Source organism: Ectobacillus ponti (assembly GCF_024294785.1).
GTDB lineage: Bacteria > Bacillota > Bacilli > Bacillales > Bacillaceae_G > Ectobacillus > Ectobacillus ponti.
The window spans coordinates 300,793-358,463 of the sequence record NZ_JANCLT010000001.1 but is presented as its reverse complement, the minus strand read 5'-3'; the positions used below and the strand labels follow the sequence as shown (position 1 = coordinate 358,463).

The window sequence follows — 57,671 nt, the reverse complement described above, 5'->3', positions numbered from 1 at the left end:
CTGCTGCTGGGCATTATCGAGAAATTCCGCGGCGGTCCGGCGGGGCTGGAAACAGTGGCCGCAACCATTGGCGAGGAGGCCCAGACGATTGAGGATGTATATGAGCCGTACCTGCTGCAAATTGGATTTCTGCAGCGGACGCCGCGCGGCCGGATTGTGACCCCGCTCGCTTATGAGCATTTCGGGCTGGAGGTGCCAAAGGCGTGATGGATTTCTCAAGGCTGTTTCTTACACTGGGCCTGTTGTTTCTTGTGATTGGACTGGTTTGGCGGTTTGTAGGCAAGCTGCCGGGTGATATTCTCATCAAAAAGGGGAATGTCACCTTTTACTTTCCGGTCGTCACGTCCATATTAATAAGTATCATTCTATCAGTTGTGCTGTATATTCTAGGAAAGCTGAAGTAGGTGGAAGCATGGATATTAACTTATTTGATTTTCATTTGCCGGAGGAGCTGATTGCCCAGGTGCCGCTTGCGGACCGGCAAAGCTCCCGTTTGATGGTGCTGCACCGGACAACCGGCGAAGTGGAGCATAAGCGTTTTTCTGATGTATTGTCTTATCTGCGTCCGGGGGATTGCCTCGTGCTGAACGAAACAAAGGTCATGCCGGCCCGTCTTCATGGCGTCAAAGAGGACACAGGGGCGCACATTGAAGTGCTGCTCTTGAAGCAGGAGGCAGGCGACCGTTGGGACACGCTGGTCAAGCCGGCCAAGCGTATCAAAGAAGGAAGTGTCATTGTGTTCGGCGAGGGGAAGCTGAAGGCGGTCTGTATTGCGACGGGGGAGCAGGGCGGCCGGACACTGGAGTTCTCATATGAAGGCATTTTTTATGAAATCTTGGATGAACTCGGTGAAATGCCATTGCCTCCTTACATTAAGGAAACGCTGGAGGACCGCGATCGGTATCAGACGGTATACGCAAAGGAAGTCGGCTCCGCGGCAGCGCCTACAGCCGGTCTGCACTTCACGGAAGAGCTGCTGGAGCAAATTCAGGCAAAAGGAGTGCAGTTGGCCTTTGTCACCCTGCACGTCGGCCTTGGCACCTTCCGTCCGGTTTCCGCGGAAAACATCGAAGAGCATGAGATGCATTCGGAATATTATTACATGTCCGAGGAGACTGCAGCCCTGCTGAACCGGACAAAGCAGGAGGGCGGCCGCATCATTACGGTCGGCACAACGTCCACCCGTACGGTCGAAACCATTGCAAGCGAGTATAACGGGGAGTTCCGCGCAGCATCCGGCTGGACGAGCATTTTCATCTATCCCGGCTATGAGTTCAAAGCGATTGACGGGCTGATTACGAACTTCCACTTGCCAAAGTCTTCGCTGATCATGCTGATCAGCGCGCTTGCCGGCCGCGAGAATGTGCTCCGCGCCTATGAGACGGCTGTACAGGAGCGGTATCGCTTCTTCAGCTTTGGCGATGCCATGTTCATTATCTAATGCAGCGGGCCAGCTTCACCGGCTGGCTTGCTGCCAGGGAGAACCCTGCCCTATAAAAGGCGAAACACGCCCAAGATGGCCGGGATCTCCCTTCTGCAAACTGGCTGAGCCAGTTCAGCTTTTCAAAGAGAGGAGCCTGCATAATGGCAGCAATCACATATGAGTTCATTAAAAAATGTAAGCAAACAGGGGCGCGCCTTGGACGCGTGCATACCCCGCACGGATCCTTTGACACGCCGACTTTTATGCCCGTCGGCACCTTGGCGACAGTAAAGACGATGGCGCCTGAAGAACTGAAGGAAATGAATGCCGGCATCATTTTAAGCAATACATACCACCTCTGGCTGCGTCCGGGTCACGAAATCGTACGTGAGGCAGGCGGTTTGCATAAATTCATGAACTGGGACCGCGCCATCCTGACAGACTCCGGCGGTTTCCAGGTGTTCAGCCTGAGCGATTTCCGCCGCATTGAAGAGGAAGGCGTGCATTTCCGCAACCACTTAAATGGCGATAAGCTGTTTCTGTCTCCGGAAGGAGCAATGGAAATTCAAAATGCGCTGGGCTCTGACATTATGATGGCCTTTGACGAGTGTCCGCCATTCCCGGCCACACACGAGTATATGAAAAAGTCCGTGGAGCGTACAAGCCGTTGGGCGGAGCGCTGTCTGAAGGCGCATCAGCGCCCGCATGACCAAGGCCTGTTCGGCATCGTGCAGGGCGGCGAGTTCGAAGACCTGCGGCGCCAGAGTGCCAAGGACTTAATTTCCCTGGACTTCCCGGGCTATGCTGTCGGCGGTTTGTCTGTGGGTGAACCGAAGGATGTCATGAACCGGGTGCTGGACTTCACAACGCCGCTGCTGCCGGAGAACAAGCCGCGTTATCTGATGGGTGTCGGCTCACCAGACTCCTTAATTGACGGGGCCATCCGCGGCATCGATATGTTTGACTGTGTGCTGCCGACGCGCATTGCACGCAACGGTACATGCATGACGAGCCAGGGCCGTGTTGTGATTAAAAATGCACAATATGCCCGCGATTTCGGGCCGTTGGATCCGAATTGCGACTGCTATACGTGCCGTAATTACTCCCGCGCGTATATCCGCCATTTAATTAAGTGCGATGAAACGTTCGGAATTCGTTTGACATCTTATCATAATCTGCATTTTCTGTTAAAATTGATGGAGCAGGTACGTGAGGCAATCCGGGAAGACCGCCTTGGCGATTTCCGGGAGGAATTCTTTGAGCAATATGGCTTCAACAAACCGAATGCCCGCAATTTCTGACAAAGAGGCCCTGTCCGTTTACGGGACAGGCAGCGAATCTGCTGTAAAATGATTATTGAATAAAAGGAGGCTATACACATGAATTCATTCTTGGTGAATGTATTGCCATTGATTGTCATGTTCGCAATTTTCTACTTCCTGCTCATCCGCCCGCAGCAAAAGCGTCAGCGCAGCGTGGCACAAATGCAGAGCGGGCTGAAGAAGGGCGATCACATTGTGACAATCGGCGGCTTGCATGGCATTGTTGATTCTATTTCCGACACAACCATTGTGCTGAAGGGCAGCGACGGTTCCCGTCTGACATTTGACCGCAGCGCCATCCGTGAAGTAAAGAAAGAAGTGCAATAAGCATAAAAAAGCCCGGTGGATGCCGGGCTTTTTTATGCTTTATTCGCCATATTCACCCCGAAGATGCCGCCAATCATACTCGCAGCCAACAGTCCGAGGTGATAAATCATGTGATCCTGTGAAAGCCCTTGGGAGTAACCAAGATAGTTCACTAAAAAGACCAAAAAGGAAAACAGGACTCCGGTTGTGCCGCCGGCAAGCCAGCCCTTCATCTTAGCCTTTACGCCGGAAATGAACCCGGCAGCAAGTGTGGAGCATAAAGCAAGAATAAAGAGAACAACCGTCATGGTCTTATCGCTTATATTGGTTGCCATCAGCAGGAGCGCCATGAGCAGGCTTGCCGCTGAAGCCAGTACTACAACAGTGCCAAGGCCAAACAGCACAGCTGTTGTGAAGCGTCTTGTATTTGTCATGCTTATCCCCCCTTCTATACAAGCATATTTCCCGAGAAAACAAGTTAGACTAGTTTTGCACAGTTCGGCATCATACTTCTTTCACATCCGGATACACTAACGGGTGCGGAAAGGAGAGGGACCATTGGAGTTTCTGGAATCAGTTGCCCGGACGGCTCTGTTATACATTGTGATTTTGGTTATTTTTCGGCTGATGGGCAAGCGGGAGATCGGCGAACTGAGCGTGTTGGATTTGGTTGTCTTTATTATGATTGGAGAAATGGCGGTCATGGCAATCGAGGACATGAATACGCCCATATGGAAGCAGGTTGTGCCGATGGCTTCTTTAATGGCAATTCAAGTCGGATTGGCTTTCGTTTCGTTAAAGAGCAAACGAATAAGCAGATTGCTGGACGGCCATGCGGTTATCCTGGTTGACAACGGAAAAATAAAGGAGCAGGAAATGCGGAAGCAGCGGTACAACTTTGACGACCTGCTGACACAGATGCGGGAGCAGGGGGTTGCAGATATCCGGGATGTGGCTTATGCCATCCTGGAGCCGTCGGGAAAGCTCTCTGTCTTTCAGCAAACAGCAAAGAGCAGCCAGGCGCAGGACCCGCAGTTTTCACTGCCTTTAATTTTAGATGGCGTCATCCAGTCCGAGCACTTGGAAATGATGGGGAAAACAAATCTATGGCTGCGCCAGAGCCTGCGGAAGCTTGGATATCAGCATGTGAAGCAGATCTCCTATTGCAGCTTTCAGAACGGGGAATTTTTTGTGGACCTCGAGGATAAATAAAGAGCAGCCGCAGGGGCTGCTCTTATTTCGTAATAAGCCTGCGGAACAAGGGCAGCCGCTTCAGTTCCTCCCGGCGAATAAGGCGGAACAGGATGAGCAGGATGCCGTACAGTACGGTGGTGGCTGTGATGCCGGCAAGCGTCTGGGTGCCGAGAGAGGAAGAAAACACGACATGCTCTCTGCAATAGTATCCCGCGGCTCCGGCAATGAAGATTGCCAATGAGCCGTATATATATTCGCGGGCGTAAATGGTAAAGGTGATGCGCTTCAGGACAGTTGCATAATGCAGCAGTGTCACTGTCACCAGGCCTGCCGCAATGGCAAGGGCAACCCCCATGATTTGGAACTCGGTGCGGGAGGCAAGTACAAAAATAACCGCCACCTTCACTGCAGAACCGATTAAGCTGTTCACCATGGCCGCCTTTGCCATATCCAAGGCCTGCAGCACCGAAGTCAGCGGCCCTTGAAAATAGTAGAAGATAAAGCAAGGTGCAAGCAGATGGATAAACCCCGCTGCCTCATCTGTGTGATACATGAGCTTCATGATGGGAGAAGCAAATATATACAGGACGACAACGGACCAGCCACCTGAGATAAATGAGAGGCGCAGGGCCTGCTGCAGCCGGTATTCCACAGTGCGGTGATGCTGCTTCGCCGCCGCCTCGCTGACGGAAGGAACAAGCGAAGTGGACAGGGCGTACGTAATAAAGGACGGGAGAAACAAAAGCGGCAGGGCATAGCCTGTCAGCAAACCGTACTGCCTGGTGGCAACGGCTGCTGTAACGCCTGCTATGGCCAAGCTCTGCGCTACCACAATCGGTTCGACGAAGTAGGCGACAGAGCCGATAAACCGGCTGCCGGTTGTCGGCAGGGCAGTGGCCATCAGTGATTTGAAAGTGCCCCACCCTGTTCTTGCGGTCTGAAGGAATTGCGGCCGAATGGACACATGCTTGTCGCGTTGAAACATGATGAACATGTACAGCAGGGAAGCCAGTTCTCCCAAAACAGCAGAAATCATGGCGCCGGCAGCCGCGTATTCAATCCCATACGGCAGCAGGGCCCGAATGCAGACTGCAATCATCGTGATGCGTACAACCTGCTCAATCACCTGGGCGACAGAGCTTGGCTTCATATTTTGCCGCCCTTGGAAATAGCCGCGCAGCACACTTGATACGGCGATAATCGGCACCACCGGCAGAATGGCAATCAGCGGATAATAAGTGCGCGAATCTGTCAGCATCGTCTTTGCCAGAATCGGCGCGAGCACAATAAAAGCGGCTGTGAAGATGACGCTCAGTGTCAGGGTGACCGTGAGGGATACGGTCAGGATGCTCTTCACCTTCTTGCGGTCGCCGACAGCTTCCGCCTCCGCCACCAGCTTGGCGATAGCCACCGGCAGCCCAAGCTGTGTAACCGTAATGGCAAGAATGAAGGTCGGAACAGCCATCATGTACAGACCGACGCCTTCACTTCCGAGTATACGGGCCATGACGATGCGGTTGATGAACCCCAGAATTCGTGTAATCAAGCCGGCGATGATCAAGATAAAGGTGCCGCGCAGAAAGCTTTGCTTCGTCATTTCCTTTCCCACCTTCTCAAAACAAGCAGAATGATTTACAATCATGTATATGCGGCCATAATGGCCAAGCATGACAAGGTATATGTGTACAAGTGTTTTTTTGCCGTCTGTTCTTGCAGCCAAAAAGATACTTGTGTGCATATACCTCTCACGTGACGATGAAGCAAACAGCAAAGGGGGGAAAGAAAGATGGAAGAGCATGTCCATGCAGTGGATGCGTACCGGGAACAGCTGCAGCCTGTCCTGGCGAGCAAGGCGGAGGAGTTTCAGATTCTTGGCTATGACAATGCCACAATTCAAGAGGTCTGGGATTGCCTGAAGCAGAAAAAATGGAAGCGTTTGAAGGGTGAGCTTTTGCTGCACAGGCTGGTCAATGACGTCCTGACACTGTCAACTCATGACTACATGATGTACTTGACCATGCAGGCCTATAAGGAACCGCTGGGGTCCTTTGAGGAATATGAAAACAAGTGACGATTTGACATGCATTCCAGCCAGTACATATAATGGTTTCGTAGTATAGAAGGAGGCAAATGACAGGGATGGTAAAACGAAGCAGACTCGTTGCTTTCTTTCTGATTGTATTGCTCATTGGAGGAATCATCGGAGCGACGACAAACAAGGTGACGAAAGGCATTAATCTCGGCCTCGATTTACGGGGCGGTTTTGAAATTCTATATGAAGTGCATCCGGCGAAAAAGGGTGATAAAATTACCCGCGATGTGCTTGTAAGCACAGTGCATGCGCTCGAAAACCGGGTTAACGTGCTCGGGGTCAGCGAACCGAACATTCAAATTGAAGGAACAGACCGGATTCGCGTACAGCTGGCAGGTGTGCAAGACCAGTCCAAAGCCCGTGAAATTCTTTCCACGCAGGCGAAGCTGACCTTCCGCGATGTGAATGACAACATCCTGATGGATGGCACAGATCTGAAGCAAAACGGCGCGAAGCAGACCTTTGACGAGCAGGGCCGCCCAAGTGTCGGCTTGGCGCTGAAGAGCGCCGATAAATTCAGTGCTGTTACAAAAAAGGTTATGGATATGGGGGCGCCGAATAACCTGATGGTCATTTGGCTGGACTTTGAAGAAGGAAAGGATTCCTATAAGGCAGAGGCTGCGAAGGCAAAGCCGAAGTACTTGTCAGCGGCATCCGTCAACCAAGTATTCAATCAGGCGGATGTATCCATTGTGGGCGGCAATTTCACGGTGGAGAGCGCCAAGCAGCTTGCCAACCTGCTGAATGCGGGTGCGCTCCCGGTTGATTTGAAGGAAATGTACTCTACGTCTGTAGGGGCGAAGTTTGGTGAAACGGCACTGCAGAAAACAGTTCTTGCAGGCGCAATCGGAATTGCATTGATTTTCCTGTTCATGCTTGCGTGGTATCACCTGCCGGGTATTGTGGCAATCGTTATGCTGTGCCTGTATACATACATCACCCTTCTGATCTTTGATTGGATGGGGGCAGTCCTTACACTGCCGGGCATTGCCGCGCTTGTACTCGGCGTTGGTATCGCTGTTGATGCCAACATTATTACAGATGAGCGGTTTAAAGAGGAATTGAAGATCGGCAAATCTGTGATGGCTGCTTATCGTGCGGGCAACAAGCATTCCTTCCTGACAGTATTGGATGCGCACGTGACAACGCTGCTGGCGGCAGTTGTGCTGTTCATCTACGGGACAAGCTCTGTTAAGGGCTTTGCCACGAGCTTAATTATCAGCTTGGTGGTGGGCTTTGCCACAAACGTGGGGGGTACCCGTTTCCTGTTGGGCCTTTTGGTGAAAAGCCGCATGTTTGATAAGAAGCCGGAATGGTTTGGTGTCAAGAAGAAGGACATTATTCATATTTCCAAGGGCGTAGAGCGGGCGCCGACGAAATTTGACCGCATTGATTTTGTAAAGGTCGGCCGCCGATTTGTTGCTTTCTCCATTGCTGCAACGCTTGCCGGGGTGATTGCGCTGGCCACCATGGGCATGAATGTCGGCATTGACTTCTCCAGCGGGGCGCGCATTGATGTCAGCAGCAGCCAGGCAATTGATTTGGCCGAGCTGCGCAAGGATCTGGTTGCTGCCGGAGTGAAGGCCGATGAAATTAAAGATATCGTGCATACAGGCAGCGATAACAAGGGTGCTGCAATCCGCACGATTGGCGTCCTGTCCAAAGACGAAATCGCAACCCTGAAGAGCGCGGTGAAGCAGAAGTACGGCGCAGAGCCGAATGTCAGCACCGTATCGCCTACCATTGGCAAGGAGCTGGCCCGCAACGCATTCATTGCTGTCATGATTGCCTCTGTCGGCATCATTCTCTATGTCAGTCTGCGCTTCCGTTTTACCTATGCAGTATCTGCGGTTGTGGCGCTCCTGCATGATGCGTTCTTCATCATTGCAGTGTTCAGCCTGCTGCAGCTGGAGGTGGATATCACCTTCATCGCGGCTGTTCTGACAATCGTTGGCTATTCCATTAACGACTCCATCGTAACGTTTGACCGGAACCGCGAGCTGTATAAGGGCAGAAAGATCCGCACCCGCCAGGATTTGGAGGATGTTGTCAACATCAGTATCCGCGAGACGCTTACCCGCTCCATCAACACGGTTATGACCGTGCTGCTGCCGGTAATTGCGCTCCTGATTTTTGGCAGCGGATCGCTGCGCAACTTCTCAATCGCACTGCTGGTCGGCCTGATCGTAGGTACGTATTCTTCCATCTTCATCGCCTCCCAGCTCTGGCTGGCATTGGAAACGCGGCGCTTGAAGAAAGGGAAGGCAAAGCCGGCAACAGCTGTCACATCAGACGAACCGCAAGTATAAGCATCAGGACTTCCCCTTCGCAGGGAAGTCCCTTTTCATTTCCATAAATGCAGCCCGGATCCTCTGGATACAATAAAACATACTTGCGACAGAAGGAGGAGCCAATATGGAGAAGGATGCACGGTACAAAGAGGCGCAGCGGAGTGTTGTCATCAGCATTGCCGCAAATATATCGCTGTCGATCATCAAGGCAATTATTGGCTATTTCGGCAACAGCCGCGCCTTGCTGGCCGATGCCATGAACTCGGCGTCGGATGTGGGGGGATCCATTGCCATTTTTCTCGGGCTGCGTGCTGCCAAGCAGGCGCCTGATGAGGACCACCCGTACGGCCATGGCAAGGCGGAACCGGTTGCAGCTATGATTGTGGCTGTTTTAATGGCAATTGTCGGGCTGGAGACGGCTTCCTCCTCCATTCAGGCATTCAGGGAGGAGCTGGCGCCGCCTGAGGCTGTGGCTCTGATTGCAGTAGCTGTTGCCATTGTGGTAAAGGAGCTGCTGTTCCGTTATCAGTACAGCCTTGGCAAACGGATCCGTAGTGATGCTGTCATGGCCAATGCCCATGAACACCGTGCCGACGTGTTTGCTTCTTCCGCGGCACTGGTCGGCATCAGTGCCGCGCTGGCAGGCGGCTACTTTGGAATCGATTGGCTGTTATATGCGGATCCCGCAGCCGGCTTAGTTGTCGCTTTGCTCATTCTGCGTATGGCCTGGAAGGTGGGCAGCGAGGCGGCACATTCCACGCTCGATCATGTGATGCATGAGGAGGAGGCAGCCCCGATGCGCGAAAAGGCGTCCCGGGTGGCAGGTGTGAAGAGAATTGACTCCTTTTATGCAAGGGAGCATGGTTATTATGTGATTATTGATGTCAAGGTGTCTGTAGATCCGCACATCACGGTGGAAGCAGGGCACCGCATCGGCAAAAGGGTGAAGGAAGTGCTGATGGAAGAAGAGCATGTCCAGAATGTGTTCGTGCACATCAATCCCTACTTGCCGGCTGGATAAAGCCTTTCGTTGTCACTCTGAGACCAGTCTTGTATAATAAGAAGGTTAAAGGGGTGATTTCATTGCTGCAAGCGAAAACACGTTGGAAGCAAAAGCAAGGCGATGAAGAGAGCGTCCGGCAGTTATCCCGGGCTATCGGTGTAACGCCGCTTGTCGCTTCTCTGCTGCTCGGCAGAGGGTGGCGCACAGAAGAAGAAATTACAGCATTTTTATATAATGACCGGCAGACCTTCCACGATCCATATTTGCTGGAGCACATGGACCGGGCTGTCGAACGGATCCGCCGGGCCGTTGAAGGCGGAGAACAAATCCTGGTATATGGCGATTATGATGCGGACGGCGTCAGCAGCACCTCTGTGCTGCTGCTGGCGCTGCAGGAGCTGGGGGCAGATGCGGAGTTTTATATCCCGAATCGGTTCACGGAAGGCTACGGGCCGAATGCGGAAGCCTTCCGCTGGGCGCAGCGGGCAGGCTTCTCCCTCATCATTACGGTGGATACGGGGATTTCAGCGGTCAATGAGGCACAGCTGGCGAAGGATCTGGGCGTGGATCTCATCATTACAGATCACCATGAACCGCCGCCGCAGCTGCCGGAGGCCTACGCGATCATCCATCCGAAGCTGAGCCCGCGCTATCCATTCCATGAGCTGGCCGGTGTGGGCGTTGCTTTCAAGCTGGCGCATGCGCTGCTTGAGCGGGTGCCGGAGCATCTTTTGGATCTCGCGGTGCTTGGTACAGTGGCGGACCTGGTGGCCTTGCAGGACGAGAATCGTCTGCTTGTAAAACGCGGCTTGGAAAAGCTGCGGGCGACAAAGCGCCCCGGCTATCAGGCGTTGTTTAAAGTTGCGGATTTATCGCAAAAGGATTTAAATGAAGAGAGTGTGGGCTTTGCCATCGGTCCGCGCATCAATGCGGTAGGCCGGCTGGAGGATGCTGCGCCGGCTGTCCATCTGCTGTTGTCGGAAGACCCGGAGGAAGCATGGGAGCTGGCACAGGAAATTGACAGCCTGAATAAGCAGCGGCAGGAAATTGTGCAGCAAATTGCCGAGGAAGCCATTCGGGAAATTGAGCAGCACTATCCGCCGGAAACGAACAGGGTGCTGGTGGTTGCAAAAGAAGGCTGGAACGTCGGGGTCATCGGAATCGTCGCCTCCAAGCTGGTGGAGCGTTTTTACCGCCCGGCCATCGTGCTCGGCATTGACCGGGATAAAGGAATTGCAAAGGGCTCGGCCCGCAGTATTGAGGGCTTTGATCTGTTTGCCAATTTGTCCGATTGCCGTGATATCCTCCCGCATTTTGGCGGGCATACAATGGCGGCCGGCATGACCCTGCAGCTCGAGCATGTTGACGAGCTGCGCAGCCGGCTGAATGAGCTTGCGAAGCAGCTGACAGAAGAAGAGCTGACGCCTGTGACGCCGGTTGATGCCGTGTGCCGGGTGGAGGAGCTGACGCTGAAGGCGGCTGAAGAGCTGCAGCTGTTGGCGCCGTTTGGCATGGGCAATCCGAAGCCGCGCATTCAGGTGGAGAATGCCGCCGTGGAAAGCATTCGGCAAATCGGAGCGGACAGCACCCATCTAAAGCTGGTGCTGAAGGGCGAGGGAGCACGCTTGGATGTTGTCGGCTTTGGCTTCGGCTACCTGGCTGATGAAATTGCGCCTTCATCTGCTGTGTCCCTTGTCGGGGAGCTTGGCATCAACGAATGGAACAATCACCGCAAGCCGCAGCTGATGCTGCAGGATGCGGCGGTTCGGCAATGGCAGCTGTTTGACTGGCGCAGCGTGAAGGGACTGGCGCGGCAGCTGGCTTCCCTGCCGGCGGACAAGCTGAAGCTCGTCTGCTTTGAGGAAGAGACGGCGGTGAAGCTCGGATTGGCGGACTACCGGGTGCAGCTCGTGACAGCGGAGCAGATTGGGACAGGAGCTGTAAGCCTGGAAAATTCCTACACTGTGCTGCTGGATTTGCCCCCGTCCCTGCAGGCGCTGAAGGATGTCATGCAGTCCGGGTTTCCGGCCCGCATCTATACTGTATTCCATAGGGAGACAGAGCATTTATTCAGCACAATCCCGACGCGCGACCATTTCAAGTGGTATTACAGCTTCCTGCGGCAGCGCGGAACATTTTCGCTCACCGAACAGGGTGAGCAGCTGTGCCGGCATAAGGGCTGGTCGAAGGATACAGTAAATTTCATGACACAGGTGTTTTTTGAACTTGAATTTGTTACAATAAAAAATGGTGTGATTTACATGTCCCCTTCGATTCAAAAGCGCGATCTCACAGAATCGAAAACATACCGGGGCAAGTTTGAGCAATTGCAGCTGGAAAAGGAACTTGTGTACTCCTCGTATCCGCAGCTGCAAGCATGGCTTGACGGAATCCGAACCGGTGCTTATATACATGAGGAGGCTTAACATTAGCATGGATTTGAAAGAATTTATCGCCATCGTACCTGATTACCCGAAAGAAGGTATTCTATTTAAGGATATTACACCGTTGATGAACAACGGTGCAGCATACAAGGAAGCGACAGACCAAATTGTGGAATTTGCGAAGGACCTTGACATCGACCTCGTTGTCGGCCCGGAAGCACGCGGTTTCATCATTGGCTGCCCGGTTTCCTATGCGCTGGGGGTAGGCTTTGCTCCTGTGCGCAAGGAAGGCAAGCTGCCGCGCGAGGTTGTAAAGGTAAACTACGGCAAGGAATATGGCAAGGATATCCTGACGATTCACCAGGATGCGATTAAGCCGGGGCAGCGAATCCTTATCACGGACGACCTGCTGGCGACAGGCGGCACAATTGAAGCGACAATTCAGCTTGTAGAACAGCTGGGCGGCGTAGTTGCCGGTATCGCCTTCCTTGTAGAGCTTTCCTATCTGGATGGCAGAGAAAAGCTGGACGGTTACAACGTACTGACTTTAATGACTTATTAATTCATAGGATGAGCACCCGTTTAGGGTGCTCATTTTCCATACGTGAGGTTTTTCAATCTTTTTCGGGAAAAACAGTACCTTGTTTTTCAATTTGAACTGCGGCCGATATCATGTTAAAATAAATAATTATTCTTACTTAACAATTAAAATTTTTCTCTCTGGCAGAGATGTAAATAGACCTTGCTCACATCGGCAGAATCTGCAGATGTTATTTTATATTCAGACATAAAAGGTGGATTCCATGGCAAATGAACAAGTGCTGACGGCGGAACAGGTATTAGAGAAGGCGAGTCATTATCTAAAGGAAAATACAGAAATGGTGCGGCGGGCCTATGAATTTGCTCGGGAGGCGCACCGTGAGCAGTACCGGAAGTCAGGAGAACCGTACATTATCCACCCTATTCAGGTAGCAGGCATTCTCGTAGACTTGCGCATGGATCCGGCCACTGTATCAGCGGGCTTCCTGCACGATGTGGTAGAGGATACAGCTGTCACCCTGGAGGATATCGAACAGGCCTTTACAAAAGAGGTGGCCATGCTTGTGGATGGCGTCACAAAGCTTGGTAAAATCAAGTATAAATCGAAAGAAGAGCAGCAGGCGGAAAATCACCGGAAAATGTTTGTGGCAATGGCGCAGGACATCCGGGTCATCCTGATTAAGCTTGCGGATCGCCTGCATAACATGCGTACGCTGAAGCATTTGCCGCTGGAGAAGCAGCAGCGCATCGCGAATGAAACGCTGGAAATCTTCGCGCCGCTTGCGCACCGTCTCGGAATCAGCGCGATCAAATGGGAGCTGGAGGATACAGCCCTCCGCTATTTGAATCCGCAGCAGTATTATCGGATTGTAAATCTGATGAAGCGGAAGCGGGCCGAGCGTGAGGAATATCTCGGCAGTGTCATGAACGAGGTAAAGGAAAAGCTGAAGGACATGGCCATTACTGCGGAGCTTTCCGGACGGCCGAAGCATATTTACAGCATCTATCGGAAAATGGTGCTGCAAAACAAGCAGTTCAACGAAATCTATGATTTGCTGGCCGTGCGTATTGTGGTGAACAGCATTAAGGACTGCTATGCGGTTTTGGGGATTATTCATACATGCTGGAAGCCGATGCCGGGCCGCTTCAAGGATTATATCGCCATGCCGAAGGCGAATCTGTATCAATCGCTGCATACAACTGTCATCGGGCCAAAGGGAGACCCGCTTGAAGTGCAAATCCGCACCAAGAGCATGCATGAAGTGGCGGAGTTCGGGGTGGCGGCGCACTGGGCATACAAGGAAGGCAAGGACATCAACGAACAGGAAACGCTGGAGAAAAAGCTGACCTGGTTCCGCCAGATTCTGGAGTGGCAGAAGGATGCCTCCAATGCTGAAGAATTCATGGAATCCCTGAAGATCGACCTGTTCTCCGATATGGTGTTCGTGTTCACGCCAAAGGGCGATGTGATGGAGCTGCCGCTTGGATCGGTGCCGCTGGATTTTGCGTACCGCATCCACTCGGAAATCGGAAACAAGACGATCGGCGCCAAGGTCAACAGCAAGATGGTGCCGTTGGATTATAAGCTGAAGACCGGCGATATTGTCGAGATTTTGACCTCCAAGCATTCCTACGGGCCAAGCCAGGACTGGGTGAAGCTGGCGCAGACCTCCCATGCCAAAAATAAAATCCGCCAATTCTTCAAGAAGCAGCGCCGTGATGAGAACATCGAGAAGGGCCGCGAGCTTGTCGAGAAGGAATTGCGGGCGCTGGAATATGACCTGAAGGAAGTGCTGACCGCTGATAATCTGAAGCGTGTGGCAGAAAAATTCAATTTCGCCAACGAAGAGGATATGTACGCTGCGGTCGGCTATAACGGCATTACGGCTGCCCAGATCGCCACCAGGCTGACAGATAAATTCCGGAAGAAGCGTGAAGAGGAGAAGCTGCTTGCTGAGGCGATGAGCGAGGTGAAAAAGCAGCCGGCGCTGAAAATCCGCAAGCGCGACTCCGGCATTAAAGTGAGCGGGGTGGACAATCTGCTGATCCGCCTGTCACGCTGCTGCAACCCGGTGCCGGGTGATGATATCATCGGCTATATCACAAAGGGGCGCGGCGTGTCCATTCATCGGACTGATTGCGTGAATGTACTGGTGGAAGAAGCCCAGGACCGCCTCCTGCAGGTGGAGTGGGAGAACAATCCGGAAAAAGAAATTGAGTACAATGTGGATATTGAAATCTCTGGCTTTGACCGGCGCGGCCTGTTAAATGAGGTGCTGCAGGCGGTCAATGAGACCAAAACACATATCTCTGCGGTGTCCGGGCGCAGCGACCGCAATAAGATGGCGATGATTCATATGTCCATCTCCATCCAGAACGTCCATCATCTGCAAAAGGTTGTGGAACGGATTAAGCAGGTGCGCGATATTTATGCCGTCCGCCGGCTGATGCATTAAGGAGAAGAGTCTATGAGAGTAGTGGTACAACGAACGAGGGAAGCCTCCGTGACAGTGGAGGGGAAAGTGGTCGGACACATCCCGTCCGGGCTGCTGCTGCTGGTCGGCATCACGCACAGCGACACAGAAGCGGACGCCGCCTATGTGGCTGAGAAGGTGGCAAATCTCCGTATTTTTGAAGATGAACAGGGCAAGATGAATCATTCTGTATTGGACAGCGGAGGACAAATTCTATCCGTGTCGCAATTCACGTTATATGGAGACTGCCGCAAGGGGCGCCGCCCGAACTTCATGGAGGCGGCAAGACCGGAGTATGCCAGGGAAATCTACGAAATGTTCAATGATGAGCTGCGTAAGCAGGGGCTCCATGTGGAAATTGGAGAATTCGGCGCTATGATGGATGTGCGTCTGCTGAATGACGGACCTGTTACTTTAATCATTGAAAGCAAGCAATCCTCCTGATGGGGATTGCTTTTTTCATGTTCTCATGTATAAGCCCCGCCGGAGGATGGCAGACTAGCAAGAGGATAACATCACGGAAAGAGGGACAAGCCATGAGAATGAATGATCGAGGGCACTTTTCAACTGATGGGGCCAAGCAGCTGTTCAATGTGAGCTTTCATGATTTTGCAGAACGGGAACAGAACACAACCACTTTGGAGCTGGCTTCCGAGTTTGGCATCTCGCTGCAGGATGTAAAAAAGCTGAAACAGCATCTTGGGCGCCGCTAGAGGGCTTGACAACCGTCTGATACAAACGTATAGTAATAACAAATTCAAGTTTTCACAGGTACATATGGAAAAACCGATGATGGAGCAGAGTAGATGAGAGACACATGAACAGAGAGGAAGCGACATAGGCTGCAATCGCTTCTGCATGATGACTGATCGAAGGAACACTCCGTAGGTTTCGCTCTGAACGGCCGGGGGGTCCATTAGGAGCAGAACGCGTTCAGGCGTTACTGAAAAAGCGGAGGCGCAATGCCTCAATTAGGGTGGCACCACGGGTATCAAACTCTCGTCCCTACATTTTATGTAGGGATGGGAGTTTTTTTATTTGTCTAGAAATAGGAGGAGAACAAGCATGTCAATTCAAATCCCACGCGGGACGCAGGATATTCTTCCTGGCACGGTAGAGCTGTGGCAATACGTAGAGGCACAGGCGCGCGACATTTGCCGCCGTTACAATTATAAAGAGGTGCGCACGCCGATTTTTGAGCATACGGAGCTGTTTAAGCGCAGTGTCGGCGACACGACTGATATTGTCCAAAAGGAAATGTACTCCTTTAAGGACCGAGGCGACCGTGATCTGACGCTGCGTCCGGAAGGCACAGCGGCAGTTGTCCGCTCTTATGTTGAAAATAAAATGTTCGGTGACGCAGCGCAGCCGACAAAGCTGTATTATATCGGCCCTATGTTCCGCTATGAGCGACCACAATCCGGCCGTTACCGCCAATTCGTACAATTCGGCATTGAAGCGATCGGCAGCAGCGACCCGGCTGTGGATGCAGAGGTCATTGCACTGGCGGTGGATTACTACCGCAGTCTCGGCCTCAGCAAGATTAAGGTGGTCCTGAACAGTCTTGGCGACCCGGCAAGCCGGAAGGCGCACCGCGAAGCGCTGATCCAGCACTTTGAACCGCGCATCGAGGAGTTTTGCGGCGATTGCCAGAACCGTCTGCAGAAAAATCCGCTGCGCATCCTGGACTGCAAGAAGGACCGGAACCACGAATTAATGAAGACGGCGCCGTCCATCACGGAGTATTTAAACGAAGAGTCTCAGCGCTATTATGACAAGGTGCAGGAGCTGCTGGACATGATGGATATTCCGTTCGAGAAGGATTCAAACCTTGTGCGCGGATTGGACTATTATCAGCACACTGTGTTTGAAATCATGAGCGAAGCAGAAGGCTTCGGCGCAATTACCACGCTGAGCGGCGGCGGCCGATACAACGGTCTTGTGCAGGATATCGGCGGACCGGAGATGCCCGGCATCGGCTTTGCGATGAGTATTGAACGCTTGCTGCTTGCGCTGCAGGCAGAGGGTGTGACACTTCCGGTTGAAACCGGCTTGGACTGCTATGTAGTGGCGCTGGGCGACCGTGCGAAGGATTATGCGGCCAAGCTTGTGCATGAGCTTCGTTTGGCGGGCGCTTCTGCAGAAAAGGATTATTTGGACCGGAAAATCAAGGCCCAATTCAAGGCGGCGGACCGGGTGAATGCCCGTTATGTGGCCGTCCTGGGAGACGATGAGCTGGACCGCGGTGTAATCAATGTGAAGGATATGGCAACAGGGGAGCAGACAGAGGTTTCGCTAAGCGAAGCGGCAGCTTACATTACGAAAAAATAAGAGGAGGAGAACAGATGGCAGAGAGAACGCATCATTGCGGACAGGTAACGACAGAAGATACAGGCAAGCAAGTCCAGCTGAAGGGCTGGGTGCAAAAGCGCAGAGACTTGGGCGGGTTGATTTTCATTGATTTGCGCGACCGCACCGGCATTGTGCAGGTTGTATTCAATCCGGAAACATCTCCGGAAGCGCTGAAGACTGCGGAGTCTGTGCGCAACGAGTATGTCTTGCATATTGATGGCCTTGTGGTGGAGCGCGAGGCGGGACAGGTGAACGAAAATCTGGCAACCGGCCGCATTGAAGTGCAGGCAACGGCAGTGCGTGTCCTGAACAGCGCCAAAACACCGCCGTTTGCGATTGCAGACCAAACAGAGGTATCCGAGGATGTTCGTTTGAAATACCGCTATTTGGACCTTCGCCGTCCGGTGATGTTTGAAACCTTTAAGATGCGCCACAATGTAACGAAGGCCATGCGCAACTTCTTGGACAACGAGGGCTTCCTCGATGTAGAAACGCCGATTTTGACGAAGAGCACACCAGAAGGTGCACGCGACTATCTCGTGCCAAGCCGGGTGCATCCAGGCGAATTCTACGCGCTGCCGCAATCGCCGCAAATCTTTAAGCAGCTGCTGATGGTCGGCGGCTTCGAGCGCTACTATCAGGTGGCACGCTGCTTCCGTGACGAGGATCTTCGTGCGGACAGACAGCCGGAATTTACCCAAATTGATATTGAGATGTCCTTCCTGACGCAGGATGAGCTCATTGAAATGATGGAGCGCATGATGGCGATGGTTATGAAGGAAGCGAAGGGTCTGGAGGTACAAACGCCATTCCCGCGCATGACGTATGCGGATGCCATGGGCCGTTACGGCTCTGACAAGCCGGATACACGCTTTGAAATGGAGCTGATGGATCTGTCTGAATTCGCGGCAGGCTCCGGCTTCAAGGTGTTCACAAGCGCAGTGGAGAGCGGCGGACAAGTGAAGGCCCTCAATGCCAAGGGTGCAGCAGACCGCTACTCCCGCAAGGATATTGACGCGCTGACAGAGTTTGTGAAAATTTACGGCGCGAAAGGCCTTGCTTGGCTGAAGGTGGAAGCAGATGGCCTTAAGGGTCCGATCGCAAAATTCTTTGAGGGAGAAGACAGCGAAGCCCTCATCAGTCTGCTCGGCGCAGAAGCTGGCGATCTGCTGCTGTTTGTGGCAGACAAAAAGAGTGTTGTTGCGGACAGCCTTGGTGCCTTGCGCCTGAAGCTCGGCAAGGAGCTGGGCTTAATCGACAACAGCAAGTTCAATTTCCTGTGGGTGACAGACTGGCCGCTCCTGGAGTACGATGAGGATGCTGGCCGCTATTTCGCGGCGCACCATCCGTTCACCATGCCGGTGCGGGAAGACCTGCCGCTGCTTGACAGCGAACCGGGCCGTGTGCGTGCGCAAGCTTATGACCTTGTATTGAACGGCTATGAGCTTGGTGGCGGTTCCCTGCGGATTTACGAGCGTGACGTACAGGAGAAAATGTTTGAAGTGCTTGGCTTCTCCAAGGAAGAAGCACGGGAGCAATTCGGCTTCCTGCTTGAGGCGTTTGAGTACGGCACACCTCCGCATGGCGGCATTGCCCTTGGTTTGGACCGTCTGGTGATGCTGCTGGCGGGCCGCACCAACCTGCGTGACACCATCGCCTTCCCGAAAACGGCAAGCGCAAGCTGTCTCCTGACGGATGCCCCGAGCCCGGTTGTGACAGCGCAGCTGGATGAACTGCACCTGCTGCTGAAGAAGTAAAAGGATATGAAGCGAATCCCGTGTGGGCATACTGAGTCTGCATGGGATTTTTTATAGGTCCGGGAAATTTCTATACAGGCAGCCGGAAAATCGTTAGAATACATGAGGATGATTCTTTTAAGGAGTGTGCGTATATGCTGCATCAATTTTCAAGAAATGAACTGGCCTTCGGCAAGGAAGGTCTGGAAATATTACAAGGCAAAACAGTTGGCATTTTGGGCATCGGCGGAGTAGGCTCCTTCTCGGCAGAGGCGCTGGCCCGTTCCGGCGTCGGCCGCCTCGTTTTAGTGGACAAGGATGTTGTGGATATCACCAACGTCAACCGCCAGATTCACGCACTGCTGTCCACTGTCGGCAAGTCAAAGGTGGAAATGATGAAGCAGCGCATTTTGGATATCAATCCAGAGTGCGAGGTCATTACCCTGCAAATGTTTTATACAGAGGAGACATCCGAGCAGTTCTTCTCCTATGGGCTGGATTTTGTTGTGGATGCCTCCGATACCATTACATATAAAATCCATCTCATCAAGGAGTGCCTGCAACGGAACATCCCGATTATTTCGAGCATGGGCGCGGCCAATAAGATGGACCCGACACGCTTCCGCATTGCGGATATTTCCAAAACACATACGGATCCGATTGCAAAGGTGATCCGTACAAGACTGCGCAAGGAGGGCATCCGCAAAGGTGTGCCCGTTGTCTTCTCTGATGAGAGCCCGATTGTCATCCGCGAGGAAATCCGCCAGGAAATTGTGCCGGATGAGGGCACGAAAATCCGCAAAGCCAAGATGCCGCCTTCCTCTAATGCTTTCGTGCCTTCTGTAGCCGGGCTCATTATGGCCAGCTATGTAGTGCGTGAGGTGCTGAAGGAAGTCAAAATCCATCGTGTCGGCACAGACAAGTAATACAGCCGAAGGGCTGCTGCAGTGGGCACTATGTCTACTGCGGCGGCCCTTTTTTAGATTTTGTTCCAAACACCTGCTGTAAAAGCTAGATTTTCAATTTTCTGAATAAAAATGCAGTGTATGGAAGGTTATCGTTTACTTTCTCAGTTTCCTACCTTACTATAATAAGAGAGTTTCCGGACAAAACAGTGACGGAAGAACAGAAGGGAGGGAAACCTTGAAGGGCTGTTTGCCCTTTGAGTCGACAACATGAAGAAAGCCACATCAATTTTGCTGGCAGGAGCCATACTGACGGGGGCTGCCGGCACAACGGTTGTTCATCCAATTCCTGCCTTTGCGGGTCAGGTCCAGACAGGTGAACTCGGGAAAACGATTAAGGTGAATATAAAGATTTATAGTGCGAAGAACCCCTCTTCGGGCTACACTGTCGGCCAGCTTGCCCAGGGCGAGCTGCTTGCCATCCGCAGCCGCGATGCCAAGTGGGCAGAGATATTATACAAGAGCAAGAGGGCCTATGTATTGCTGCAGGATATACAGCTTGTAAAGCCGGCGGAGGAAAGGGGTACATATCTGCTTCATAATTCAGTGAACGCACAGTTTTACGATGCACCGAACCTGTCGGCGGCAACTGCCAACGGAGCGGCGCCGCAAATTTTGAACGCCTCCAGAAAGCTGGGAAACTGGTATTATATCAGTACCTGGCTTGGAGGGAAATGGGTATATAATGATGCACACCAGCTTGAAGAACGGAAAATAGAAACCTTGAAGGCAGAGGCCTTTTTAAAGACAAGCCAGCAGCAGGCTGTGTACAATGGCCCGTTTCTGTATACGAAAACAGCATCTTTGCTGCCGCAGCAAATTGTTGCTGTATACCGCCGTTCGGGAAGCTGGTACGAGGTCCAAACAAACTCAGGAAAGAAGTGGATGTATGATACAAAAGCTTCCTTTGTCACCGGAGTTGATTTGTCCAAGGCAGAACAGCTTGGCGCGGTGCGCTTCCGTTTTACGAGGGCTGTGTCTGCATACACACTGCCGGTTTCCTACGGAACAGGCGAGGTGCTGCAGCCAGGGATTGTAACGGTATCGAGGCAACTCGGCACCTGGTACGAGGTGAATACACCTGCCGGCAAGCGTTGGATAGATGCTTCCGGAGCCGGCAGCATGACAAAAGAGACGCCGATTGATTGGGCGCCGGTGCAAACACTTGGGAAGGCTGCTTTATATGTGGGACAAGCTGTGAGAGCCTTCATGCAGCCAAGCGATTTTTATATCACAGAGGAAGTTCTGGCGCCGGGAACCTTGTATGCATCACGCAAGCTGAACAATTGGTATGAGGTGGATACGCCAAAAGGCAAGCGCTGGGTTCGGGCTGCAGATGCTTCACCTTACTATGTATCAGGGAAGATAGAAGACAGCATCGGCAAGCTGCCGTTGACAAAGCAAGTGATGCTTCACAATGGCCCGTTCCAAGAACTGGCCACAACCCAGGCATTGGCACCGCAGGTTGTGCGTACGCTGGCGAGAACAGCAGGCTGGATTCAAATCGACACAGCCGCTGGTCCAAAATGGATTCCGGATGCTGAAGGGTTTACGGCAGATACCTCCACTTATCAATGGGTGACAGCCTCCTCGCGCGGAACAACGAAAGACTATGCCGTGGCGTATGGGAAATATGCAGACAGCCAGGAGGACAAGTACCTGGTAAAGGATGGCGTTGTGATGGAGATGCAGCGGGGCTTTGTGCGCGCGGCCGGTCCAAATGCCACCGTCAGCGTATACGATCCGCAAACGAAACAGGCACTGACCTACTTTGCGAAAGGAACTGATCTTGGGTTTGTGAAGACAGATGGAAATTACATCTATGTGTCCTATGAAGGGAAAACGGCGCTGCTGAAGCGTGCCGAAGCGCAGCTTATTCCGGACCTGACAGGACAGCCGCAGTCTTATTTTGAGCGGGCGGGCAATCTGCTGTACCGCCGTGTCTATGAGGCTTCCTCCGGACAGTACAGCTCCTATTCCATGGGGCCGGCACCGGCGCAGCTGACTGCCGGCAAGCGGTATTATACGTATGACCGGACGCAGATTGGCGGCATGGACAGCTATGAGTATTTCAACTACCTGCCGCTGCGGGTGAAATCCTCCTACACAGCGCAGGAATTGAATGATTATATAAATCTTGCCTATCCGGCCACGCTGCGGGCATTGTACCCGATTCCGCCGCTTCTTGGAAAGGCGCAGACCTTCATTGATACAGCCAACCGGTATAATATGAATGCTTCGTATCTGCTGGCACACGCCATCCATGAATCGGCATGGGGAACAAGCCGCATTGCCAGAGAAAAGAACAATCTGTTCGGTTTTCGGGCAGTGGATTCCGACCCGTATGGCGGTGCAACCAGCTTTTCCACCTTTGAGGCAGGATTGGATTATTGTGCCAAGTACATCAATGATACGTATTTCAATACAAGCGACTGGCGCTATGCCGGGGCCATCTTGGGAGATAAGGCCCGCGGCATGAATGTACGGTATGCAAGCGACAGTGATTGGGGCAGCGAGATCGCTGCTTATATGTATCGAATGGATGCCATGTATGGGAACCGCGACCGAAACCGCTATCAGCTCGCTGTGATGAACGCAGGTGTGAAGCAATATAACGCGTCCTTTGGGGTCGCATCCACTGTGTCCATGCCAACCTTTGCGGCAATCCGCGCCACGGTGACGAATGTTCAAGGAACCTTTTATGAGATTACCTCCAACAATCCATCGTCTGTGAAGCTTTATGTGCGGACAGCAGATGTGAAGCTCATTCGGGCTTATTAAATGAAAGGGCTGATCCGGCACCATGGCTGAATCAGCCCTTTGTTGTGTAAGAACAAATGTACAGTCCAAATTTTCCACGTGTTACAGGACAGTCCCTACTGTGAGATAATATCCAAATTCCCGTTCTGATCCATTTTGAAAATGGGCGCGAGACGCTCCTCCTGGTCATTGAGCAGCACCATTTTGCGGGCCCGATCCATAATGCGGATGAGTGCTTCATAGTCCTCCTGAATGGTGGACTGCTGATCTGACAGCTGCTGCAGCCGCTTCTCCAATTCTTCATTCTTTTGCTTAAGCTCTTCATTCTGCCTGGCCAGCAGTTGATTTTCCACCTGCAGCCGTGATATATCCTGTGCGGAATGCTGCAGTCCCTGTAAATAGGCAATCACATCCGGAAGGGAGAAGGCTGGATTCCCTGCAGGGTTTGGCATGATTTCCTCGGAGAATTCGGCATCAATAATAAGCTCGGGGCGGGTGGCGCGCGCTATTTGCGGCCGCTGCGTCTGGGCCAGAGCCCGCTTTAATTCCTTGCGCTGCCGCTTTGCCAGTTGTACCGCCTCTTCATAGCTCTGCCGCACCTCTGCATTCCAGCGGAAGCCGCAGGCAGCTGATGTGCGATTGAGAAGATCGCCGACCTCATCGAAAGCCTTCAGTTGTGTACTGCCTTCCCGGATATGCCGAAGGACAGTTTCTGCCAGCAGCACGTCATCAGCTGCGGTCCAGGCATCCTGGCGTGTTTTCATAGTTGAACCTCCACTGTAGGATGTTTTTTGCTTAGAGTTGCCGCCATGCTCTAGTTTTATGCAATTCTCTCTGCTTGCGCCTTTTTTGCTGCATGATACTATAAGAGAAGATACTTTTATGCAGGAGGGGTGCTTATGCTGTTTCAACAGGAACCGCTCGCATCACGTATGCGCCCGCGCCATCTTGACGAGCTGATTGGCCAGGAGCACGTCATCGGCCGGGATACGGCTTTATATAAGATGATTCAAAACGGCCATGTGCCGTCCATGCTGCTGTATGGCGAGCCTGGCATCGGCAAAACCTCGCTCGCCTACGCGATTGCCGGCACGGCGGGAAGAGAATTCTATGCCTTGAATGCGACAACCTCCGGGAAGAAGGATATGGAGGAGGTCGTGGAGCAGGCGAAGCTGGCGGGGGGCGTCATCCTGTTCATCGATGAAATCCATCGGTTCAATAAAGCACAGCAGGATTATCTCCTGCCGAACGTGGAGAAGGGGATTGTGACATTGATCGGGGCAACGACGGAAAATCCCTTCCACGACGTCAATCCCGCCATCCGCAGCCGCTGCGGGCAAATCAAGCAGCTGAAGCGGTTGGACAAGGAGGCGGTTGTCCGGCTGCTGCAGCAGGCTTTGTCCGACCGTGAGCGCGGGCTCGGGCAGTATACGGTTCATATGGAGGAGAGCCTGCTCGGGCATATTGCCGGCGCTGTTAACGGAGATGCCCGCTCTGCGCTGAACGTGCTGGAGGATATTATATTTGCGGCTTCGGATTTCGGGTCTTACGAGGTGAACGTGGATGCGAAGACTGTGTATGAATGCGTCGAGGGCAAGGGCTTCGCCCATGATAAGAATGGTGATTTGCACTACTCGCTGCTGTCTGCGTTTCAAAAGAGCATCCGCGGCAGCGATACCGATGCGGCATTGTACTACTTGGCACGCTTGCTCGAAGGCGGTGACCTTGTGTCTCTTTGCCGGCGCCTTACCGTCATTGCCTATGAGGATATTGGCTTGGCCAACCCGCAGATCGGGCCCAAAGTGGTGGCAGCCATCCAGGCTGTTGAGCGTCTGGGCCTGCCGGAAGCACGCATTCCCTTATCTGTGGCAACCATTGACCTCTGCTTATCTCCGAAATCCAACACCGCCTATAAGGCGCTTGACCGGGCGATTGCCGATGTGCGCAGCGGCAAGTTTGGTGAAATCCCGGACCATCTCAAGGATGCGCATTACAGCGGGGCGGCAAAGCTTGGCCACGGTGTGGGCTATAAGTATCCCCATGACTATCCAAACGGATGGGTTCAACAGCAGTATCTGCCAGATGAGTTGGCGGGTACATGTTACTACGAGCCAAAGGAAGCCGGGGAAGAGAAATATGCGGCAAAGGTGTATGCAAGATTGAAAGAGCTAAAGGGGCAGTAAGGCGGGTTGCATTTACGTTTCCAGTTGAAATATGATGGTAGTATCCAGTATGCTATACTTTTGGAAGGAAGATGGGGAAAAAGAGGTGTACGTATGAAAATTTCAACGAAAGGCCGTTACGGCTTGACGATTATGGTAGAGCTTGCCAAGAAATATGGAGAGGGGCCAATTTCCTTAAAATCCATTGCCCAGGCGCATGAGCTGTCTGAGCATTATCTGGAGCAGCTGATTTCACCGCTGCGGAATGCCCGGCTCGTCAAAAGTACACGCGGTGCATATGGGGGATATGTACTGGCAGACCAGCCGTCCGCAATTACGGCAGGAGATGTCATTCGTGTGCTGGAAGGACCAATCAGCGTAGTTGAGGTGCTCGATGAGGAAGCGCCGGCGCAGCGCCAGCTGTGGAGCCGGGTGCGCGATGCGGTGCAGGAGGTCTTGGACAGCACAAGCCTGGAGGATCTTGTCCGCTATGAGGAGGAGAACGGCGCCGGGTATATGTTCTATATTTAGTGAGCAGTATTGTGCATAAGGAGTGATTCGCATGGAGCGTATCTATTTAGACCATGCCGCCACGTCTCCTGCGCATCCGCAGGTCGTGGAGAGCATGCTTCCATATATGACAGAGGTGTACGGCAATCCGTCGAGCATCCATTCTTTCGGGCGGCAGAGCAGACAGGCTGTCGATGAGGCCCGCCGTGTGTGCGCGGCCAGCATCGGCGCCGGGTACCAGGAAATTATTTTTACAGCTGGCGGAACAGAAGCGGATAATCTCGCCATTCTGGGCGTTGCCCGGGCGAACCGCAGCAGGGGAAATCACATCATTACGACAGCGGTTGAGCACCATGCCGTATTGCATACGTGCCGGGTGCTCGAGAAGGAAGGCTATCGCGTGACATATCTGCCGGTCGACCAGGCCGGCCGTATCTCTTTGGCTGATTTGCAAGCGGCGCTGACAGATGAGACCATTCTGGTCACCGTTATGTTCGGCAACAATGAGGTGGGCACGGTGCAGCCGATTGCTGAAATCGGCGCGCTGCTGCAGCAGCATCAGGCGTATTTCCATACAGATGCGGTGCAGGCGTACGGTCTGATGAGCATCGATGTAAAGGAACTGGGCATTGATCTCTTATCCATCTCAGCCCATAAAATCAACGGCCCAAAAGGGGTCGGCTTTTTGTATGCCCGCAATGGCGTGAAGTTTGAACCATTGCTGATCGGTGGCGAGCAGGAACGCAAGCGCCGGGCCGGGACAGAGAATGTGCCGGGCATCGTCGGCTTGCGGACAGCCGTGCAGCTGTCGCTGCCGGCGCGTGAGCAAAAAGCTCACCAATACCGGGCATTTAAAGATATAATGTTATCTGTCTTCCAGGCGGAAGACATTGCTTTTGAGGTCAACGGCAGCCTTGCGGACGGTCTCCCGCACGTGTTGAATATAAGCTTTCCCGGCATGAGCGTGGAATCCTTCCTGGTCAACCTGGACCTGGCCGGCATTGCGGTATCGAGCGGATCTGCATGCACAGCCGGTTCCATTGATCCATCACACGTGCTGGTGGCGATGTTCGGCAAGCAGTCCGAGAGAATACGTTCATCCATCCGCTTTAGCTTCGGTCTTGGCAACACGAGAGAACAGGTGGAAAAAGCGGCATACGAAACAGCGAAAATCGTAAAACGATTGGCGCAAAACTAGAATGGCGGAGGTGACAGAGATGAACAAACAACCTCACGAAACACGCGTTGTCATCGGCATGTCCGGCGGCGTCGACTCCTCTGTGGCGGCGCTTCTCTTAAAGCAGCAGGGCTACGATGTCATCGGCATTTTCATGAAAAACTGGGACGACACAGACGAGAACGGTGTCTGCACGGCAACGGAAGATTACAATGACGTGATTGAAGTGTGCAACCAAATCGGCATCCCGTATTATGCGGTAAACTTTGAAAAGCAATATTGGGACAAGGTGTTCACTTATTTCCTGGATGAGTACCGCGCCGGCCGCACGCCGAATCCGGACGTCATGTGCAATAAGGAAATTAAATTCAAGGCATTCCTGGAGCATGCGGTGGCGCTCGGTGCCGATTATCTGGCAACTGGCCACTATGCCCAGGTGGCATACCGCGACGGAGAATATAAAATGCTGCGCGGCGTGGACGACAATAAAGACCAGACGTACTTCCTGAACCAGCTGGGACAAGCGCAATTGTCCAAGACGATGTTCCCGCTTGGCGCTTATACGAAGCCGCAAATCCGGGAAATCGCGAAGGAAGCCGGCTTGGCGACGGCAGCGAAGAAGGACAGCACCGGCATCTGCTTCATCGGCGAACGCAACTTCAAGGAGTTCCTGAGCGGCTATCTGCCGGCGCAGCCCGGCATGATGACGACACTGTCCGGCGAAGTGAAGGGCAAGCATGACGGCCTCATGTATTACACCATCGGCCAGCGGCACGGCCTTGGCATCGGCGGCAACGGCGATCCTTGGTTTGTTGTCGGCAAGAACCTGAAGGACAATGTGCTGTATGTGGAGCAGGGCTTCCATAATGAACTGCTGTATGGCGACGAAGTATTCGCGACTGACATCGGCTGGGTAAGCGACAAGCCAACAGCGGCAGAATTCAAGTGCACAGCGAAATTCCGTTATCGTCAGGCAGACAATGCTGTAACGGTTCAGGTGCTGGAGGGCGGCAAAGTCCGCATCCTGTGCGACGAGCCGATCCGTGCCATTACACCGGGACAGGCGGTTGTCTTCTATGATGGCGAAGAGTGCCTCGGCGGCGGCACGATTGATGAAGTGTACCGCGGCGGCGAGAAGCTGACGTATTTGGGATAGCAACAAGAAACCTCAACCTTTCTTTAGGCTGAGGTTTCTTTTATGATAGAGATATAAACTGATGAGGTGAAAACAATGACAAGACTGGAGCAAGGCATTCAATATATGCAAGAGGGCAAGTGGGAAGAGGCGGCGAAGCTGTTCACAGAGGAAATTGAAGAGAATCCGTCCAACCCGATCGGCTATGTGAACTTTGCCAACCTGCTGGATGCCATCGGTGATTATGAACGCTCTATTGCTTTTTATGAAAAAGCGCTGGAGCTGGATCCGAAGCTGGCGGCAGCCTATTATGGCCTGGGCAATCTTTTGTATCAGCAGGAGAAGTTTGAATCAGCGCGGGCGATGTTTGAGCTGGCCATGCAAAATGGCCTGCATAACAGCGACTTGTATTTCATGCTTGGATTTACATACGTGGAGCTTGGCAATGACCGCCTGGCGCTGCCGTACCTGCAGCGGGCAGTGGAACTGAACGAAGGGGATGTGGAGGCAGTATTCCAATACGGGCTGTGCCTGGCACGCCTTGGACATGTGGCTGAGGCAAGGCCGCAGTTTGAGAAGGCAATTGAATTGGACGACGAGCATGCGGATGCTTACTACAATCTGGGGATTGTGCATGCTTACGCTGAAGATAACGGGAAAGCGCTGGAGCTGTTTAGAAAGGCGGTGGCGCTTCAGCCGGACCACTATTTGGCGGGTAATGCCATTCGCCTGCTGGAGCAGAATTTGCAATAAAGCGGAAAGGGGAGCGGCTATGCAGAACAGCATGGACTTGTTCGAAGAAGAACAGAAGTTTGTCAAAGGACAGGTGCTTCATACCATCTTCCATAATGAGGACAATCTGTATTCTGTCGTGCGCATGAAAGTAGTGGAGACGAATGAAAATTACGAGGAGAAGGAGCTCATGATCACCGGGCACTTTCCCCGCATGCATGAGGAAGAAATCTTCACGCTGTCAGGCCGCTTCAAGGAGCATCCGCGCTACGGCATGCAGTACCATGTAGAAACCTTCAAGAAGGAGCTGCCGCAGACCAAGGGCGGCATCGTACAGTACCTGTCGAGCGATCTGTTCAAGGGCATCGGCAAGAAAACGGCGGAGAAAATTGTGGAGCACCTTGGCAACGGAGCCATTGCGAAAATTATGGATGACCCTTCTGTACTGGACAGCATCGTGCCGCAGGATAAGGCAAAGGAGATTTACGGCACAATTGTGGAGCATCAAGGCCTGGAGAAGGTCATGAGCTTTTTGAGCGGCTATGGCTTTGGAACGCGCTTGTCCATCAAAATTTATCAAACGTACCGCGACCAAACGCTCGATGTCATCCGCCACCGCCCGTATCAGCTCATTGAAGAAGTGCAGGGCATCGGCTTTGGCCGTGCGGATGATATCGGGAAAGCGTTCGGCATTTCCGGCAATCACCCGGACCGCATCCGTGCCGGCTGTCTCTTTACGCTTGACCATGTCTCAATGCAGGATGGCCATGTATATATGACACTCGAGCAGCTTGTTGATCAAACCTTGGAGCTGTTGAACAGCCATGAGGTGACCGTGCAGGACAGCGACATTCTGCAATGTGTGGCGCAGCTGCAGAGCGAGGAGAAAATTGTGGCCGAGGACGGGCGCATCTACATGGCATCCATGTATTACGCGGAAAAGGGAGTTGTCTCGTCCATCCATAAGCTGATGCAGCAAAAGCGGGGCGATGTGTTTCCAGAGGCGGAATTTTTAAAAACGCTTGGTGACATTGAGGAACAGCTGAAGGTGCAATATGCGCCGCAGCAGCGGGAAGGTGTGCAGACAGCTCTCCACCAGCCGTTCATGATTTTGACTGGCGGACCGGGTACCGGAAAAACAACTGTCATTAAAGGGATTGTGGAAATGTATGCGGCGATGCATGAGCTGTCCTTGAACTCAAAGGATTACGACGATAAGCAGGTGTTTCCAATCCTGCTGGCGGCGCCGACCGGACGGGCGGCAAAGCGGATGAGCGAATCGACAGGCTTGCCGGCCTGCACGATTCACCGTCTGCTCGGCTGGACGCCGGAAGGCTCCTTCCAGCGCAATGAGCATGACCCAATTCAGGGCAAGCTTCTGATTGTTGATGAATTTTCCATGGTTGATATCTGGCTGGCAAACCAGCTGTTTAAATCACTGCCGGCTGATATGCAAGTCATCCTGGTGGGCGATGAAGACCAGCTGCCGTCTGTTGGACCGGGCCAGGTGCTGAAGAACCTGCTCGAGGCCGGTGTGGTGCCGACTGTCAGGCTGACCGACATTTACCGGCAGGCGGAAGGCTCTTCTGTCATTCAGCTCGCGCATGCCATCAAAAGGGGACAGGTTCCCCGTGACATTGCCGTCCAGCAGGAGGACCGGTCCTTTATCGGCTGCGGCGGAAGCCAAGTGATGGATGTGGTGAAAAAGGTGTGTGAAAATGCAAAGACAAAGGGCTTTACTGCCAGAGATGTGCAGGTGCTCGCTCCGATGTACCGCGGGCCGGCCGGGATCCATGCGCTGAACAAGTCGCTGCAGGAGGTGTTCAATCCGGCGGGCGGCCGGAAGCGGGAAATTCAGTACGGCGAAGTTGTGTACCGGACGGGCGACAAGGTGCTGCAGCTCGTCAATCAGCCGGAGAGCCAGGTGTTCAACGGCGATATCGGCGAGATTGTCTCTATTTTCTACGCCAAGGAAAATGTGGAGAAGCAGGACATGGTGGTCATCTCGTTTGATGGCATTGAGGTTACCTATACGAAGCAGGACTTCAGCCAATTCACGCATGCGTATTGCTGCTCCATTCATAAATCACAGGGCAGCGAGTTTCCCATTGTGGTTTTGCCGGTGGTTAAGAGCTATTACCGGATGCTGCGGCGCAATTTGCTGTATACCGCCATCACCCGCAGCAAGAAGTTCCTGATCTTATGCGGCGAGCCGGAGGCCTTCCAGTCAGGGGTGGGCCGCATGGATGATGCAGTACGGCAAACCACGCTGTGCGAGAAGCTGCGGGAGCGGTTCTCGGTCGGGTTGCCTGCGGGTGTGGACATTGAGCCGGAAAGCGGCCTGCCGCTGCACGATTTGGAAGAACTTTCGCCGTATGACTTCATGTAGGCGGGAGCAAAGTAAGAGTGATGCCGGAGGGTACAGAGCCTCTGTATAAATCCGGCAAGTTTGGACATACTGGCGTACTAGAATCCTGTGAGCGTGAAGGAGAGGAAGACGCCATGTTCAAGTGTCCAAACTGTAAAAGCAAGGATATCGGCAAAATCGGAGTGAACCAATACTATTGCTGGAATTGTTTTATTGAGCTGTCCGTTTCCAAAGGGATGATTATGACGCATCAGGTGGAAGAGGACGGTTCGCTCAGTTCGCTGGATGATTTGTTTGATGAAGGTGATAGAACAATCAGCATGTAAGGAGGGTTTTGCATGAATGTGAAGTCATCTCTTGTTGCAATGGGCTTGGGAGCGGCAGCTTACCATTACGCCCGTAAGAGTGATGTATTTTCCGCCAAGACTGTGAAGAAGGCGCGCAAAGCAGTCAAGTCTTATTTCTAAGGAGAGAGGGAAGTCCCTCTCTTTTTTGTGTGAAAAAGCTTCAGTGAAAAATCCAAACCTCTCTTGTCATCGGGGTGTAAGCGGACAGATGCAGGTTGTCTCACGCTGCCCTCCTTTTCATAAGGTGCGTCTGGAAGGGCATGGTTGTTTTTTACAGAAAAGTCCGGCAGGGGGCAGTATGGGTATAATGATATCCTTCCCGTTCCACAATAAGGGGAGCGGAGGGATGACCGTTGAAGAATTTGAAAATTATTTGGATCTACAGGCTGGGCCTGCTGCTGCTCTTGTTCCTGTGTCTGCTCGTGTTCCTGAAAATCAAACCGGTGTGGGCGCCGGTTGTCGGTATTTTGAAGCTTGTGCTGACGCCCTTCTTGATTGCCTATTTTATCGGGTATTTGCTGCATCCGCTTGTAGAAAAGCTGCATAAGCAGGGAATGCCCCGTGTGCTTGCCATCCTGCTCATTTATGTGCTGTTCTTTGGCGGGGTAGGCTATGGGCTGTACAAGGGCATTCCTGTGGCAGTGTCGCAGCTGAAGGATATGAACGAAAATTTTCCGCAATTTATGTCCATGTATGACCATTGGCTGGACCGAATCCAAAGGAATACAGCGCAAATGCCGGAGTTTGTGAGCGATAAAGTGAAGCAAATATTTATCGGCGTGGAGGCCAAGATTCAGGGCTTGCTCGACCGGATGATGAGCTCTGCGCGGGCTGTGCTCGATTCTCTGCTCATCATCGTACTGATCCCGTTCATTGTATTCTACATACTCAAGGATTACGACGAACTCTACCATCTCTTTTGGCGCATTGTGCCCGGGCGATGGCGCGGCAGCGGAAAAAGGCTTGTGCACGCCATTGATGAATCGCTCGGGAAATATATCCGCGGGCAGCTGTTTGTCTGTTCGGTGCTTGCCGGCTTGGCAGCATTGGCGTTCTGGGCCATCGGGCTCAAGTATCCGCTGCTGCTTGGCATCCTAATCGGCGTCACGGATATCATTCCGTACTTTGGCCCCATTCTCGGAGCCATCCCCACCCTCATTGTGGCGGCCACCATAAGCATGAACATGATTATGAAAGCAGTGGTGACACTGCTGGTGCTGCAATTCTTGGAGAGCAACATCCTGTCACCCTATATTGTCGGCAAGTCGCTTCATATGCACCCCGTTGTCATCATGCTGGCGCTTCTTGTCGGCGGCGAGGTGGGCGGCATCCCGGGCCTTATTCTGGCAGTCCCGGCGCTGGCCGTCATCCGGACGGTCTATCAGCATTCCCGGACAATTTGGGCGAAGCATTGACAGCATTTTCACGATTCGCTATACTGACAAATAAGTGAATCTGTAAATCATTGATGGATCGAGTACGCAGCAGACCGTCTTGCAGAGAGAAATCCCCATGGCTGAAAGGGATTTCAGGCGAAGGGCCGCGGAAGGCTAATCCGGAGAGCAGCTAATACCTGCCGTCTTGCCACGTTACGGCAGCTCGAGGTGATGGAGCCCACGGCTCCATAATCAGGGTGGTAACGCGAGTATACTCTCGTCCCTGCTAATAGGGACGGGAGTTTTTTGTTTTTTACTACATAAAGGAGGAATTCATATGAAAAAGCTGACTGGCTCCCAAATCCGCCAGATGTATCTGGACTTTTTCCAAGAAAAAGGCCACGCAGTAGAACCAAGCGCATCTCTTGTTCCGCACGATGACCCATCTTTGCTGTGGATTAACAGCGGTGTGGCAACGCTGAAGAAATACTTTGACGGCCGTGTTGTGCCGGAGAACCCGCGCATTACAAACGCGCAAAAGTCCATCCGGACAAACGACATTGAAAATGTCGGAAAAACAGCGCGCCACCATACATTCTTTGAAATGCTGGGCAACTTCTCCATCGGTGATTATTTCAAGGAAGAAGCCATCACTTGGGCTTGGGAGTTTCTGACGAGCGAAAGATGGATTGGCTTTGACCCGGAAAAGCTGTCTGTGACCATTCATCCCGAAGATGAGGAAGCCTTCACCTACTGGCATGAAAAAATCGGTGTGCCAAAGGAACGCATTGTACGCCTGGAGGGCAATTTCTGGGATATCGGCGAAGGCCCAAGCGGACCGAACACTGAAATTTTCTATGACCGCGGCGAAGCATACGGCAACGACCCAAGCGATCCGGAGCTGTATCCAGGCGGTGAGAATGAGCGTTACCTGGAAGTATGGAACCTCGTGTTCTCCCAGTTCAACCATAACCCGGACGGCACGTACACGCCGCTGCCAAAGAAGAACATTGATACAGGCATGGGCCTGGAGCGCATGGCTTCTGTTGTGCAGGATGTGCCGACGAACTTTGATACAGACCTGTTCATGCCGATTATTGAAGCGACGGAAGCCATTTCCGGCGAGAAATACCGTGCCGGCGATCTGGAGAAGGATACAGCCTTCAAGGTAATTGCTGACCATATTCGTACGGTGGCATTCGCAGTGGGCGACGGTGCGTTGCCGTCCAACGAGGGACGCGGCTATGTATTGCGCCGCTTGCTGCGCCGTGCGGTCCGCTACGCGAAGAAGCTGAATATCAACCGTCCGTTCATGTATGAGCTGGTGCCGGTTGTCGGCGAGATTATGCAGGACTTCTATCCTGAAGTAAAAGAGAAGCGTGACTTCGTTCAGCGCGTCATCAAGAACGAGGAAGAGCGCTTCCATGAAACGCTGCACGAAGGCGAAGCCATTCTGGCTGCTGTGATTGAAAAGGCAAAGCAGGCCGGCAGCGATATGATTTTCGGCGAAGATGCGTTCCGTCTCTATGACACGTATGGCTTCCCGGTGGAACTGACGGAAGAGTACGCGGAGGAAGCAGGCCTGAAGGTGGACCATGAAGGCTTTGAAGCAGAAATGGAGAAGCAGCGTGAACGTGCGCGCGCGGCCCGCCAGGACGTGGATTCCATGCAGGTGCAAGGCGGCGTGCTGCGTGAAGTGAAGGCGGAGAGCCGTTTCGTCGGCTACGGCGAACATGAAACAAGCAGCTCGATTGTAGCGCTGCTGCAGAACGGCGAGTATGCCAGTGAAGTGCGTGCCGGTGAAGAGGCACAGCTCATTCTGGACGTAACTCCGTTCTACGCGGAAAGCGGCGGCCAAATTGCCGACCATGGGTACCTGCTTGCTGAAGGCGTGAAGGTGTTCGTGAAGGACGTGCAAAAGGCGCCAAACGGCCAAAACCTGCACCAGGTTGTCGTTGAAGAAGGCACACTGACAGCAGACGTGAAGCTGACGGCTGTCATCGATAAGCAAAACCGTTCTGGTGTTGTGAAGAACCATACCGCAACACATCTGCTGCATCAGGCGTTGAAGGATACACTGGGCACGCATGTAAACCAAGCCGGTTCCCTGGTAACGGCTGAGCGTCTGCGCTTTGACTTCTCCCATTTCGGCCAAGTGCAGCCGGATGAACTCGAGCAGATTGAGCGCATCGTGAACGAAAAGATTTGGGACAGCATCGCGGTTGACATTTCCCAGAAGCCGATTGCGGAAGCAAAGGCAATGGGCGCCATGGCGCTGTTTGGCGAAAAGTACGGCGACGTGGTGCGCGTGGTGCAGGTCGGCGATTACAGCCTGGAGCTGTGCGGTGGCTGCCATGTGGACAACACAGCATCCATCGGCATCTTCAAGATTGTATCTGAGTCCGGCATCGGTGCCGGTACACGCCGTATCGAAGCGGTGACAGGCAAAGCGGCTTACGAGCTGATGAACAGCCAGGTTGGCCTGCTGAAGGAAGCGGCAAGCAAGCTGAAGACGAATCCTCGCGACATTTTGACTCGTGTGGATGGGATGTTTGCAGAAGTGAAGCAGCTGCAGAAGGAGAACGAGTCATTGGCAGCGAAGCTCAGCAACATTGAAGCCGGCAGCCTGACAGACAAAGCTGTCGAAGTCAGTGGCGTGAAGGTGCTGGCAAGCAAGGTCAATGCTGCAGATATGAACAATCTGCGTACCATGGCAGACGACCTGAAAAACAAGCTCGGCTCCGCAGTCATTTTGCTGGCCTCTGTAAATGAAGGCAAGGTGAACCTGATTGCCGGCGTCACGAAGGACCTGATTTCCCAAGGCTACCATGCCGGACAGCTGGTGAAGGAAGCGGCAACACGCTGCGGCGGAGGCGGAGGCGGCCGTCCTGACATGGCGCAGGCGGGCGGCAAGAATCCGGAGCAGGTGGACCAAGCGCTGGCTGCAGCAGAAGACTATGTCAAATCTGTTTTAAAATAAAAGTAGAATGGTGTACAATAAGGGCAGGGAGAAGGGCTTCTTCTCCCTACTCCCATAAAAGCGAGGTGCTTACGTATGGACTCCTTCGATAAAACGATGAAGTTTACGTTTCAGGAAGAAACACAAAGCGTCCATGTCAACGATGTCCTGCTGACTGTTTATGATGCGCTTCAGGAAAAAGGCTATAACCCGATCAACCAGATTGTCGGATATCTGTTAAGTGGAGACCCAGCATACATACCCCGTCATAAAGATGCTCGCAACATCATCCGCAAGCTTGAGCGCGATGAACTGATTGAAGAGCTGGTGAAATCTTACTTAAAGCATCATCGCGAGGAATAGGCATGCGTATCTTAGGTTTGGATGTAGGAACAAAAACAGTCGGCGTCGCCATGAGCGATGAAATGGGCTGGACTGCACAAGGCATCGAAACGATTCGAATTAACGAAGAGCGGAACGAATTCGGGTTTGAACGTATTGAAGAGCTTGTTAAAGCCTACAATGTAGATAGTATTGTCGTTGGACTTCCGAAAAATATGAATGGTACGATTGGCCCCCGCGGCGAAGCGTGCCAGCTCTTTGCGGAGCGTCTGCGCGAGCGTCTCGGCTTGGAGGTCGTTTTATGGGACGAGCGTCTTTCCACGATGGCAGCCGAGCGTTTTCTCATTTCAGCGGACGTGAGCCGCAAGAAACGAAAGCAGGTCATTGATAAAATGGCGGCAGTCGTGATTTTACAAGGCTATTTAAACAGCAAACAATGAGGTGGATCACATGTTGGAAGAAAATCAAATTACAATTGTGGACGAAGAGGGCAACGAAGTATTGTGCGATATCGTGTTCACATTCGAAAATGACCAGTTTGGCCAAAAGCTGTATGTAGTGTTCTCTCCAATCGGCGAGGTGGACGAAGACGGCGAGCGCATCTATGATGCGGCCATTGTGGTTGAGGGCGAAGGCGATGACGAAGGCGGTTCCCTGCTTCCAATTGAGAATGAGGAAGAGTGGGAAATGGTGCAGGAAGTATTCGGCGCGTTCCTTGAAGATGAAGAGGGCGAAGAAGAGTAAGAACGGAGAGGGCAGCTGAAGCTGTCCTTTTTTCTTTGCCTGCCAGTCAGAACCTCCCTTCGGTGGGCTGAACGAACCGGCTCCGCTTTTCTTGGTGTCCAACTCCGCCGGTTAGCCCACTGCCAGGGAGAACCCAACCTCATAAAAGGCAAAAAGCGCCTTTTAGAGGCCGGAACCTCCCTTCGGTGGGCTGAACGAACCGGCTCCGCTTTTCGGTGTAGAATTTTATCGAACTGTGTTGTTAGAATATAGTATAATAGTACAGATTATGTAGGGGAGGGTTGTACTTGTTCAATGATTATCAAGCGCAGCGAAGAAGGAAGCTGAGGCGCAGGGTCACGGCAGTTCTTGTGCTGCTCCTCCTGTTGGCAGCAGGTGGGGGCTACGCGTATATGCAAATAGCTTTGAAGCCGTTGGAAGCGGGAAGCAGCAATAAGAAGGAAGTCGTGATTCCAAAAGGCACCGGCACCGCAGGGATTGGGCAGATTTTACAAAAGGAAGGCATTATCCGTAGTGCGCTTATTTTTCAATATTATGTAAAAACAAATACAAAGAATGGCCTGCAGGCAGGTACATATTTGCTGAGTCCGGCAATGAGCGTCCGGGAGATTGCGGATGACTTGATGGCGGGCAAGGTGTATAATCCGATCCGCTTCAAGCTGGCGATTCCGGAAGGCACGCAGCTGAAGGAGATTGCGGCCGCGATTGCCAAAGAATTTAAAATGGATGAGCAGACCGTGCTGGCGCAGCTGAATGATAAAGCGTTTATACAAGGGCTGCAAAAGAAGTATCCAAAGCTGATCACCAATGAAGTATTTGCAGAGGGAGTCCGTTACCCGCTTGAGGGCTACTTATGGCCGGCGACGTACTCTTACCATAATACATCCTATACTGTGCCGGAAATCATTGCCCCGATGCTGGAAAAGACGAATGAGTATATCACAGCGCATGAGCAAGAGATGGGGGCGCGCAAGCTGACAGTACATCAGCTGCTGACCATGGGCTCACTGATTGAGGAAGAAGCCAGCGTATCCGCCGACCGGCAAAAGATTGCGAGCGTCTTCTACAACCGCATGGCCCAGCACATGATGCTGCAGACGGACCCGACAGTGCTGTATGCCCTCGGCAAGCATAAGGAACGTGTGCTGTACGAGGACCTGAAGGTGAATTCGCCTTACAATACCTATGTAGTCTACGGACTGCCAATCGGGCCGATTGCGAACGCTGGGGCATCGTCGCTCGAAGCAGCCATGAAGCCGGCGCAGACGGATTACTTGTACTTCCTGGCAGCACCGACGGGCGAAGTGTTCTTCGCAAAAACATTGGCTGAGCACAATGAGCTGAAGAATAAATATATTACACAAAAGAAATCCTGACAAAAGAGGGGGAGATAAAAAATTCGCATCTCCCTCTTTTTTTATGGTATAATATATCGGGTCAAAAATAAGTAAACCCACATGCAAAGCGCTCACAGATTAGAGGCGCTCTTTTCTTATGGTTTTTCATATCAGGCTGGCAGCTGAGGCTTTTGTCCTCAGCTTTTCATATCAGGGAGGTTCCGTTATGGGACAGGATGCAATTTCACAATATCTCCTTTCTTTCGTGCCGGAAACAAGCGGGCTGATTCAGGAGATGGAGCAATATGCCGCTGAGCATGGTGTGCCGATTATGGACCGGCTTGGCATGGAGTTCATGCTGCAAATGCTGCGCCTCATTGAACCGAAGCGTATTTTGGAGATTGGCGCGGCAATCGGATACTCGGCAATCCGGATGGCACAGGCATTCCCGGACGCCCATATTGTCACGATTGAGCGGGATGAGGAGCGCTATGCCAAAGCTGTTCAGTATATCGGCGATTCAGAAGCGGCCGCACGCATTGCGCTGATTCAAGGAGATGCCTTGGAAACCGGCGAGCAGGTTAAGCAGCATGGCACCTTTGATGTAATCTTTATTGATGCGGCAAAAGGGCAATATCAGCGCTTTTTTGAGCTGTATGCGCCGCTGCTGCGGGAGAAGGGTGTTATCATTACGGATAACGTGATTTTCCGCGGGCTCGTGGCGGAAGAAAATATTGAAAATAAGCGGATGCGCAGTTTAGTAAGAAAGATTCGAACCTATAATGAATGGTTAATGGCCCATCCGGATTATGATACAACGATTTTCCCGATTGGAGACGGGGTTGCAGTAAGCAAGAAGAAGGGATGACGAGAATGAAGAAACCAGAACTGTTAGTGACACCAAAAACAGTCGCCGATATTCAGCTGCTGGCACAGGCCGGCGCCGATGCGGTTATTATCGGCGAACAGCGCTATGGCTTGCGCCTGGCGGGCGAGTTTTCCCGTGAGCAAGTGAAGGAAGCGATCGCGGTTGCCCATGAGAATGGCATAAAGGCATACGTGGCAATGAACGCCTTATTCCATAATGACGCAGTGGATGAGCTGAATGATTATATTGCATTTGTTGCAGAAGCTGATGCAGATGCGGTTGTATTTGGCGATCCGGCGGTGCTGATGGCTGTGCGCGAGACGGCGCCGGGCATGAAGCTGCATTGGAATACAGAAACAACAGCCACAAACTGGTTCACTTGCAACTACTGGGGACGCAAGGGTGCCAAGCGTGCAGTCTTGGCGCGTGAACTCAGCATGGACGCTGTAATTGAAATCAAAGAGAATGCGGAAGTGGAGATTGAGGTGCAGGTGCACGGCATGACGGCGATGTTCCAGTCCAAGCGTTCTTTGGTGGGCAATTATTTTGAATATCAAGGCCGCAACATGGAGATTGAACAGAAGAAGATGGAACCGAACATGTTCCTGCATGATAAAGAACGAAACAGTAAATACCCCATTTTTGAGGATGTCAACGGCACTCATATTATGAGCCCGAATGATATCTGCATCATTGATGAGCTTGAGGAGCTGATTGATGCAGGCATTGATTCCTTCAAAATTGATGGTGTCCTGAAGAGCTCTGAGTACATCATTGAAGTAACGAAAAAATACCGCAAAGCAATTGATATGTGTGTGGAAGACCGTGATGCGTATTATGATATCAAAGATGAACTGTACCAAGAGATTGAAGCGATGCAACCGGTGAACCGTCCGCTGGATACCGGATTCTTTTATAAAGAGACAGTATATTAAGAGGAGGGCAACAGCATGACTGTAAAAGAAGAAATTTTCCGCATCATTGACGGCAAGCGTGTGATTGTGAAGAAGCCGGAGCTGTTGGCGCCTGCCGGCAATCTGGAAAAGCTGAAGATTGCCGTCCGCTATGGAGCCGACGCTGTGTTCCTTGGCGGGCAAGAGTTCGGTCTTCGTTCCAACGCCGATAACTTCACACAGGAGGAAATGGCGGAGGGTGTGGCGTTTGCGAACAAATATGGTGCGAAAATATACGTAACAACGAACATTTTTGCGCATAATGAAAACATGGAAGGCTTGGCAGAATATTTACAGGGGATTGAGCGTGCAGGGGTGACAGGCATTATCGTGGCTGATCCGCTTATTATCGAGACCTGTAAGCAGGCTGCGCCTTCTCTGGAGATTCACCTGAGCACCCAGCAGTCCCTGTCCAACTGGAAAGCGGCAAAGTACTGGAAGGAAGAGGGTTTGCACCGTCTTGTATTGGCGCGTGAAACAAGCGCCGAGGAAATTCAGGAAATCAAAGAGAAGGTCGACGTTGAGATTGAAGCCTTCATTCACGGGGCGATGTGTATTGCCTATTCCGGCCGCTGCACCTTGAGCAACCATATGACAGCCCGCGACTCCAACCGCGGCGGCTGCTGCCAGTCCTGCCGCTGGGATTATGATCTCATCCAGACCGCATCCCAGGACTTGACGGCAGAAGAGCGCCAGCTGTTTGAAGAGAGTGACGCACCATTTGCCATGAGCCCTAAGGACCTGAATCTGCTGCTGTCCATTCCAAAGATGATTGAAATTGGCGTAGACAGTCTGAAGATTGAAGGCCGGATGAAGTCCATCCATTACATTGCGACAGTGGTCAGCGTATACCGCAAAGTAATTGATGCGTACTGCGCAGATCCGGACAACTTCCAGTTCAAGCAGGAATGGATTGAAGAGCTGGACAAGTGTGCCAACCGTGAGACAGCCTCCGCGTTCTTCGAAGGCGTACCGGGGCATCAGGAGCAAATGTATGGCAACCATAGTAAGAAGACAGCCTATGACTTCGTTGGCATGGTGCTCGACTATGATGCCGAAACAGGCATTGCGACCATTCAGCAGCGCAACTTCTTTAAGCCTGGACAAGAAGTGGAATTCTTCGGTCCGGACATTGAAAACTTCACACAAAAGGTGGAGAAGATTGTGGATGAAGAAGGCAGCGAGCTCGATGCGGCCCGCCATCCGCTGCAAATCGTCAAGATCAAGGTAGACCAGCCGGTCCACCCATATGACATGATGCGCAAACGAATGAAGCAATAAAGAAAAGCGGAGGGGACTCGTTTGGCTTCCTGGCAGGAAGCCAGTCCCTGCAGCTGAACAAAAAGAAAAGCGGAGCCGGTCCATCCGGCTTCAGCTCAATAAGAAAGAGTGAATTGGACATGGGGAAGAACAAGCCTGTCGTAATCGGTATTGCCGGCGGCTCGGGGTCCGGAAAAACGAGTGTCACAAAAGCAATTTTTGAGCATTTCAGGGGACACTCCATTCTGATGCTGGAGCAGGATTATTACTATAAAGACCAAAGTCACCTGCCATTTGAAGAGCGGCTGCAAACAAACTATGACCATCCGCTTGCCTTTGACAACGACCTGCTGATTGCCCATATTAAGCAGCTGCTGAAATATGAGGCCATCGAGAAGCCGGTGTATGATTACAAGCTCCATACACGCTCTGCTGAAACGATTCATGTGGAGCCAAAGGACGTGGTCATCCTGGAAGGGATTCTCGTGTTGGAGGACAAGCGCTTGCGTGATCTGATGGATATTAAGCTGTTTGTGGATACAGATGCGGATATTCGTATACTGCGCCGCATGCAGCGTGATATTCAAGACCGCGGCCGTACACTGGAATCGGTTATTGACCAATATATCAATGTGGTTCGCCCGATGCACAATCAGTTCATCGAACCATCCAAGCGTTATGCGGATATCATTATCCCGGAAGGCGGCCAGAACCATGTGGCCATTGACATCATGGTAACAAAAATCGCAACAATTCTTGAGGAAACCGTCGTTTTATAATAGTATAGAGAAAGACGTCGCCAGGAAGGGATTTCCTCCCTGACTGGCGAATACATATGAAAAAGCCTCACCTGTGCCCAGGTGAGGACGTCTTTATATAAGCTGCCGGATGGCGGGAACTTTGGCGGGACAAAAAAGGAGTGGAACATATTGGCTACTGAGAAAACATACCCGATGACACAAGCGGGCAAAGAGAAGCTGGAGCAAGAACTGGAATACTTAAAGACAGTGCGCCGCAAAGAGGTTGTGGAGCGCATTAAAATCGCGCGCAGCTTCGGCGATTTGTCTGAGAACTCTGAGTATGATGCGGCGAAGGATGAGCAGGCATTTGTGGAAGGCCGTGTGACACAAATTGAAAATATGATCCGCAATGCGGTCATCATTGAAGAAGAAACAGGCAATTCCTCCGTTGTCGGACTGGGCCGCTCTGTTACGTTCCAAGAGCTGCCGGAAGGCGATGAGGAAACCTACACGATCGTAGGAAGTGCAGAGGCTGATCCCTTCGAAGGGAAAATCTCCAATGACTCCCCGATTGCACGCAGTCTGCTTGGCAAACAGGTAGGCGATGAAGTGACAGTGCAGACGCCGGGCGGCGAAATGCGCGTAAAAATCGTTTCTGTCAAGTAAATAGGTATGAAACAGGCAACACCTCGTCGACAATGATGGACGAGGTGTTGTTTTGTATGCAAACAAACAAACGAACCATTGTGTTGTTGTGCTTCATCATGGCGGGGCTCTTTTGTCTTGCCGCCCGCCTTGTCCAGATTCAGCTTGTGTCCACGGAGGCCTTTGGAAAGAAAAATGTGAACCTGCTGGCGAACAGTGTGGCGCAGCGGACTCATACAGTGGTGCTCGATGATGGCAGAGGCCGCTTTGTGGACCGCAATGGTGAAGCATTAACAGACGATTATCACCCAAGCTTAATTTTATTTCCGTTTTTAAAAAATATGAGCTGGCCGTCGGAGAAGCTGGCTGCGATCCTGCATGTGGAGGAATCCGAACTGCGGCGGCAGGCCGCTGACGCCCGGCAGCCCTTTGTCTTTCAGGGAACAGGGAAGGCGTTGGAGCTGACAGTCGAACAGATGAATCAGATTAATGAACTGGGGGTGCCCGGCATTGTGGCGGCGCAGGCCAGGATCAGAGGAGACCGTCAAATCGCTTCCCATTTTATCGGCATCATCGGACAGAATACCGCGGAGCTCGCCAGACGCTATCCGGAGAAATATGGGGAAGGCAAGCTGCCGGATACGGTGCCAGTTGGCATTTCCGGACTGCAGAGAGCATTCGATGAATTTCTGCTGACCGACGGAGAAGCAAAGCTTTTGTACCATGTGGATCGGCAGGGAGAGCCAATTTTCGGCAAACGCGTGAAATATACATACCCGGCAAATCCTTTTTATCCGGTTGTACTGCAAACAACGCTGGATAAAGCTTTGCAGCAGCAGGCTGAAAAGCTGCTGGAGCAGCATGGAATTGCCAAAGGCGGACTGGTGCTCCTGGATGTGGGAACCAATGAAATCCTGGCAATGGCGAGCCGCCCGGCGCTCAGCATGGAAAGCAATGCGGCCTACCAACGCGGGGCAGTCAACTATATGCTGCAGCCGCAGTTCCCGGGATCTGTGTTCAAAACGGTAATTGCAGCTGCGGCGATTGACAAAGGTCTTGCGCCGGCAAATCGGTTGTTCGATTGCAATACGAATCCATACGGGGAAGGGGCAGGTGAGCGGCAGCTTGGCATGCTGTCCTTTGCCGACAGCTTTGCACAAAGCTGTAATCGGACCTTTGCGGATCTTGGCCGGGAACTGCAGCAGCAGGATAAGGGTGCCATTGAACATTATGCAGCGCTGCTTGGGCTTACAGGCACTGTCGGCTGGCACGGACAGCTGTTTCATTTTGCTGATTTCCGCCAGCTGCCTGAGGAACAGGAAGGGCAGATTTGGGGCGAGGAGCGCGATAAAGCTATACCAAAGGCAATTGCCCAAACCTCTATTGGGCAAAAGAATGTCCGCTTCTCTCCATTGGCCTTGGCCAATATGATGGCAACCATTGCGCGGGACGGCGTGAAGCTGCAGGTCAAGGCTGTACGGGAGATCCAATACAAGAATGGCACGAAGCTGTATCAGTTTCCACAGCAGGAGCTTCCGGGAGGCGCACTTTCCCCGGAGACAGTGAAAGAGGTGCAGCATCTGCTGCGCGGGGTGGTGTCCAGCCCGAAAGGAACAGGTTCCTTCTATTATAATCTGCCGTTGTCTGTAGCCGGAAAGAGCGGTACAGCTGAAACCGGCAGAGCAGGCTATGTCCACAAGTGGTTTGCCGGCTATTTCCCGGCCGAGGCACCGCGGTATGCCCTGGTGGTGGTTGATTTGGAAACAGCTGCAGCAGACAATCCGGGGAAGCTGGTCTTTGCTGATTATGTCAAGACAGTGGCAGCCTGGGAAGAGGCGCGTGATGTAGAGCCGCGCTGAACATGTCATTTTCGTAACAAAAGGGAATTCTTTCTTCACCCCTCCCCCGATTGGTGTTACAATAGCACATATGCAAAATGACCAACGGAGGTAATGAGATGAAGTCGGATACTCCAAACTCCCGCTTGCAGAAGAACAAAAAGAAGCGGTATACGCTGATGCTGAATGTGTTGATTGGCATTGTGCTGCTGGCAGCGGCTACGGTGGCATTCCAGGTCTTCACATCACCGAAGCAGGAAAGCAAGCCGACAACAGCCAAGCCTGCTGCGGTGGAAAAGAAGACAGTGACAAAGGAAGCCGGCTCTGCAAAAGAGAAACCAAAAGATACGGCGCCAACAGAGCAGACAAAGACAGATGAGGCAACTGCACAAGCAGATGGAGCAACAGCCACAACAACGGCAGGTGCACAAGCAGATGCACCGAAGCAATCGTCAGATGCTGTGCGCGCTTATACGAATGCGGCTTGGCAGCCGATTGGAACAAGCCAAAGCGGACCACATGAAACGAAGTATGACAGCGCATCGCAGGACTGGAAGGAAATGCTGCAGGCCGTGTCCTACGCACTTTCTACTCCTGTGGATAATATGGTGGTGCTGCATCTTGGGAACAACGGGCCGGACAAAGCAAAGGCTTTCATCCAGACAAGAGATAAGAAGCAGAAGTATAGAGTGTACATTGAATGGGTCGACCAGGCCGGCTGGAAGCCGACATTGGTGGAAGACTTGCAATAAAGAGAAGAGCACCTCAGCGGGTGCTCTTTTTCAGTGTGAAATGGACAACAGCGCTGTAATGCGGGCGTTTGCTGTCCGGATCAAAGGCGACCTGATGTGAAACACTGCGAACCTCAAGCATCAGTGCTTTATTATTTTCAATCTGCTCATTCACCTTTTTCTCCAATACGGCCAGACTGCCAGCCTCAAAAAACTCCACTTTATCCTCCATTAGCTGAAACGATAGCTGCATGTTCAGGTGCTCCCTTCGATTGGGTATATAACAAGTGTAACAAAACATCCTCCAGGATTCTAACCGTTTTCGTTGACTTTCTTGGCAATCCGGCATATTATGTTGATAAATCCGATATGAAAAAGGGGAATTAGCGGTATGGGAACAGAGTTCAACGATTTATTCGAAGAATGGGCTGAAGCATACGATTCCTTTGTTGAGGGGCAAGATCCAGAGTATAAGGAAGTATTCGCCCGGTATGAGGCGATCTTGGATAGAGTGGTGCAGCAATCCTTTGGAAATGTGCTGGAGTTTGGTGTCGGCACCGGAAATCTGACGAAGAAGCTGCTGGTATCCGGCCGGAATGTGTATGGCATTGAGCCTTCCCGGGAAATGCGCAGGATTGCAAAGCAAAAGCTGCCTGTGGGCACGAGCATCCGGGAAGGCGACTTTCTCAGCTTTGCTGCTCCGGCAGACATTGATACGATTGTCAGCACTTATGCTTTTCATCACCTCACAGACGAGGAGAAGCGCCTTGCTATAGAGAAATATGGTCAATTGCTGCGGGAAGGTGGTAAAATAGTGTTCGCTGACACGATATTTACGGACCGTGAGGCGTATGATAAGACTGTGCAGACGGCATTGGCCAAGGGCTTTACGAATTTGGCGGCTGACCTGCAACGCGAATATTATACGCTCATTCCCATTATGGAATCCATGTTTGCTGACTATGGTTTCACTGTTACGTTCACCCGCTATAATCATTTTGTCTGGGTGGTGGAGGCAGTAAAGAATTCAGAAAGAGGGATATAATTGAGAATTGCAGTAATCGGTGCAATGGAAGAAGAAGTGCGTATTCTCCGCAATCAGCTGGAGAATGCAGAAACAGAAACAGTGGCAGGAAGTGAATTCACGAAGGGAACCCTGAACGGGCATGAAGTGATCCTGTTGAAGTCCGGCATCGGCAAAGTAAATGCAGCGATGGCGACAACGATTTTGCTGGAGCGCTATCGGCCTGAAAAGGTAATTAATACAGGCTCAGCCGGTGGCTTCCACCATTCCTTGAATGTGGGAGATGTCGTGATTTCTACAGAAGTGCGTCACCACGATGTGGATGTAACTGCATTTGATTATGAGTACGGCCAAGTGCCGGGCATGCCTGCTGCTTTTACAGCTGATCCGGAGCTGGTGGCGCTTGCCGAAAAGTGCATGGGCGGGGAAAGTGATATCCAGGTTGTGAAAGGAACAATCGCAACAGGTGACTCCTTCATGAATGATCCGCAGCGCGTGGAGTTCATCCGCGGCAAGTTTGCAGATCTGTATGCGGTGGAAATGGAAGCTGCGGCAGTAGCGCAGGTTTGCCATCAGTATTTGGTGCCATTCGTCATTATCCGTGCTCTGTCTGACATTGCAGGCAAGGAATCTGATGTATCCTTTGATCAATTCCTGGATCAGGCGGCATTGCACTCTACGAACTTTGTTGTGAAAATGCTGCAGGAGCTGCAGTAAAACCAAGCCGGACAACTGAACAGATACATACAGTTGTCCGTTCTTTTTATATTGGAGGATGTAAATTATGAAGATATACCGCGGCATCCATGAACTCATCGGCCACACACCGCTCACAGAGCTTGCCAGCTTCTCTTTGCCACAAGGCGTTCGTTTGTTTGCCAAGCTGGAGTTCTACAATCCGGGCGGAAGCATTAAGGACCGGCTGGGGAAAGAGCTGGTGGAGGATGCATTGGAGAAAGGGCTCGTGCAGCCTGGCGGGACCATCATTGAGCCGACGGCCGGCAACACTGGAATCGGGCTCGCGCTGGCGGCAAAGAAATATGGCATTGAGGTGATTGTGTGCGTGCCGCAGAAGTTCAGTATGGAAAAGCAGGAGCTGATGCGGGCACTTGGGGCAACTGTGGTGAACACGCCAACGGAGCAGGGCATGACAGGGGCGATTGCCAAAGCGAAGGAGCTGCTGCAGGAGCATCCCGGTTCGTATTGCCCGCAGCAATTTGCCAATGAGGCAAATCCGCGTGCGTACTATAAAACGCTGGGGCCGGAAATTTGGGAAGCACTGGACGGCCATGTGGACATTTTCGTGGCAGGGGCGGGCAGCGGCGGCACTTTTATGGGGACATCTATTTATTTAAAAGAACAGAATCCGAGTGTGAAAACCGTCATTGTCGAGCCTGAGGGCTCCATCCTGAATGGCGGTGAACCCGGCCCACACGCAACGGAAGGCATCGGCATGGAGTTTCTGCCGCCGTTCATGAAGCCGGAGTACTTTGACAGTATCTATACAGTAGCAGACCGCGACGCATTCCGCTGCGTCAAGGAATTGGCTCAAAAGGAAGGCCTGCTTGTCGGCAGTTCTTCCGGCGCGGTGCTGTATGCATGCCTGCAGGAGGCGCAGAAGGCGCCGGCGGGCACCAATATTGTGACTATTTTCCCGGACAGCAGCGAGCGGTATTTAAGCAAGAATATATATAAAGGGTGGGATTGATTATGAAAGCAAAAACAAAGCTGATTCACGGCATCCATCTGGGCGACCCGCTGACCGGCGCAGTGACAGTTCCAATTTACCAGACGAGCACATACCGGCAGGAGGGGATTGGCAACCATAAGGGCTATGAATACTCCCGTACCGGCAACCCGACCCGTGCCGCATTGGAGGAAATGGCGGCGGTACTGGAAAACGGGCATGCCGGCTTCGCATTCGGCTCCGGCATGGCGGCCATTACAGCGGTGATGATGCTGTTTTCCGCCGGCGACCATGTCGTGCTGACGGATGATGTATACGGCGGCACGTACCGGGTCATGAGCAAGGTGCTGAACCGCTTTGGCCTCCAGCATACCTTCGTGGATACAACAAATTTGGATGAAGTCAAGGCATCCATTCAGCCGAACACAAAAGCGATTTATATTGAGACGCCGACAAATCCGCTGCTGAAGGTTACGGATATTGCGGTTGTGGCAAAGCTGGCGAAGGAGCATAACCTCCTGACCATTGTGGATAACACATTCATGACCTCCTACTTCCAGCAGCCCCTCACGCTTGGAGCGGACATCGTGCTGCACAGCGCCACGAAATATTTGGGCGGCCACAGTGACGTTGTCGCCGGCATTGTTGTGGTGAACAGCGAACAACTGGCGCAGGATCTGCACTTTGTCCAAAACTCCACAGGTGGCGTGCTTGGCCCGCAGGACAGCTGGCTGCTGCTGCGCGGTCTGAAAACACTCGGTGTGCGGATGCAGGAGCATGAGATGAATGCCCAGGCCATTGTGAGATTTCTGCAGCAGCATCCGAAGGTGAAAAAGGTGTTCTACCCGGGGTTGGCGGAGCATCCTGGACATGAGATTGCACAGCGGCAGGCAAGCGGCTTTGGCGCCATTATTTCCTTTGATGTAGACAGCGAGGAAACACTGCAGCAGCTGATGGGCAAGGTGAAATATTTCACGCTGGCTGAAAGTCTTGGGGCAGTGGAAAGCTTAATTTCAGTTCCATCCAAAATGACGCATGCTTCCATTCCGGCAGAGCGCCGCGCCGCGCTTGGCATTACCGATACGCTGATCCGCATTTCCGTTGGGATTGAGGATCATGAGGATTTAATCGAAGATCTCACTCAGGCGCTTGGCGAATAAAGAGGGAGAGATGCCCCGCACCGGGCATCTCTTTTTTGATTGGAAACATTTACTCCCTACCTATATTTTATCATTCTGATAAAATGGTATATGGGAGAGTGATAGCATATGAAGACGGCGAGGGAGCTGCAGCAAAAGCATGCAGACTATGTCCGATTCGGCCAAGTGCTTTTGGCAGTCGGTGCCTTTCTGATGATTGGCCTGCTGCTGCCGAATCATGATAAGCAGGCACTGCAGATTTATGCGATGATGGTTGCCATCACTGGATTTTTGGGAGCTTCTTTCTTCTTTTTCCGCCGCGCCAAACTGGCGCAGCAGCAAGCAGAAGAAATAGAATATGAGCAAGGATGAGACCTCCGGCTTCGGAGGTCTCTTTTATTTTCTTTTATTTGATGGTTCCGGAGCTTTCCAGCTTGACCTGTGTCTGTATCCGGAAAACGGCCTTTGGATATAATTCCTTCCACTTCTTCCAATCTTCATCCTTATTATAGTGCGAAGCCAAATAACGCTCGCCAAAGCCGATTGGGTCCAACTCCTGCTGCTGCAGCTGCTTCAGCACCTTTGACAGTCGTCCGTCCATTTCCTTTGCCGCCAGCTTTTCCAGGTGCGGAATGGCATCAGGCGAGATATTCTTCTGGGCTTCTTCAACAATCCCGGTCAAATTGGCTGTTATCATAATGTCCAGCCCGCTGCCGTTTTTGCGGTCCTGTAAATCGTACGTAATTTTGAGGTTCTCTATGTTGATGTAATATAACAGGCCGCCATCCTTTACTTTAATGCTGAATTTCTCGAAGGAGGTCATAAGCTCGTTCAGAATCCGTGTGTCATGCCGGTTCAGAACGAGTTTAATCCCTTTTTTATCAAACAGGGCCACCTTGTCGATCAAAAAATAGCCTTTTCTTGCCTCTGTAACCGGCATGTAGGGATCGAGCCCTTTCTCGTGCAGCCGGCGGTAAAAGTCGAATAAGTAGGTAGTAATAATATAAGGAGATTCCGTTCCCTCCCGGCCGAAGGTGAGAAACAGCGCATTGGAGGGAAGGCGCTCTGACTTCGGCTTTACCTTCAGCACGTCGTAAGCACTGGGGCGGCCGATGGTCAACCAGGAAATCTCCTGAATATCCCGGCGCCGGGTGAACCAATCAATGATGTCCAGCATGTCAGCCTTCGGGATGTCTTCGTCAAGCACAAACACCTTGGCATGCGCAAAGTCCAGTTCTTTATCCACCTTGGATTTCGCATTGCGCACTGCCTCAGCAATGGAATTGGCATCCTCGGTGATAATCTGAAAATTTTCCTTTCCCGGCACAATTTTCGGGGATGGAATCGCCAGCTTCAGGGAAACCCTGTATTTCTTTGTGCCTTCCTCCAGCGCATCAATGCCCATGCTGACAACAAAAAAGCGTTTGTCCAAATCCTTGAGAGAGCAGCCAGCGAAAAGAAACAAGAGGAAGCATAGCAGCAGCCATTTCCGTTTCATTGTACCGCCTTCCTTCGGCTGATCCACCAAATCAGCAACACCAGGCCCATCTCGCTCACCAGCCGCACCTCATGCCAGGTGCGGGCAAAGCTGATGGTCTGCAGTTCATTTAATTGCTTTTCAATGAGGAAAGCACTGGCGGTAAACAGAACCAGGATACCGGTGGGCAGCCAGTTTTTCCAATTCCGTGTTTCGCTCTGCATGTCTTCCTGCCATTTTCGCGGCAAAATACTTTTCACGAATTCCAGGGCAACATGCCATTTAATGCTGGCCTGCAAGAAGGCCAGAAATGCATATAGGGCCAGAAATGTATACAGCACCCGTTCCATCACGCCCAATTCCATCCTCATGGAATCTGCAGTTGAAATCCACGGATATATATAATATCCGACCCCATCTATGCCGAGCATGCCAATTGGGATGAGAAAGGTGGTGGCGAGATTGAAGGCAGCGACAACCGGAATGGCCCAAGCATACTTTAGTTGAATGCCGTCGTGAAGCGAGCGATTGAAAACGGCCATTTTTAAATAGCCGGTGAATACATAGGTGGAAGCAGCAAGGGAAGCGAAGCTTGGCACCTGCCAAATATAGTCGCTCATCCGCCGTATGGCAAACCAGTCCAAGTGCTCTTCGCGCAGGGACTTAAAAATAATAAAGAAGAGGGCCGGGGAAACAAACATCAGAATAATTTCTGTTCCGTACAGAATGGATGAAGAAGGGCGCTGTGCCACAAAGACAATAATAATGGTAAATAACAGGATAATTCCCACGCGGGAGATGTCCGGGTTCAGAAACCGGCGGACAATGCTGGTAATGGCAAGGATGACAAGTGAACCGGCAAGCAGCCACATTCCCCCCAAATACAGCTTAATACACTGGCTGAACCAGCGAGGCAGATGCTCATCCAGAATTTCCGGGAGCCCTTTGCCCGGAAATTTTGCCAGTGATTTAGAAAAAAGCAGCAGCATGAGCATGCCAAGCGGCAGAGCGAGTAGAATGGCGCTCGATGCTCCATGAAAACGGTCGGCGGTCAGCACGGTTGGGGTAAACAGCAGAATGTTCGACAGCATATTCATGAGAATAATGTAGTAGAAATAACGAGTCAAAGCGGCTCCCCCCTTCCCGGTTATTTTCTTGGAATCTGTACATCCCGCTTCTGTGCGGCTGTATTGGAAAACAGCTGCAGATACGGTTTTCCATAGGAGCGGATATCAGTCAAGACAAAGATTGCAAGCACCAGTCCGCCAATGATTCCAATTAACCCGTACATGGAACCCGCAATCAGCAGCAGGTATTTGATGATGCGGACGGCAAAGCTCATGGAATTGATCGGGATGACAAAGTTGGCCAAGGCAACGGCTGCCACAATGATAATCATGATATTGGATACAAGCCCGGCAGCCGCGGCAGCCTGTCCAAGGATCAAGCCTCCGACCGTTGTCGCTGTCGGCCCGATTGCCTTTGGCAGCCGGATGGAGGACTCCGTGATCAGCTCCATCATCAGCAGCATGAAGGAAACCTCCAAATAGGAAGGATACGGAACAGCAGCCCGGCTGCCTGCAATGGTCAAGGCAAATTGCACCCGAAAAATTTCCGGGTTATAGGAAGTCAGTGCCGTGTAAAGAGCAGGCAGTGTAAGTGAGGTGAGCAGGCCGATATAGCGCAGTAAAAGCAGGGAACGGCTGATCCAGAAATGCAGATATAAATCATCCATGCTCTGGAAGAATTCAAGAAAGGTGCAAGGCGCAATCAGTACAAAGGATGTACCATCCAACAGAATGACAATTTGCCCTTTGGAAAGGGCGAATGCAGCCCGGTCCTGTCGCTGTGTAATGAGCATCCGGGGAATCAAGACCCGCTTCTGCTTGGTGAGGGCATTCTCCAGTTGTCCGACAGCCTGCAGCATATCCAGCTTCAGCTCCTCGAGCTGTAAGGCCTGCTGGTCCACAAGCTCGGTGTCATACATGACTGCAACCTGTGTTCTGGAAAGTCTCCCGATGACATATTGGTCCAGATGCAGGCTGGCAGCCTGATAGCGGCTGCGGATCACCTGCAGGCTGGTGGCCAGGTTCTCGCTCAGCCCGTATTGCGGGCCCTGCAGGGTGGTCTCCACTGTTGTTTCATTTAACCCGACATCCAATTCCTTTTGGGCCGCCACCATATAGATGGCTTCCTCGAGCAGCAGGACGGCTGAGCCGCTGAGCATTTGCTGCAGCGCATCTGCAACATCTTGATAAGGAGTAATTTGTGGGCTTGAATGCAACGCCTCAAGGAAAGCCTTGCTGTCCCCAATCTGCCGAAACGGCTGGATGATGGCAGTTTCGAGCTTTTGCAGGTCGCAAATACTGGAAACATAAATCAAATCAGCCGACCGGCCGTGAGCGGAAAGCTGCTGCACCTGGTAGTCATTCAATGGCTGCAGCTTTGCCAGCAGCTTGTCCTTTACAAGCTTTATATACTCCCGCGTATCCATCGAATTCCCCTCCATCCGGCATGTTCTACTCTTTCTTATGTGTCAAAAGGCTGCAAATCATGCATTCTGCAGATTGCGGCAGAGCAGCTCTGTTGTGTTTTCGTGTATATAAGAAACAATTGCAGATACAATACGTAGTATCTCACATTGTGAACCTGCACATGCAGGCTGGGGGGATGAGACATGGTTGTGGAGACGGGAATACAGGGATTGGACCAGCTGTTGGGAGGCGGGATTCCGCAGCATGCTTCTGTGTTGGTGGAAGGGCCTCCCGGCAGCGGCAAGACCATTATGGGCATGCAATACATTTGGCGCGGCGTCGCGCGTGGAGAACCGGGTATCTATATCGTGATACAGGAGCTCCCGGAGCAGCTGCACCAGCAAATGCAGTCTTTTGGCTGGAATTCACGTTCGGCTGAACAGCAGGGGAAGCTGCAGCTTCTCAGCATTGACCCGTATGCGTTATATCATGATATGCTGGCAACAGAGGGTTTGCTGGAGCGCATTATAGGCAGCATGCATTGCCAACGTTTGGTAATTGACGGCATCGGGTTATTTTCATGCTTTGCTCCGGACAAGAGGGAGCAGCGGGCAGTGCTGTATACACTGCGGAATTTGCTGCGCCGTAAGGGTGTGACAGCCCTTCTGATCAATGAAGGTTCTATGGCGCAGGAAGGCTACAATATGGAGCACTACATGATGGACGGGGTGCTGCAGCTGCGCAACCGCAAAAAGGGGCGGCAGCTTGAGCGTACAGTTGAGGTGCTGAAAATGCGCGGAGTGCCGGCGGCAGAAGGGGAGCATCCCTATCGCATCACCGGACAGGGCATCGTAATTGAACCTTTGGATTCCAAGGAGTAGGGGGCGCAGCATGGACGATTTCATTTCTGGAGATGTAAAGCAGGAATGTATGCAGTTTTTTGAACAAAATCCATTCTCGCTGGAGAGTGCTTACAGCCTGCAGCAAAAGCTGGGGCGAAAACCGGAAGTTTTACAGGCGGCTTTACATACGCTTGCTACAGAAAAACGGGTGAAGTCATTTGCGGGGGTGCATCCTTTGTATCGGCTGCAGCAGGAGCAGGCATCGCCGGTGGAGCCTTTACAGAAAAGCGGAGAGAAGCGAGAGGGCCATGAGGGCTTCTCCCGCTCCTTGCATCAGCTGACAAAACGTGAAAAGGATATTGTCAAGCTGCTGATGCAGGGCAAGAACAATCAGGAAATTGGAGAAGCCTTGTTCATCAGCCCGAATACAGTCAAGAATCATATTACCAATATTTATGCCAAATTGCAGGTGCATGACCGGTATGAGCTCATCTCACTTGTATATAAGTGGCAAAATTCGCCCTGTCTGTTCTGAGCCTTGCTTGGAAGACGGGGCTTTTTCATGGAAGTGCGGACTGGCAAATGAGGTTTCTCATCCTTAAATCCTGTAATAAGGATATAGGAAGAGGGTACTAATATGGATTGGACGGTTGGCGCTGAAAATAGGAAATATGGATTATAGGATGACTGATAGATTTATGACAAAATAAGAGGTACAAGGGATATGCCCTTTTTATTCCGACAATAAATCGTATTTTTTATATAGATAGTTATACAGAGAGGAGAACCATACATGGGAATTAAACAGATGGCTTGGAAATGGCTGAATGTTGAGGATGCACTGGCAGAAGCTGTTGCCGAGCAGGCAAAGGTTGTAGAAGCATGCATGTCTTTTTCCCGTGCTGTGCAGGAAGCGGCAGCTTCATTCGCGGCTCAGGGAACAACAGTGGAAGAACAGGCAGCCGACCAGCAGCGTTCAGAGCGTGCACTGACAGAACTGGCCATGCAAGCGAAGCAATTGAACGAGCTGATTGAAAATGCAGGAGAGCTGCTGGAGGCTGTGAAGGCATATGATTGGACAAGTGGTTCAGCCGCAGCCGTACAGACTGGACAAACAGCCTCCCGCGCAGAGAAGGCGCTGCAAGAAGCACGTCAACAGACGGGTGCCCTGCAGCATACAATGCAAGTCGTCGAAAAGCAAATGCATGAGCTGGCAGAAGGAGCGAAGGTGTTTTCTTCGGCTGCACAGGGGCATACAGAGACTCTGCAGGAGCTCCGCCACATGGCTGCTGATATGCAGCAGTTGGTTACAGAGGGAACTGGTCTGACAACTGCCTTTACAGCGCTGTGCGAGGAGACATTCCGCGCTGTGCAGGATACGGCTGCTGCAGTAGCGGGAGTTGCAGGAAATGCAACGGACGCGACGGCATCCATGGAAGAGGTATCAGCAGCAGTGGAAGAAATGGGCAGCCAAATCAAAGGCGTGGCAGTAAATGCGGAGAGCTTGACGGTGTCAGCCCAGGAAACAGCGGCGGCCATGCAGGAGATGGCAGCTTCCGTCGAGCAGGTGGCGGGCAATGCGTCCAGCACGGCAGGCTCTGTTGAACAAATTTCCAAATCCATTGAAGAGATGGGGAATTCCATTGTTGGTGTGGCACTAAATGCAGAGGATTTGCTGCATGCGGCGGCAGAAACAGACGGCGCTGTACAGGAACTGGCTTCCTCGATTGAACAGGTGGCCGGCAACGCACAAAGCACATCCGCCTCTGTGGAAGAAGTGTCTGCGGCGATTGAAGAAATGGGCAGCCAGATTAAGGGAGTGGCCGGCAACGCGGAAAGTCTGACAGCGTCAGCCCAGGAAACAGCGGCAGCGATGCAGGAGATGGCAGCTTCCGTCGAGCAGGTGGCGGGCAATGCGTCCAGCACAGCGGGCTCTGTTGAGCAGATTGTAAAGTCCATTGAAGAAATGAGCACTTCCATTGGGGGAGTGGCAGAGAATGCGGCAAGCCTGACTGCAGCTGCAGGGGAAACTGCGGCATCCATTCAGGAAATGGCAGTTTCTGTGGAACAGGTGGCCGGCAACGCACAAAGCACGTCCGCCTCTGTGGAAGAAGTGTCTGCGGCGATTGAAGAAATGGGCAGCCAAATTAAAGGTGTGGCCGGCAACGCAGAAAGTCTGACAGCGTCAGCCCAGGAAACAGCGGCAGCGATGCAGGAGATGGCAGCTTCCGTCGAGCAGGTGGCAGGCAATGCGTCCAGCACAGCGGGCTCTGTTGAGCAGATTGCAAAGTCTATCGAAGAAATGAGCACTTCCATTGGGGGAGTGGCAGAGAATGCGGCAAGCCTGACTGCAGCTGCAGGGGAGACAGCGGCATCCATTCAGGAAATGGCAGTTTCTGTGGAACAGGTGGCAGGGAATGCGCAAAGCACATCCGCCTCTGTTGAGGAAGTATCAGCAGCGATTGAAGAAATGGGCAGCCAAATCAAAGGCGTGGCCGGCAACGCAGAAAGTTTGACAGCCTCTGTACAGGAAACAGCGGCAGCGATGCAGGAGATGGCGGCTTCCGTCGAGCAGGTGGCAGGCAATGCGTCCAGCACAGCAGGCTCTGTTGAGCAGATTGTAAAGTCTATCGAAGAAATGAGCACTTCCATTGGGGGAGTGGCAGAGAATGCGGCAAGCCTGACTGCAGCTGCAGGGGAGACAGCGGCATCCATTCAGGAAATGGCAGCGTCCATTGAACAAGTGGCAGGGAACGCGCAAAGTACGGCGGCTTCTGTTGAGGAAGTATCGGCAGCCATTGAAGAAATGGGCAGTCAAATCCGTGGTGTGGCAGGCAATGCCGGCAATCTGACACTTACCATTCAAGAGACTTCTGCAGCTATTGAAGAAATGGCGGCATCTGTAGAGCAGGTGGCAGGCAACAGCTCCAGCACAGCCAGCTCTGTGGAACAAATCTCTGCATCTATTGAGCAGGTCAGCAATGCAGTGAAACATACAGCCGGCAATGCGGAGAGCCTGACAGTATCTGCACAGGAGACAGCAGCATCTATTGAAGAGATGGCGGCATCCATTGAACAGGTAGCCCAGAATGCGGCTACAATCAATCAGCTGAGCGTGAAGGTGAACGAAGATGCGAATGTCGGGAAGCAAGCGGTGTTGCAATCCATTCATGGCATGAGCGAAATTGGCAAAGTAGTGAAGCAGGCATCCGATGTGATCGGAAACCTCGGCCGCAGCTCCAATGAAATTGGCAGCATCATTGAAGTGATCGATGATATTGCAGAACAGACAAATCTGTTGGCTCTGAACGCGGCAATTGAGGCGGCGCGTGCCGGCGAGCATGGAAAGGGCTTTGGCGTCGTGGCTGATGAAGTGCGCAAGCTGGCAGAACGCACAGCGGCTGCTACAAAAGAGATTTCCAAGCTGATTAAAGGAATTCAAGGCGAGACGGTACAGGTCATTAAAGCAATTGAAATTGGTTCTGAAAAGGTAGAAGAAGGCAACCGGCTGTCTGAATCCGCGAATATGGCTATGGAGCGCATTGTGACAGGAATTGCTGATATCACGGAAGAGATCAGCCAGGTTACTGTGGCAACAAAAGAACAGTCTGACCAGTCTAAATCGATTGTAAAAGCAGTCGAGAATGTGACGCATCAGGCGGAGGCTGTAACTGCTTCTGCGAAGGAGCAAGCACAGGCTGTGGAAGAGATTGTATACGGCGTGCAAAGTGCCCGCGAGCAGGTGCGCCAAATTACGCAGGCAACAGCCGAGCAGGCGGAGCAAGCGCAAAATATTGTGGCAGCTGTAGCGCGTATGAATGAGCAGGCTGACCAAGTATCGCTGGCTTCCAGAGAGCTGACAAATGGAGCGGATGAAGTCATTCAGGGTGTAGTAAATGCGCGTGAGCAGGTGCGTCAGATTACGGAAGCAGCTGTGGAACAGGCGAAGCAGGCAACAACGA

At 52.3% G+C, this 57,671-nt stretch carries 54 protein-coding genes and 2 other annotated features (1 of these 56 running past the window's edge); of the genes, 47 read left to right on the top strand and 7 right to left on the bottom strand.

Features of this window, described 5'->3' with window-relative positions; all coding sequences use genetic code 11:
* The 5 genes from ruvB to yajC form a co-directional block, all read left to right on the top strand.
* Nucleotides 1-207: the final stretch of a Holliday junction branch migration DNA helicase RuvB gene (gene ruvB / locus NK662_RS01925; protein ID WP_254756795.1), read on the top strand. 795 nt of this gene lie to the left of the window's left edge; 207 of the gene's 1,002 nt are visible here — the last part of the coding sequence; its start codon lies beyond the left edge, outside the window; its stop codon occupies nt 205-207.
* Entirely contained in the window at nt 204-404 is a 201-nt protein-coding gene (locus NK662_RS01920) for a DUF2905 domain-containing protein (RefSeq protein WP_254756793.1), read from the top strand. The genes ruvB and NK662_RS01920 overlap by 4 nt, the downstream gene beginning before the upstream one ends.
* Before the next feature lie 8 nt (nt 405-412).
* Nucleotides 413-1,441, top strand: a complete 1,029-nt coding sequence (gene queA / locus NK662_RS01915) for a tRNA preQ1(34) S-adenosylmethionine ribosyltransferase-isomerase QueA (protein WP_254756791.1) — start codon at nt 413-415, stop codon at nt 1,439-1,441.
* A gap of 143 nt (nt 1,442-1,584) precedes the next feature.
* Nucleotides 1,585-2,724 carry a tRNA guanosine(34) transglycosylase Tgt gene (gene tgt, locus NK662_RS01910; protein ID WP_254756789.1) on the top strand — a complete coding sequence of 380 codons (1,140 nt, stop codon included), beginning with the start codon at nt 1,585-1,587 and terminating at the stop codon, nt 2,722-2,724.
* A gap of 78 nt (nt 2,725-2,802) precedes the next feature.
* Nucleotides 2,803-3,072, top strand: a complete 270-nt coding sequence (yajC, locus tag NK662_RS01905; RefSeq protein ID WP_254756787.1) for a preprotein translocase subunit YajC — start codon at nt 2,803-2,805, stop codon at nt 3,070-3,072.
* A gap of 32 nt (nt 3,073-3,104) precedes the next feature.
* On the opposite strand, the gene NK662_RS01900 is transcribed toward yajC, so the two are convergent.
* The gene (locus tag NK662_RS01900) at nt 3,105-3,485 is read right to left on the bottom strand and encodes a TIGR04086 family membrane protein (RefSeq protein WP_254756785.1); all 381 of its coding nucleotides are present in this window, start codon (nt 3,483-3,485) and stop codon (nt 3,105-3,107) included.
* A gap of 124 nt (nt 3,486-3,609) precedes the next feature.
* On the opposite strand from NK662_RS01900, the gene NK662_RS01895 reads away from it, so the two are divergent.
* Complete coding sequence (locus NK662_RS01895; RefSeq protein ID WP_254756783.1) at nt 3,610-4,263, top strand: DUF421 domain-containing protein; 654 nt, start codon at nt 3,610-3,612, stop codon at nt 4,261-4,263.
* A 22-nt stretch (nt 4,264-4,285) separates the two neighbouring features.
* Here the strand turns inward: NK662_RS01895 and spoVB are convergent, their stop codons facing one another.
* The gene (gene spoVB / locus NK662_RS01890; protein ID WP_254756781.1) at nt 4,286-5,842 is read right to left on the bottom strand and encodes a stage V sporulation protein B; all 1,557 of its coding nucleotides are present in this window, start codon (nt 5,840-5,842) and stop codon (nt 4,286-4,288) included.
* 189 nt (nt 5,843-6,031) lie between these two features.
* Here spoVB and NK662_RS01885 point away from each other — a divergent pair, with 189 nt between their 5' ends.
* The 12 genes from NK662_RS01885 (at nt 6,032) to NK662_RS01830 (ending at nt 22,863) form a co-directional block, all read left to right on the top strand.
* Complete coding sequence (locus tag NK662_RS01885) at nt 6,032-6,316, top strand: post-transcriptional regulator (RefSeq protein ID WP_254756779.1); 285 nt, start codon at nt 6,032-6,034, stop codon at nt 6,314-6,316.
* A 68-nt stretch (nt 6,317-6,384) separates the two neighbouring features.
* Nucleotides 6,385-8,646, top strand: coding sequence for a protein translocase subunit SecDF (secDF, locus tag NK662_RS01880; RefSeq protein ID WP_254756777.1), 2,262 nt, complete (start codon nt 6,385-6,387; stop codon nt 8,644-8,646).
* Between the two features lie 106 nt (nt 8,647-8,752).
* Nucleotides 8,753-9,649: a cation diffusion facilitator family transporter gene (locus NK662_RS01875; RefSeq protein WP_254756775.1), complete on the top strand. Its 897-nt coding sequence runs from the start codon at nt 8,753-8,755 to the stop codon at nt 9,647-9,649.
* 62 nt (nt 9,650-9,711) lie between these two features.
* On the top strand, nt 9,712-12,057 hold the full coding sequence (gene recJ, locus NK662_RS01870; RefSeq protein ID WP_254757427.1) for a single-stranded-DNA-specific exonuclease RecJ: 2,346 nt from the start codon (nt 9,712-9,714) through the stop codon (nt 12,055-12,057).
* 7 nt (nt 12,058-12,064) lie between these two features.
* On the top strand, nt 12,065-12,577 hold the full coding sequence (locus NK662_RS01865; protein WP_254756773.1) for an adenine phosphoribosyltransferase: 513 nt from the start codon (nt 12,065-12,067) through the stop codon (nt 12,575-12,577).
* A gap of 241 nt (nt 12,578-12,818) precedes the next feature.
* Complete coding sequence (locus NK662_RS01860) at nt 12,819-15,011, top strand: RelA/SpoT family protein (protein ID WP_254756771.1); 2,193 nt, start codon at nt 12,819-12,821, stop codon at nt 15,009-15,011.
* A 12-nt stretch (nt 15,012-15,023) separates the two neighbouring features.
* Nucleotides 15,024-15,473, top strand: a complete 450-nt coding sequence (dtd, locus tag NK662_RS01855; protein ID WP_254756769.1) for a D-aminoacyl-tRNA deacylase — start codon at nt 15,024-15,026, stop codon at nt 15,471-15,473.
* Nucleotides 15,474-15,565: 92 nt separating this feature from the next.
* On the top strand, nt 15,566-15,742 hold the full coding sequence (locus tag NK662_RS01850) for a hypothetical protein (protein WP_254756767.1): 177 nt from the start codon (nt 15,566-15,568) through the stop codon (nt 15,740-15,742).
* Nucleotides 15,743-15,809: 67 nt separating this feature from the next.
* Nucleotides 15,810-16,039, top strand: a binding site (T-box leader).
* A 55-nt stretch (nt 16,040-16,094) separates the two neighbouring features.
* The gene (gene hisS, locus NK662_RS01845) at nt 16,095-17,360 is read left to right on the top strand and encodes a histidine--tRNA ligase (RefSeq protein WP_254756765.1); all 1,266 of its coding nucleotides are present in this window, start codon (nt 16,095-16,097) and stop codon (nt 17,358-17,360) included.
* A 14-nt stretch (nt 17,361-17,374) separates the two neighbouring features.
* Nucleotides 17,375-19,138 carry an aspartate--tRNA ligase gene (aspS, locus tag NK662_RS01840; protein ID WP_254756763.1) on the top strand — a complete coding sequence of 588 codons (1,764 nt, stop codon included), beginning with the start codon at nt 17,375-17,377 and terminating at the stop codon, nt 19,136-19,138.
* Nucleotides 19,139-19,272: 134 nt separating this feature from the next.
* Nucleotides 19,273-20,043 (top strand): tRNA threonylcarbamoyladenosine dehydratase, encoded by a 771-nt coding sequence (locus NK662_RS01835; protein WP_254756761.1) that lies wholly within the window; start codon nt 19,273-19,275, stop codon nt 20,041-20,043.
* A 249-nt stretch (nt 20,044-20,292) separates the two neighbouring features.
* Entirely contained in the window at nt 20,293-22,863 is a 2,571-nt protein-coding gene (locus tag NK662_RS01830; RefSeq protein WP_254756759.1) for an N-acetylglucosaminidase, read from the top strand.
* Between the two features lie 95 nt (nt 22,864-22,958).
* Here the strand turns inward: NK662_RS01830 and NK662_RS01825 are convergent, their stop codons facing one another.
* Entirely contained in the window at nt 22,959-23,606 is a 648-nt protein-coding gene (locus NK662_RS01825; protein WP_254756757.1) for an RsfA family transcriptional regulator, read from the bottom strand.
* A gap of 135 nt (nt 23,607-23,741) precedes the next feature.
* Between NK662_RS01825 and NK662_RS01820 the strand changes: the two genes are divergently transcribed.
* From NK662_RS01820 to NK662_RS01720, 21 genes are all read left to right on the top strand, one after another.
* Nucleotides 23,742-25,025: a replication-associated recombination protein A gene (locus NK662_RS01820; RefSeq protein WP_254756755.1), complete on the top strand. Its 1,284-nt coding sequence runs from the start codon at nt 23,742-23,744 to the stop codon at nt 25,023-25,025.
* Between the two features lie 93 nt (nt 25,026-25,118).
* The gene (gene cymR / locus NK662_RS01815) at nt 25,119-25,535 is read left to right on the top strand and encodes a cysteine metabolism transcriptional regulator CymR (RefSeq protein ID WP_254756753.1); all 417 of its coding nucleotides are present in this window, start codon (nt 25,119-25,121) and stop codon (nt 25,533-25,535) included.
* Between the two features lie 31 nt (nt 25,536-25,566).
* The gene (locus tag NK662_RS01810; protein WP_254756751.1) at nt 25,567-26,712 is read left to right on the top strand and encodes a cysteine desulfurase family protein; all 1,146 of its coding nucleotides are present in this window, start codon (nt 25,567-25,569) and stop codon (nt 26,710-26,712) included.
* 19 nt (nt 26,713-26,731) lie between these two features.
* Nucleotides 26,732-27,847, top strand: coding sequence for a tRNA 2-thiouridine(34) synthase MnmA (gene mnmA, locus NK662_RS01805; protein WP_254756749.1), 1,116 nt, complete (start codon nt 26,732-26,734; stop codon nt 27,845-27,847).
* 75 nt (nt 27,848-27,922) lie between these two features.
* Nucleotides 27,923-28,579 (top strand): tetratricopeptide repeat protein, encoded by a 657-nt coding sequence (locus tag NK662_RS01800; RefSeq protein ID WP_254756748.1) that lies wholly within the window; start codon nt 27,923-27,925, stop codon nt 28,577-28,579.
* 19 nt (nt 28,580-28,598) lie between these two features.
* Nucleotides 28,599-30,947, top strand: a complete 2,349-nt coding sequence (gene recD2, locus NK662_RS01795) for an SF1B family DNA helicase RecD2 (RefSeq protein ID WP_306470810.1) — start codon at nt 28,599-28,601, stop codon at nt 30,945-30,947.
* Between the two features lie 113 nt (nt 30,948-31,060).
* Nucleotides 31,061-31,252, top strand: a complete 192-nt coding sequence (locus NK662_RS01790; RefSeq protein ID WP_254756746.1) for a YrzR-like zinc ribbon domain — start codon at nt 31,061-31,063, stop codon at nt 31,250-31,252.
* 12 nt (nt 31,253-31,264) lie between these two features.
* On the top strand, nt 31,265-31,393 hold the full coding sequence (locus NK662_RS01785; RefSeq protein ID WP_254756744.1) for a DUF3918 family protein: 129 nt from the start codon (nt 31,265-31,267) through the stop codon (nt 31,391-31,393).
* 233 nt (nt 31,394-31,626) lie between these two features.
* Entirely contained in the window at nt 31,627-32,688 is a 1,062-nt protein-coding gene (locus tag NK662_RS01780; protein ID WP_254756742.1) for an AI-2E family transporter, read from the top strand.
* Between the two features lie 41 nt (nt 32,689-32,729).
* Nucleotides 32,730-32,937: a binding site (T-box leader), on the top strand.
* Nucleotides 32,938-32,986: 49 nt separating this feature from the next.
* Entirely contained in the window at nt 32,987-35,629 is a 2,643-nt protein-coding gene (gene alaS / locus NK662_RS01775) for an alanine--tRNA ligase (protein ID WP_254756740.1), read from the top strand.
* Between the two features lie 75 nt (nt 35,630-35,704).
* The gene (locus tag NK662_RS01770; RefSeq protein WP_254756738.1) at nt 35,705-35,971 is read left to right on the top strand and encodes an IreB family regulatory phosphoprotein; all 267 of its coding nucleotides are present in this window, start codon (nt 35,705-35,707) and stop codon (nt 35,969-35,971) included.
* Between the two features lie 2 nt (nt 35,972-35,973).
* Nucleotides 35,974-36,390, top strand: a complete 417-nt coding sequence (gene ruvX, locus NK662_RS01765) for a Holliday junction resolvase RuvX (RefSeq protein WP_254756736.1) — start codon at nt 35,974-35,976, stop codon at nt 36,388-36,390.
* A 13-nt stretch (nt 36,391-36,403) separates the two neighbouring features.
* On the top strand, nt 36,404-36,694 hold the full coding sequence (locus NK662_RS01760) for a DUF1292 domain-containing protein (protein WP_254757425.1): 291 nt from the start codon (nt 36,404-36,406) through the stop codon (nt 36,692-36,694).
* A 287-nt stretch (nt 36,695-36,981) separates the two neighbouring features.
* Nucleotides 36,982-38,070: an endolytic transglycosylase MltG gene (mltG, locus tag NK662_RS01755; RefSeq protein WP_254756734.1), complete on the top strand. Its 1,089-nt coding sequence runs from the start codon at nt 36,982-36,984 to the stop codon at nt 38,068-38,070.
* 187 nt (nt 38,071-38,257) lie between these two features.
* Nucleotides 38,258-38,899 (top strand): O-methyltransferase, encoded by a 642-nt coding sequence (locus NK662_RS01750; RefSeq protein WP_254756732.1) that lies wholly within the window; start codon nt 38,258-38,260, stop codon nt 38,897-38,899.
* Nucleotides 38,900-38,904: 5 nt separating this feature from the next.
* Nucleotides 38,905-39,834, top strand: a complete 930-nt coding sequence (locus tag NK662_RS01745; RefSeq protein WP_254756731.1) for a peptidase U32 family protein — start codon at nt 38,905-38,907, stop codon at nt 39,832-39,834.
* A gap of 15 nt (nt 39,835-39,849) precedes the next feature.
* On the top strand, nt 39,850-41,133 hold the full coding sequence (locus NK662_RS01740; protein ID WP_254756729.1) for a peptidase U32 family protein: 1,284 nt from the start codon (nt 39,850-39,852) through the stop codon (nt 41,131-41,133).
* Nucleotides 41,134-41,252: 119 nt separating this feature from the next.
* Nucleotides 41,253-41,891: a uridine kinase gene (udk, locus tag NK662_RS01735; protein WP_254756727.1), complete on the top strand. Its 639-nt coding sequence runs from the start codon at nt 41,253-41,255 to the stop codon at nt 41,889-41,891.
* 150 nt (nt 41,892-42,041) lie between these two features.
* Nucleotides 42,042-42,518, top strand: coding sequence for a transcription elongation factor GreA (greA, locus tag NK662_RS01730; RefSeq protein WP_254756725.1), 477 nt, complete (start codon nt 42,042-42,044; stop codon nt 42,516-42,518).
* 56 nt (nt 42,519-42,574) lie between these two features.
* The gene (locus tag NK662_RS01725) at nt 42,575-44,356 is read left to right on the top strand and encodes a peptidoglycan D,D-transpeptidase FtsI family protein (RefSeq protein ID WP_254756723.1); all 1,782 of its coding nucleotides are present in this window, start codon (nt 42,575-42,577) and stop codon (nt 44,354-44,356) included.
* A gap of 98 nt (nt 44,357-44,454) precedes the next feature.
* The gene (locus NK662_RS01720) at nt 44,455-45,087 is read left to right on the top strand and encodes a YrrS family protein (RefSeq protein ID WP_254756721.1); all 633 of its coding nucleotides are present in this window, start codon (nt 44,455-44,457) and stop codon (nt 45,085-45,087) included.
* A gap of 13 nt (nt 45,088-45,100) precedes the next feature.
* Here the strand turns inward: NK662_RS01720 and NK662_RS01715 are convergent, their stop codons facing one another.
* Complete coding sequence (locus NK662_RS01715; RefSeq protein ID WP_254756719.1) at nt 45,101-45,319, bottom strand: YrzA family protein; 219 nt, start codon at nt 45,317-45,319, stop codon at nt 45,101-45,103.
* Between the two features lie 138 nt (nt 45,320-45,457).
* Here NK662_RS01715 and NK662_RS01710 point away from each other — a divergent pair, with 138 nt between their 5' ends.
* From NK662_RS01710 to NK662_RS01690, 5 genes are all read left to right on the top strand, one after another.
* A complete protein-coding gene (locus NK662_RS01710; RefSeq protein ID WP_254756717.1) occupies nt 45,458-46,111 on the top strand; it encodes a class I SAM-dependent methyltransferase in 654 nt (217 codons plus the stop codon).
* The gene (gene mtnN / locus NK662_RS01705; RefSeq protein WP_254756715.1) at nt 46,112-46,807 is read left to right on the top strand and encodes a 5'-methylthioadenosine/S-adenosylhomocysteine nucleosidase; all 696 of its coding nucleotides are present in this window, start codon (nt 46,112-46,114) and stop codon (nt 46,805-46,807) included. It begins immediately after the preceding gene.
* 67 nt (nt 46,808-46,874) lie between these two features.
* Complete coding sequence (locus NK662_RS01700; protein WP_254756713.1) at nt 46,875-47,798, top strand: PLP-dependent cysteine synthase family protein; 924 nt, start codon at nt 46,875-46,877, stop codon at nt 47,796-47,798.
* Nucleotides 47,799-47,800: 2 nt separating this feature from the next.
* Nucleotides 47,801-48,937 (top strand): bifunctional cystathionine gamma-lyase/homocysteine desulfhydrase, encoded by a 1,137-nt coding sequence (locus tag NK662_RS01695; RefSeq protein WP_254756711.1) that lies wholly within the window; start codon nt 47,801-47,803, stop codon nt 48,935-48,937.
* A 108-nt stretch (nt 48,938-49,045) separates the two neighbouring features.
* Nucleotides 49,046-49,288, top strand: coding sequence for a YrhC family protein (locus NK662_RS01690; RefSeq protein WP_254756709.1), 243 nt, complete (start codon nt 49,046-49,048; stop codon nt 49,286-49,288).
* A 34-nt stretch (nt 49,289-49,322) separates the two neighbouring features.
* On the opposite strand, the gene NK662_RS01685 is transcribed toward NK662_RS01690, so the two are convergent.
* From NK662_RS01685 to NK662_RS01675, 3 genes are read right to left on the bottom strand one after another with little or no spacing between them, the layout of a single operon-like run.
* Nucleotides 49,323-50,414, bottom strand: coding sequence for a Ger(x)C family spore germination protein (locus tag NK662_RS01685; protein WP_254756708.1), 1,092 nt, complete (start codon nt 50,412-50,414; stop codon nt 49,323-49,325).
* The gene (locus NK662_RS01680) at nt 50,411-51,520 is read right to left on the bottom strand and encodes a GerAB/ArcD/ProY family transporter (RefSeq protein ID WP_254756706.1); all 1,110 of its coding nucleotides are present in this window, start codon (nt 51,518-51,520) and stop codon (nt 50,411-50,413) included. The genes NK662_RS01685 and NK662_RS01680 overlap by 4 nt, the downstream gene beginning before the upstream one ends.
* Before the next feature lie 20 nt (nt 51,521-51,540).
* Complete coding sequence (locus NK662_RS01675) at nt 51,541-52,887, bottom strand: spore germination protein (protein ID WP_254756704.1); 1,347 nt, start codon at nt 52,885-52,887, stop codon at nt 51,541-51,543.
* Nucleotides 52,888-53,070: 183 nt separating this feature from the next.
* Here NK662_RS01675 and NK662_RS01670 point away from each other — a divergent pair, with 183 nt between their 5' ends.
* The 3 genes from NK662_RS01670 to NK662_RS01660 all read left to right on the top strand — a co-directional run.
* The gene (locus NK662_RS01670) at nt 53,071-53,748 is read left to right on the top strand and encodes an RAD55 family ATPase (protein ID WP_254756702.1); all 678 of its coding nucleotides are present in this window, start codon (nt 53,071-53,073) and stop codon (nt 53,746-53,748) included.
* A gap of 10 nt (nt 53,749-53,758) precedes the next feature.
* Entirely contained in the window at nt 53,759-54,244 is a 486-nt protein-coding gene (locus NK662_RS01665) for a response regulator transcription factor (protein ID WP_254756700.1), read from the top strand.
* A 258-nt stretch (nt 54,245-54,502) separates the two neighbouring features.
* A partial coding sequence (locus NK662_RS01660) for a methyl-accepting chemotaxis protein (RefSeq protein ID WP_254756698.1) occupies nt 54,503-57,671 on the top strand: 3,169 nt, incomplete at its 3' end.

What these genes read in the sequence shown, in the direction of transcription:
- queA (WP_254756791.1), top strand. Translation starts at nt 413, where the DNA reads ATGGATATTAACTTATTTGATTTTCATTTGCCGGAGGAGCTGATTGCC.
- tgt (WP_254756789.1), top strand. Translation starts at nt 1,585, where the DNA reads ATGGCAGCAATCACATATGAGTTCATTAAAAAATGTAAGCAAACAGGG.
- yajC (WP_254756787.1), top strand. Translation starts at nt 2,803, where the DNA reads ATGAATTCATTCTTGGTGAATGTATTGCCATTGATTGTCATGTTCGCA.
- NK662_RS01900 (WP_254756785.1), bottom strand. Translation starts at nt 3,485, where the DNA reads ATGACAAATACAAGACGCTTCACAACAGCTGTGCTGTTTGGCCTTGGC.
- spoVB (WP_254756781.1), bottom strand. Translation starts at nt 5,842, where the DNA reads ATGACGAAGCAAAGCTTTCTGCGCGGCACCTTTATCTTGATCATCGCC.
- NK662_RS01885 (WP_254756779.1), top strand. Translation starts at nt 6,032, where the DNA reads ATGGAAGAGCATGTCCATGCAGTGGATGCGTACCGGGAACAGCTGCAG.
- secDF (WP_254756777.1), top strand. Translation starts at nt 6,385, where the DNA reads ATGGTAAAACGAAGCAGACTCGTTGCTTTCTTTCTGATTGTATTGCTC.
- NK662_RS01875 (WP_254756775.1), top strand. Translation starts at nt 8,753, where the DNA reads ATGGAGAAGGATGCACGGTACAAAGAGGCGCAGCGGAGTGTTGTCATC.
- NK662_RS01865 (WP_254756773.1), top strand. Translation starts at nt 12,065, where the DNA reads ATGGATTTGAAAGAATTTATCGCCATCGTACCTGATTACCCGAAAGAA.
- NK662_RS01860 (WP_254756771.1), top strand. Translation starts at nt 12,819, where the DNA reads ATGGCAAATGAACAAGTGCTGACGGCGGAACAGGTATTAGAGAAGGCG.
- dtd (WP_254756769.1), top strand. Translation starts at nt 15,024, where the DNA reads ATGAGAGTAGTGGTACAACGAACGAGGGAAGCCTCCGTGACAGTGGAG.
- NK662_RS01850 (WP_254756767.1), top strand. Translation starts at nt 15,566, where the DNA reads ATGAGAATGAATGATCGAGGGCACTTTTCAACTGATGGGGCCAAGCAG.
- hisS (WP_254756765.1), top strand. Translation starts at nt 16,095, where the DNA reads ATGTCAATTCAAATCCCACGCGGGACGCAGGATATTCTTCCTGGCACG.
- aspS (WP_254756763.1), top strand. Translation starts at nt 17,375, where the DNA reads ATGGCAGAGAGAACGCATCATTGCGGACAGGTAACGACAGAAGATACA.
- NK662_RS01835 (WP_254756761.1), top strand. Translation starts at nt 19,273, where the DNA reads ATGCTGCATCAATTTTCAAGAAATGAACTGGCCTTCGGCAAGGAAGGT.
- NK662_RS01830 (WP_254756759.1), top strand. Translation starts at nt 20,293, where the DNA reads ATGAAGAAAGCCACATCAATTTTGCTGGCAGGAGCCATACTGACGGGG.
- NK662_RS01825 (WP_254756757.1), bottom strand. Translation starts at nt 23,606, where the DNA reads ATGAAAACACGCCAGGATGCCTGGACCGCAGCTGATGACGTGCTGCTG.
- NK662_RS01820 (WP_254756755.1), top strand. Translation starts at nt 23,742, where the DNA reads ATGCTGTTTCAACAGGAACCGCTCGCATCACGTATGCGCCCGCGCCAT.
- cymR (WP_254756753.1), top strand. Translation starts at nt 25,119, where the DNA reads ATGAAAATTTCAACGAAAGGCCGTTACGGCTTGACGATTATGGTAGAG.
- NK662_RS01810 (WP_254756751.1), top strand. Translation starts at nt 25,567, where the DNA reads ATGGAGCGTATCTATTTAGACCATGCCGCCACGTCTCCTGCGCATCCG.
- mnmA (WP_254756749.1), top strand. Translation starts at nt 26,732, where the DNA reads ATGAACAAACAACCTCACGAAACACGCGTTGTCATCGGCATGTCCGGC.
- NK662_RS01800 (WP_254756748.1), top strand. Translation starts at nt 27,923, where the DNA reads ATGACAAGACTGGAGCAAGGCATTCAATATATGCAAGAGGGCAAGTGG.
- recD2 (WP_306470810.1), top strand. Translation starts at nt 28,599, where the DNA reads ATGCAGAACAGCATGGACTTGTTCGAAGAAGAACAGAAGTTTGTCAAA.
- NK662_RS01790 (WP_254756746.1), top strand. Translation starts at nt 31,061, where the DNA reads ATGTTCAAGTGTCCAAACTGTAAAAGCAAGGATATCGGCAAAATCGGA.
- NK662_RS01785 (WP_254756744.1), top strand. Translation starts at nt 31,265, where the DNA reads ATGAATGTGAAGTCATCTCTTGTTGCAATGGGCTTGGGAGCGGCAGCT.
- alaS (WP_254756740.1), top strand. Translation starts at nt 32,987, where the DNA reads ATGAAAAAGCTGACTGGCTCCCAAATCCGCCAGATGTATCTGGACTTT.
- NK662_RS01770 (WP_254756738.1), top strand. Translation starts at nt 35,705, where the DNA reads ATGGACTCCTTCGATAAAACGATGAAGTTTACGTTTCAGGAAGAAACA.
- ruvX (WP_254756736.1), top strand. Translation starts at nt 35,974, where the DNA reads ATGCGTATCTTAGGTTTGGATGTAGGAACAAAAACAGTCGGCGTCGCC.
- NK662_RS01750 (WP_254756732.1), top strand. Translation starts at nt 38,258, where the DNA reads ATGGGACAGGATGCAATTTCACAATATCTCCTTTCTTTCGTGCCGGAA.
- NK662_RS01745 (WP_254756731.1), top strand. Translation starts at nt 38,905, where the DNA reads ATGAAGAAACCAGAACTGTTAGTGACACCAAAAACAGTCGCCGATATT.
- NK662_RS01740 (WP_254756729.1), top strand. Translation starts at nt 39,850, where the DNA reads ATGACTGTAAAAGAAGAAATTTTCCGCATCATTGACGGCAAGCGTGTG.
- udk (WP_254756727.1), top strand. Translation starts at nt 41,253, where the DNA reads ATGGGGAAGAACAAGCCTGTCGTAATCGGTATTGCCGGCGGCTCGGGG.
- NK662_RS01725 (WP_254756723.1), top strand. Translation starts at nt 42,575, where the DNA reads ATGCAAACAAACAAACGAACCATTGTGTTGTTGTGCTTCATCATGGCG.
- NK662_RS01720 (WP_254756721.1), top strand. Translation starts at nt 44,455, where the DNA reads ATGAAGTCGGATACTCCAAACTCCCGCTTGCAGAAGAACAAAAAGAAG.
- NK662_RS01715 (WP_254756719.1), bottom strand. Translation starts at nt 45,319, where the DNA reads ATGCAGCTATCGTTTCAGCTAATGGAGGATAAAGTGGAGTTTTTTGAG.
- NK662_RS01710 (WP_254756717.1), top strand. Translation starts at nt 45,458, where the DNA reads ATGGGAACAGAGTTCAACGATTTATTCGAAGAATGGGCTGAAGCATAC.
- NK662_RS01700 (WP_254756713.1), top strand. Translation starts at nt 46,875, where the DNA reads ATGAAGATATACCGCGGCATCCATGAACTCATCGGCCACACACCGCTC.
- NK662_RS01695 (WP_254756711.1), top strand. Translation starts at nt 47,801, where the DNA reads ATGAAAGCAAAAACAAAGCTGATTCACGGCATCCATCTGGGCGACCCG.
- NK662_RS01690 (WP_254756709.1), top strand. Translation starts at nt 49,046, where the DNA reads ATGAAGACGGCGAGGGAGCTGCAGCAAAAGCATGCAGACTATGTCCGA.
- NK662_RS01685 (WP_254756708.1), bottom strand. Translation starts at nt 50,414, where the DNA reads ATGAAACGGAAATGGCTGCTGCTATGCTTCCTCTTGTTTCTTTTCGCT.
- NK662_RS01675 (WP_254756704.1), bottom strand. Translation starts at nt 52,887, where the DNA reads ATGGATACGCGGGAGTATATAAAGCTTGTAAAGGACAAGCTGCTGGCA.
- NK662_RS01670 (WP_254756702.1), top strand. Translation starts at nt 53,071, where the DNA reads ATGGTTGTGGAGACGGGAATACAGGGATTGGACCAGCTGTTGGGAGGC.
- NK662_RS01665 (WP_254756700.1), top strand. Translation starts at nt 53,759, where the DNA reads ATGGACGATTTCATTTCTGGAGATGTAAAGCAGGAATGTATGCAGTTT.